This is a genomic window from uncultured Methanobrevibacter sp. (assembly GCF_947170395.1).
Taxonomy (GTDB): domain Archaea; phylum Methanobacteriota; class Methanobacteria; order Methanobacteriales; family Methanobacteriaceae; genus Methanocatella.
Genome location: NZ_CAMVTE010000010.1, coordinates 1 through 57,671 on the forward strand (window position 1 = coordinate 1; position 57,671 = coordinate 57,671).

At 37.0% G+C, this 57,671-nt stretch carries 56 protein-coding genes and 1 tRNA gene (1 of these 57 running past the window's edge); 25 read left to right on the top strand and 32 right to left on the bottom strand.

The features are described 5' to 3' along the window. From Q0W04_RS03995 to Q0W04_RS04010, 4 genes are all read left to right on the top strand, one after another. Nucleotides 1-1,501, top strand: a 1,501-nt coding sequence (locus Q0W04_RS03995; RefSeq protein ID WP_298500663.1) for a class I tRNA ligase family protein, incomplete at its 5' end; no start/stop codon positions are given. Between the two features lie 10 nt (nt 1,502-1,511). Then, nucleotides 1,512-3,653, top strand: a complete 2,142-nt coding sequence (purL, locus tag Q0W04_RS04000; protein ID WP_298500665.1) for a phosphoribosylformylglycinamidine synthase subunit PurL — start codon at nt 1,512-1,514, stop codon at nt 3,651-3,653. Nucleotides 3,654-3,675: 22 nt separating this feature from the next. After that, complete coding sequence (gene glp, locus Q0W04_RS04005) at nt 3,676-4,893, top strand: gephyrin-like molybdotransferase Glp (protein WP_298500667.1); 1,218 nt, start codon at nt 3,676-3,678, stop codon at nt 4,891-4,893. Between the two features lie 16 nt (nt 4,894-4,909). Then, entirely contained in the window at nt 4,910-6,040 is a 1,131-nt protein-coding gene (locus tag Q0W04_RS04010) for a site-2 protease family protein (protein ID WP_298500669.1), read from the top strand. Nucleotides 6,041-6,081: 41 nt separating this feature from the next. Here Q0W04_RS04010 and Q0W04_RS04015 read toward each other — a convergent pair whose 3' ends face one another. The 3 genes from Q0W04_RS04015 to Q0W04_RS04025 all read right to left on the bottom strand — a co-directional run bounded on the left by Q0W04_RS04015 (nt 6,082) and on the right by Q0W04_RS04025 (nt 9,200). After that, nucleotides 6,082-6,495 (bottom strand): ferritin family protein, encoded by a 414-nt coding sequence (locus tag Q0W04_RS04015; protein ID WP_298500670.1) that lies wholly within the window; start codon nt 6,493-6,495, stop codon nt 6,082-6,084. A gap of 37 nt (nt 6,496-6,532) precedes the next feature. After that, nucleotides 6,533-7,759: an FprA family A-type flavoprotein gene (locus Q0W04_RS04020; RefSeq protein WP_298500671.1), complete on the bottom strand. Its 1,227-nt coding sequence runs from the start codon at nt 7,757-7,759 to the stop codon at nt 6,533-6,535. A gap of 310 nt (nt 7,760-8,069) precedes the next feature. Next, nucleotides 8,070-9,200, bottom strand: coding sequence for an acyltransferase (locus Q0W04_RS04025; protein WP_298500672.1), 1,131 nt, complete (start codon nt 9,198-9,200; stop codon nt 8,070-8,072). Between the two features lie 535 nt (nt 9,201-9,735). Here Q0W04_RS04025 and Q0W04_RS04030 point away from each other — a divergent pair. Further along, nucleotides 9,736-10,629 (top strand): phosphatase PAP2 family protein, encoded by an 894-nt coding sequence (locus tag Q0W04_RS04030; protein ID WP_298500673.1) that lies wholly within the window; start codon nt 9,736-9,738, stop codon nt 10,627-10,629. Between the two features lie 313 nt (nt 10,630-10,942). On the opposite strand, the gene Q0W04_RS04035 is transcribed toward Q0W04_RS04030, so the two are convergent. Continuing rightward, on the bottom strand, nt 10,943-11,632 hold the full coding sequence (locus tag Q0W04_RS04035) for a 2Fe-2S iron-sulfur cluster-binding protein (RefSeq protein ID WP_298500674.1): 690 nt from the start codon (nt 11,630-11,632) through the stop codon (nt 10,943-10,945). 1 nt (nt 11,633) lies between these two features. Continuing rightward, nucleotides 11,634-13,307, bottom strand: coding sequence for an FAD-binding protein (locus tag Q0W04_RS04040; RefSeq protein WP_298500675.1), 1,674 nt, complete (start codon nt 13,305-13,307; stop codon nt 11,634-11,636). 646 nt (nt 13,308-13,953) lie between these two features. Here Q0W04_RS04040 and Q0W04_RS04045 point away from each other — a divergent pair. Further along, complete coding sequence (locus Q0W04_RS04045; protein WP_298500676.1) at nt 13,954-14,643, top strand: type II CAAX prenyl endopeptidase Rce1 family protein; 690 nt, start codon at nt 13,954-13,956, stop codon at nt 14,641-14,643. Nucleotides 14,644-14,668: 25 nt separating this feature from the next. Here Q0W04_RS04045 and Q0W04_RS04050 read toward each other — a convergent pair whose 3' ends face one another. The 4 genes from Q0W04_RS04050 to Q0W04_RS04065 all read right to left on the bottom strand — a co-directional run bounded on the left by Q0W04_RS04050 (nt 14,669) and on the right by Q0W04_RS04065 (nt 19,707). Beyond that, the gene (locus Q0W04_RS04050; RefSeq protein ID WP_298500677.1) at nt 14,669-15,550 is read right to left on the bottom strand and encodes a CPBP family intramembrane glutamic endopeptidase; all 882 of its coding nucleotides are present in this window, start codon (nt 15,548-15,550) and stop codon (nt 14,669-14,671) included. 213 nt (nt 15,551-15,763) lie between these two features. Then, nucleotides 15,764-16,858 (bottom strand): right-handed parallel beta-helix repeat-containing protein, encoded by a 1,095-nt coding sequence (locus tag Q0W04_RS04055; RefSeq protein WP_298500678.1) that lies wholly within the window; start codon nt 16,856-16,858, stop codon nt 15,764-15,766. A gap of 16 nt (nt 16,859-16,874) precedes the next feature. Then, nucleotides 16,875-18,848 carry an ABC transporter transmembrane domain-containing protein gene (locus Q0W04_RS04060; protein ID WP_298500679.1) on the bottom strand — a complete coding sequence of 658 codons (1,974 nt, stop codon included), beginning with the start codon at nt 18,846-18,848 and terminating at the stop codon, nt 16,875-16,877. A gap of 148 nt (nt 18,849-18,996) precedes the next feature. Beyond that, nucleotides 18,997-19,707 carry a tRNA threonylcarbamoyladenosine dehydratase gene (locus Q0W04_RS04065; protein WP_298500680.1) on the bottom strand — a complete coding sequence of 237 codons (711 nt, stop codon included), beginning with the start codon at nt 19,705-19,707 and terminating at the stop codon, nt 18,997-18,999. 97 nt (nt 19,708-19,804) lie between these two features. Here Q0W04_RS04065 and Q0W04_RS04070 point away from each other — a divergent pair, with 97 nt between their 5' ends. Both Q0W04_RS04070 and Q0W04_RS04075 read left to right on the top strand, forming a co-directional pair. Beyond that, the gene (locus Q0W04_RS04070) at nt 19,805-20,554 is read left to right on the top strand and encodes a TatD family hydrolase (protein WP_298500681.1); all 750 of its coding nucleotides are present in this window, start codon (nt 19,805-19,807) and stop codon (nt 20,552-20,554) included. 199 nt (nt 20,555-20,753) lie between these two features. Then, nucleotides 20,754-21,524: a V4R domain-containing protein gene (locus Q0W04_RS04075; protein ID WP_298500682.1), complete on the top strand. Its 771-nt coding sequence runs from the start codon at nt 20,754-20,756 to the stop codon at nt 21,522-21,524. On the opposite strand, the gene cobI is transcribed toward Q0W04_RS04075, so the two are convergent. Next, complete coding sequence (cobI, locus tag Q0W04_RS04080) at nt 21,518-22,225, bottom strand: precorrin-2 C(20)-methyltransferase (RefSeq protein ID WP_298500683.1); 708 nt, start codon at nt 22,223-22,225, stop codon at nt 21,518-21,520. The two genes, Q0W04_RS04075 and cobI, sit on opposite strands and share 7 nt — an antisense overlap. 94 nt (nt 22,226-22,319) lie before the next feature. On the opposite strand from cobI, the gene Q0W04_RS04085 reads away from it, so the two are divergent. Continuing rightward, a complete protein-coding gene (locus Q0W04_RS04085; protein ID WP_298500684.1) occupies nt 22,320-24,149 on the top strand; it encodes a helicase C-terminal domain-containing protein in 1,830 nt (609 codons plus the stop codon). On the opposite strand, the gene Q0W04_RS04090 is transcribed toward Q0W04_RS04085, so the two are convergent. The 8 genes from Q0W04_RS04090 to hpt form a co-directional block, all read right to left on the bottom strand. Continuing rightward, nucleotides 24,150-24,224: transfer RNA gene (locus Q0W04_RS04090), tRNA-Arg, on the bottom strand. 16 nt (nt 24,225-24,240) lie between these two features. Further along, nucleotides 24,241-25,230: a topoisomerase IV gene (locus Q0W04_RS04095; RefSeq protein WP_298500685.1), complete on the bottom strand. Its 990-nt coding sequence runs from the start codon at nt 25,228-25,230 to the stop codon at nt 24,241-24,243. Between the two features lie 8 nt (nt 25,231-25,238). Beyond that, nucleotides 25,239-25,550, bottom strand: a complete 312-nt coding sequence (locus Q0W04_RS04100) for a transcription factor S (RefSeq protein WP_298500687.1) — start codon at nt 25,548-25,550, stop codon at nt 25,239-25,241. An 80-nt stretch (nt 25,551-25,630) separates the two neighbouring features. Then, the gene (locus Q0W04_RS04105) at nt 25,631-26,053 is read right to left on the bottom strand and encodes an NUDIX hydrolase (protein ID WP_298500688.1); all 423 of its coding nucleotides are present in this window, start codon (nt 26,051-26,053) and stop codon (nt 25,631-25,633) included. Nucleotides 26,054-26,082: 29 nt separating this feature from the next. Continuing rightward, a complete protein-coding gene (locus Q0W04_RS04110) occupies nt 26,083-26,361 on the bottom strand; it encodes a DNA-directed RNA polymerase subunit L (RefSeq protein WP_295610087.1) in 279 nt (92 codons plus the stop codon). Between the two features lie 14 nt (nt 26,362-26,375). Next, on the bottom strand, nt 26,376-26,918 hold the full coding sequence (locus Q0W04_RS04115) for an exosome complex RNA-binding protein Csl4 (RefSeq protein WP_366938629.1): 543 nt from the start codon (nt 26,916-26,918) through the stop codon (nt 26,376-26,378). A gap of 99 nt (nt 26,919-27,017) precedes the next feature. Continuing rightward, the gene (gene dph2 / locus Q0W04_RS04120) at nt 27,018-28,022 is read right to left on the bottom strand and encodes a diphthamide biosynthesis enzyme Dph2 (RefSeq protein ID WP_298500692.1); all 1,005 of its coding nucleotides are present in this window, start codon (nt 28,020-28,022) and stop codon (nt 27,018-27,020) included. A gap of 1 nt (nt 28,023) precedes the next feature. Then, nucleotides 28,024-28,593, bottom strand: coding sequence for a hypoxanthine/guanine phosphoribosyltransferase (gene hpt / locus Q0W04_RS04125; protein WP_298500694.1), 570 nt, complete (start codon nt 28,591-28,593; stop codon nt 28,024-28,026). A 99-nt stretch (nt 28,594-28,692) separates the two neighbouring features. Between hpt and Q0W04_RS04130 the strand changes: the two genes are divergently transcribed. The 8 genes from Q0W04_RS04130 (at nt 28,693) to Q0W04_RS04165 (ending at nt 35,487) form a co-directional block, all read left to right on the top strand. Beyond that, nucleotides 28,693-30,042 (top strand): signal recognition particle protein Srp54, encoded by a 1,350-nt coding sequence (locus tag Q0W04_RS04130; RefSeq protein ID WP_298500696.1) that lies wholly within the window; start codon nt 28,693-28,695, stop codon nt 30,040-30,042. Nucleotide 30,043: 1 nt separating this feature from the next. Further along, the gene (locus tag Q0W04_RS04135) at nt 30,044-31,252 is read left to right on the top strand and encodes a tRNA pseudouridine(54/55) synthase Pus10 (RefSeq protein WP_298500698.1); all 1,209 of its coding nucleotides are present in this window, start codon (nt 30,044-30,046) and stop codon (nt 31,250-31,252) included. Nucleotides 31,253-31,257: 5 nt separating this feature from the next. Then, nucleotides 31,258-31,725, top strand: a complete 468-nt coding sequence (gene moaC, locus Q0W04_RS04140) for a cyclic pyranopterin monophosphate synthase MoaC (RefSeq protein ID WP_298500700.1) — start codon at nt 31,258-31,260, stop codon at nt 31,723-31,725. Between the two features lie 69 nt (nt 31,726-31,794). Next, on the top strand, nt 31,795-31,956 hold the full coding sequence (locus Q0W04_RS04145) for a preprotein translocase subunit Sec61beta (protein ID WP_298500702.1): 162 nt from the start codon (nt 31,795-31,797) through the stop codon (nt 31,954-31,956). Nucleotides 31,957-32,003: 47 nt separating this feature from the next. Beyond that, complete coding sequence (hisF, locus tag Q0W04_RS04150) at nt 32,004-32,828, top strand: imidazole glycerol phosphate synthase subunit HisF (protein ID WP_298500704.1); 825 nt, start codon at nt 32,004-32,006, stop codon at nt 32,826-32,828. Further along, on the top strand, nt 32,825-33,730 hold the full coding sequence (locus tag Q0W04_RS04155) for a DNA glycosylase (RefSeq protein ID WP_298500706.1): 906 nt from the start codon (nt 32,825-32,827) through the stop codon (nt 33,728-33,730). The genes hisF and Q0W04_RS04155 overlap by 4 nt, the downstream gene beginning before the upstream one ends. Nucleotides 33,731-33,766: 36 nt before the next feature. Beyond that, nucleotides 33,767-34,117, top strand: coding sequence for a VOC family protein (locus Q0W04_RS04160; RefSeq protein ID WP_298500708.1), 351 nt, complete (start codon nt 33,767-33,769; stop codon nt 34,115-34,117). Between the two features lie 2 nt (nt 34,118-34,119). Next, nucleotides 34,120-35,487, top strand: a complete 1,368-nt coding sequence (locus tag Q0W04_RS04165; RefSeq protein ID WP_298500710.1) for an MFS transporter — start codon at nt 34,120-34,122, stop codon at nt 35,485-35,487. A gap of 29 nt (nt 35,488-35,516) precedes the next feature. Here the strand turns inward: Q0W04_RS04165 and Q0W04_RS04170 are convergent, their stop codons facing one another. Then, nucleotides 35,517-35,948, bottom strand: a complete 432-nt coding sequence (locus Q0W04_RS04170) for a peptidylprolyl isomerase (protein ID WP_298500712.1) — start codon at nt 35,946-35,948, stop codon at nt 35,517-35,519. Between the two features lie 69 nt (nt 35,949-36,017). Here Q0W04_RS04170 and Q0W04_RS04175 point away from each other — a divergent pair, with 69 nt between their 5' ends. Both Q0W04_RS04175 and Q0W04_RS04180 read left to right on the top strand, forming a co-directional pair. Then, nucleotides 36,018-37,178: an acetylornithine transaminase gene (locus tag Q0W04_RS04175; RefSeq protein WP_298500714.1), complete on the top strand. Its 1,161-nt coding sequence runs from the start codon at nt 36,018-36,020 to the stop codon at nt 37,176-37,178. An 8-nt stretch (nt 37,179-37,186) separates the two neighbouring features. Then, complete coding sequence (locus Q0W04_RS04180) at nt 37,187-37,888, top strand: hypothetical protein (RefSeq protein WP_298500716.1); 702 nt, start codon at nt 37,187-37,189, stop codon at nt 37,886-37,888. Here Q0W04_RS04180 and Q0W04_RS04185 read toward each other — a convergent pair. Then, entirely contained in the window at nt 37,885-38,289 is a 405-nt protein-coding gene (locus Q0W04_RS04185) for an NUDIX domain-containing protein (RefSeq protein ID WP_298500718.1), read from the bottom strand. The genes Q0W04_RS04180 and Q0W04_RS04185 overlap by 4 nt on opposite strands. Nucleotides 38,290-38,420: 131 nt before the next feature. Between Q0W04_RS04185 and lysA the strand changes: the two genes are divergently transcribed. Together lysA and dapF are read left to right on the top strand one after the other, a co-directional pair. Beyond that, complete coding sequence (gene lysA, locus Q0W04_RS04190) at nt 38,421-39,704, top strand: diaminopimelate decarboxylase (RefSeq protein ID WP_298500720.1); 1,284 nt, start codon at nt 38,421-38,423, stop codon at nt 39,702-39,704. 12 nt (nt 39,705-39,716) lie between these two features. Next, nucleotides 39,717-40,577, top strand: a complete 861-nt coding sequence (dapF, locus tag Q0W04_RS04195; RefSeq protein ID WP_298500722.1) for a diaminopimelate epimerase — start codon at nt 39,717-39,719, stop codon at nt 40,575-40,577. A gap of 9 nt (nt 40,578-40,586) precedes the next feature. On the opposite strand, the gene Q0W04_RS04200 is transcribed toward dapF, so the two are convergent. The 8 genes from Q0W04_RS04200 to polC all read right to left on the bottom strand — a co-directional run bounded on the left by Q0W04_RS04200 (nt 40,587) and on the right by polC (nt 49,799). Beyond that, on the bottom strand, nt 40,587-40,745 hold the full coding sequence (locus tag Q0W04_RS04200) for a hypothetical protein (RefSeq protein ID WP_298500724.1): 159 nt from the start codon (nt 40,743-40,745) through the stop codon (nt 40,587-40,589). 13 nt (nt 40,746-40,758) lie between these two features. Continuing rightward, nucleotides 40,759-41,343, bottom strand: coding sequence for a HemK2/MTQ2 family protein methyltransferase (locus tag Q0W04_RS04205; RefSeq protein ID WP_298500726.1), 585 nt, complete (start codon nt 41,341-41,343; stop codon nt 40,759-40,761). A gap of 5 nt (nt 41,344-41,348) precedes the next feature. Continuing rightward, a complete protein-coding gene (rsmA, locus tag Q0W04_RS04210; RefSeq protein ID WP_298500728.1) occupies nt 41,349-42,221 on the bottom strand; it encodes a 16S rRNA (adenine(1518)-N(6)/adenine(1519)-N(6))-dimethyltransferase RsmA in 873 nt (290 codons plus the stop codon). A 9-nt stretch (nt 42,222-42,230) separates the two neighbouring features. Beyond that, nucleotides 42,231-42,860 (bottom strand): DUF655 domain-containing protein, encoded by a 630-nt coding sequence (locus tag Q0W04_RS04215; RefSeq protein ID WP_298500730.1) that lies wholly within the window; start codon nt 42,858-42,860, stop codon nt 42,231-42,233. A 160-nt stretch (nt 42,861-43,020) separates the two neighbouring features. Beyond that, nucleotides 43,021-43,365, bottom strand: a complete 345-nt coding sequence (locus Q0W04_RS04220) for an RNA polymerase Rpb4 family protein (RefSeq protein ID WP_298500732.1) — start codon at nt 43,363-43,365, stop codon at nt 43,021-43,023. 5 nt (nt 43,366-43,370) lie between these two features. Continuing rightward, nucleotides 43,371-43,661: a 50S ribosomal protein L21e gene (locus Q0W04_RS04225; protein ID WP_298500735.1), complete on the bottom strand. Its 291-nt coding sequence runs from the start codon at nt 43,659-43,661 to the stop codon at nt 43,371-43,373. Nucleotides 43,662-43,928: 267 nt separating this feature from the next. Beyond that, complete coding sequence (gene nrdD / locus Q0W04_RS04230) at nt 43,929-46,247, bottom strand: anaerobic ribonucleoside-triphosphate reductase (RefSeq protein WP_298500737.1); 2,319 nt, start codon at nt 46,245-46,247, stop codon at nt 43,929-43,931. Between the two features lie 255 nt (nt 46,248-46,502). Then, nucleotides 46,503-49,799 carry a DNA polymerase II large subunit gene (gene polC, locus Q0W04_RS04235; protein ID WP_298500739.1) on the bottom strand — a complete coding sequence of 1,099 codons (3,297 nt, stop codon included), beginning with the start codon at nt 49,797-49,799 and terminating at the stop codon, nt 46,503-46,505. Between the two features lie 180 nt (nt 49,800-49,979). Between polC and Q0W04_RS04240 the strand changes: the two genes are divergently transcribed. The 3 genes from Q0W04_RS04240 to Q0W04_RS04250 are packed head-to-tail and all read left to right on the top strand — an operon-like array spanning nt 49,980 to nt 51,889. Further along, nucleotides 49,980-51,005, top strand: a complete 1,026-nt coding sequence (locus Q0W04_RS04240; protein WP_298500741.1) for a hypothetical protein — start codon at nt 49,980-49,982, stop codon at nt 51,003-51,005. 36 nt (nt 51,006-51,041) lie between these two features. After that, complete coding sequence (locus Q0W04_RS04245) at nt 51,042-51,512, top strand: nucleoside deaminase (protein ID WP_298500744.1); 471 nt, start codon at nt 51,042-51,044, stop codon at nt 51,510-51,512. Then, the gene (locus Q0W04_RS04250) at nt 51,509-51,889 is read left to right on the top strand and encodes a hypothetical protein (protein ID WP_298500746.1); all 381 of its coding nucleotides are present in this window, start codon (nt 51,509-51,511) and stop codon (nt 51,887-51,889) included. The genes Q0W04_RS04245 and Q0W04_RS04250 overlap by 4 nt, the downstream gene beginning before the upstream one ends. Before the next feature lie 19 nt (nt 51,890-51,908). Here Q0W04_RS04250 and lysS read toward each other — a convergent pair whose 3' ends face one another. The 4 genes from lysS to Q0W04_RS04270 form a co-directional block, all read right to left on the bottom strand. Beyond that, complete coding sequence (gene lysS / locus Q0W04_RS04255) at nt 51,909-53,492, bottom strand: lysine--tRNA ligase (RefSeq protein ID WP_298500748.1); 1,584 nt, start codon at nt 53,490-53,492, stop codon at nt 51,909-51,911. 212 nt (nt 53,493-53,704) lie between these two features. Then, nucleotides 53,705-55,003 (bottom strand): phosphomethylpyrimidine synthase, encoded by a 1,299-nt coding sequence (gene thiC, locus Q0W04_RS04260; protein WP_298500750.1) that lies wholly within the window; start codon nt 55,001-55,003, stop codon nt 53,705-53,707. Nucleotides 55,004-55,244: 241 nt separating this feature from the next. Then, nucleotides 55,245-56,159 carry a carbohydrate kinase family protein gene (locus Q0W04_RS04265; RefSeq protein WP_298500752.1) on the bottom strand — a complete coding sequence of 305 codons (915 nt, stop codon included), beginning with the start codon at nt 56,157-56,159 and terminating at the stop codon, nt 55,245-55,247. A gap of 160 nt (nt 56,160-56,319) precedes the next feature. Continuing rightward, nucleotides 56,320-57,186: a LysR family transcriptional regulator gene (locus Q0W04_RS04270; RefSeq protein ID WP_298500754.1), complete on the bottom strand. Its 867-nt coding sequence runs from the start codon at nt 57,184-57,186 to the stop codon at nt 56,320-56,322. A gap of 58 nt (nt 57,187-57,244) precedes the next feature. Between Q0W04_RS04270 and hxlB the strand changes: the two genes are divergently transcribed. Then, nucleotides 57,245-57,671, top strand: partial view of a 6-phospho-3-hexuloisomerase gene (gene hxlB, locus Q0W04_RS04275; RefSeq protein ID WP_298500756.1) — the 5' portion only. 164 nt of this gene lie beyond the right edge of the window; the window shows 427 of its 591 coding nt (coding positions 1-427); its start codon is at nt 57,245-57,247; its stop codon lies beyond the right edge, outside the window.

Sequence of the window (57,671 nt, forward strand, 5' to 3'; positions counted from 1 at the left end):
ATATGACTTCATTACAGAAGGCCATGACCAGACCAGAGGATGGTTCTACTCACAGCTCGGAACAGGAGTAATCTCAATGGGTAAAAGTCCATATAAAAAAGTGCTGATGCACGGATTTGTTCTCGATGAAAACGGAAACAAGATGTCAAAATCCCTGGGAAACGTTGTCTCTCCCGAAGAGGTAATCGAAAAATACGGAGCCGACGTCTTAAGGTTCTACCTCCTGTGGGCTTCAAAGCCATGGGACGACCTCAAGTTCGTATGGGAGGAAATTTTAAACATCAACAAGATGTTCAACATCCTATGGAACATCTACGTATTCTCAACAACCTACATGTCCCTAGATAACTTCAACCCAATCGGACTAACAGAAGACGACATGATTTTAAGGGCGGAAGATAAATGGATTATCTCAAAAGCCAATTCCCTTGTAAAAGACGTCGGAGAGGACCTCGACAACGTATTCTTCCACAAGGCAACAAGAAAAATCAACAACTTCATACTTGAAGACTTGAGCCGCTGGTATGTAAGGTTAATCCGTGGAAGGACCTGGGTTGAAAGCGACGACCCGGACAAACTCGGCGCTTATTACAGCTTATACACTGCACTGGTAAAGTTAATCTCAGTATTATGTCCAATAGCTCCTCACATATCAGAGGAAATCTATGAAAACCTTGTAAAAGGAGTAAACCCGGAGGCTCCAGAGAGCATTCACATGAACGACTGGGGATATGACGGGGATGCAATCGATGAGGAACTGGAAGCCAGGATGGACGTCGCCCGTGAAGTGATTGACGCATCCATAAGGGCAAGGGACATGGCACAGTACAAACTCAGATGGCCGGTATCAGACATCACTGTCGTATCACAGGATGAAAATGTCCTAAGCGCAATAGATGAGCTTACAGACATCATCAAGGACCAGTCAAATACCAAAGAGGTAATATGCGCAAGCGAATTTGAAAAACTCTCATTCATCGCAAAGCCTAACCTCAAGATTTTAGGCCCTAAACTTAAAGGAGACATGGGCAAAGTTGTAGGTGGCCTAAAAACAGCTGATGGCAATCAGATAAAAGCTGATTTGGATGCAAACGGTACAGTAACAGTTGCAGGCATTGAATTAAACTCTGAAGAAATATTGTTTGACTCAGAACTTCCCGACGACTTTGTATCATCAGAGTTTGAAGGCGGAAACGTGTTTGTAAATACCAACGTCACTCTTGAAATCAGACAGGAAGCGATGGCCCGTGAACTCATAAGAAGAATTCAGGACATGAGAAAGGACATGGACCTTGACGTTGAAGCAAACATCAGCGTGGACGTTGAAACCTCAGCCGAATTCAAGGAACTGATTGTTCCGCAATCAGAAGTGATCTCTCATGAGGTAAGGGCAAAAAGCCTGATTATAACCGACACAGAAGAGTGCAGTAAAGATTCTAAAGATTATACTAAACAATGGGATATCGAAGGAGAAAAGGTAATTATTTCAATTAAAAATTAAGGGTGTTAAAATGACTTTAGCTGATTCTGAAATAGAATACATTGAAGGAATTCTCGGCAGGCAAATGAACGAGCTTGAAGAGGGCATGCTTGACGTGATGTTTTCAGAACATTGCTCATACAAAAGCAGCAGGCCATTTTTAAGGGCATTTCCTACAGAAGGAGAAAACATTATTTTAGGTCCCGGCGATGACGCAGGACTTGTAAGCGTAACAGACAAATATGCACTTGCAGTTGGAATGGAATCCCACAACCACCCGTCCGCTATCGAACCATACGGCGGAGCAGGTACAGGTATCGGTGGAATATTAAGGGACATCATTTCCATGGGAGCAATGCCAATAGCGCTTCTCGATTCACTTAGATTCGGACCTCTTGAAGAAGATGAAAAATCAAGATACTTATTTGAGCATGTCGTAAAAGGAATTTCCGATTACGGAAACCGTGTAGGGGTACCTACCGTAGCAGGTGAAATCGAATTCGACGAATCATTCAGGACAAACCCTCTTGTCAACGTAATGTGTGTGGGACTTGTCGAAAAGGATAAGATTGTAAGGGCAGAGGCACCTAACATCGGCGACGTATTTCTGTTGATGGGAGGAACAACAGGCCGTGACGGAATCCACGGAGTAACATTCGCATCAGAAGAATTGACTTCTGACTCTGAAACCGAAGACCGTCCTGCAGTTCAGGTTGCAGATCCGTTTACCAAAAAAAGAGTATTGGAAGCATCCCTGGAAATATTGGAAAAAATCAACGTAAGCGGTGTAAAGGACCTCGGTGGAGGAGGCCTTACATGCTGCATTTCAGAGCTTGTCGACTCATCAGACAACGGAGCACTGGTTGACTTGCGCGCAATTCCTTTAAGGGAAACCGGAATGACTCCTTATGAAATAATGCTTTCAGAGTCCCAGGAAAGAATGGTATTCGTCATAAACCCTGACGATGTCGAGCTGGCGCAAAAAATCTGCGACAAGCATGAAATCACATCATCAGTAATCGGTGAGGTAATCGAAGGAAACAACATGATCATTTCAGATGAAGGTGAAGAGCTTGCAAACCTTCCAACAATTCTTTTAGCAGACCCTCCTTCAATCGACAGGCCGATAGCTGAAGTTCCGGAAGACACACAAAAAATAGAACTTAAGGAACCTGGAGTTTACAAATCCCTGCCAAAATTATTATCCTCTCCAAACATCGCTTCAAAAGAGTGGGTATACAAACAGTACGACCATGAGGTACAGGTAAGGACAGTCGTAAAGCCTGGCGATGACGCTGCAGTATTGAGAATAGATGATGAAACAGCAATCGCACTTACAACAGATTCAAACACAATCCACACAAAGCTCTCCCCATTCGACGGGGCAGCAGGATGCGTTGCCGAAGCCATCAGAAATGTGATTTCAATGGGAGCAACACCTTATGCGGTTGTTGACTGTCTCAACTTCGGAAATCCTGAAACACCTGAAATATTATGGCAATTCAAAACAGCAATTGAAGGAATGGCTTTGGTTGCAGAAAAATTCAATGCTCCGGTAATCAGCGGAAATGTAAGTTTCTACAACGAAACAGAAGGAATCAAAATCAATCCAACCCCTGCAGTTGGAGTAATCGGTGTTGAAAAGATTGAAAACATCAGAACCATGGACTTTAAAAATGAAGGGGACAAAATCATTTTAATCGGTAAGACCTATGATGAGCTTACAGGTTCAGAATACCACAGAGCCATTCATAATTTGGAAGTTGGAACCGCTCCAAGAATCAGAATAGATGAGGAACTAGCTAATGGTCAGACTGTATTGAAGCTTATCGATGAAGACACTGACAAAAACATCACTGCAGTTCACGACGTTTCAGCAGGAGGTCTTGCTGTGGCACTTTCAGAAATGGTAATCAAATCCGGTTTGGGTTGTGATGTAACATTAACCGATGATGAACTGGATAAAATCCAATTGCTTTACTCAGAAAGTCATGGAAGATATCTTTTAACCGTTAAGGCAGATGCAGCTGATGATATCATGGCAAAAATAGATGTTGAAGCACAAATCATAGGTGAAGTCAAGGGCACCAGCCTGAACATTAACGATCACGAATTCAGCTTTGATGACTTGAATGATGCATATCACGGAGTTTTAGAACAGTACATGGCTTAAACAACTTGGGGGAGTTTTTTACATGTTTTTATCAAAATTGGATTCGCTGTCAAACGCTTTAAAGATTATCAATGACAATCAGAAATTCACAGGCGTGGAGGAAATATCAATACACGATTGTCACAAAAGGGTATTGGCTGAAGACATTAAGGCCTATCATAACTCTCCACCTTTCGATAAATCTGCAATGGACGGTTTCGCTGTTATCGGTGAAAATACCTTTGGAGCGTCACAGTCAGCTCCAAAACAGCTGAAGGTTATAGATGCAATCGGTGCGGGGGATTTTTCACAAAAGACTGTCGGGCAAAACGAGGCTATCGTTATTGCTACAGGAGCTCCGATTCCTAAGGGCGCCAATGCGGTCATAATGAAGGAATACACCACAACCGACGGGGATGACTTGACAATTTATTCCCAGGTCACTCCCGGTGAGAATGTCAGCCCAAAGGCCGAGGACATCAAAAAGGGAGAGACAATCCTTTCGAAAAACACCTTCATCAGATATTCCGAGATGGGTCTGATTGCATCAGCGGGTTATGACAGGGTAAAGGTTTTCAAAAAGCCTAAAATCAAGCTTATCATAACAGGAAATGAACTGGTGGAGCCGACAAAAGAGGAAATTGACAAGGCAAAAATTATCAATTCCAATCAGTTTACAATTAAGGCAATGATTGAGGATTCAGGGGCAACCTGTGATATTTCACATGCAGGAGACACATTCGATGAAGTCAGGGATGCAATACTTGAAGCTTCAAGAGATTATGATGTCATAATGACCACCGGAGGAACAGCCATAAGTAAGGGAGATGTTGTTCTTGATGTGGTTGATGATATCGGTGAGATATTGTTCCACGGCGTTGCAATAAGGCCGGGCAAACCTATAGGTGCCGGAATTGTAAACGATAAAATGGTATTTACATTTTCAGGCCAGCCTGTAGCGGCAATGTCTCAGTTTGACATTTTTGCAAGAAAATACCTGTTTGAAATGCAGGGAAGGCCGTTTGACTTCAGCATAGTCAAAAAGGTATCTCAGCTTAAGGTTCCCTCCCAGCTCGGACGTACAGATTTCATCCGTTCGGTTACCGATGAGGAATATACAAGGCATGTCCTCAACAGGGGTTCCGGCATCATAAGGTCAATGGTTGAGGCGAACAGCTATATCATCATAGACGAAAATGATGAAGGATATCAGAAGGGCGATATAGTTGATGTTGTCTTCTTTGATTCACTACTTTGGTAGGTAAAGAGGCATTTTAATGAATGGGATTTATTATTATTTGATAGCTTTTGCTGTCATCTGGATATTGGCTTTAACATTGAATACAAGACTTGAAAAGTACGGTGTCGAAACCAACTTTCCAATCATAATGTGGAAGACCAAAAGGCTGAGGGGCCTTATATCCAGAATATCTAATTTTTCACCTAAATTCTGGCGATGGTTCATGAATGCGGGCATTGTAGTGTCATTTTTGGCAATGATATTCATTACATGGACGATACTGAGTTCGCTGCCGTCAGTTTTTGAAACACCTGCGGTATCCATTGTGGTTCCGGGCGTGGAAATGCCGGGTTCATCAATCTACATTCCATTCGTATACGGTCTTCTTGCGCTTGCAAGCGTGCTTATAGTTCATGAATTTTCACATGGTATACAGGCCGTCGGAGAAAAGATTTCCATAAAATCAATAGGACTGCTTCTTTTTGCAATTTTGCCGGGAGCGTTCGTCGAGCCTGATGAGGAGGAACTTAAGCAGGCCAAAAAGTCATCACAGCTTAGGGTCTATGCGGCAGGATCTGTTGCAAACATGTCACTTGCACTTATAGCTCTTGTTTTGGTATCGTTAATATCTGCAGGAATTCCAACATTTTTTGCAGAAGACGGTATTGCAATCGACAGGATTGTTTCAGATTCACCTTCCGACGGAATTTTAAAGGAAGGAATGATTCTGCAGGAAATAGACAATCATAAAATAACAAATTCGACAGATTACGGTGAGGTTGTAAGCTCATTTGCTCCGAAAGACAACGTAACTGTCAAAACGGACCAGGGCACATATACGATTACGCTGGATAAAAACCCAAGCAACGAATCAAGAGGATTTTTCGGAATACAGGCAACCAAACATTTCAAGTTAATAAACGACAGTCTCGGACCTATACCATGGATTCTGTTTGAGCTTTCCGAGCTGTTTGAATGGATGTTCATGCTGAATCTGGGAATAGGACTGTTCAACCTGCTTCCGCTCAAACCTTTGGATGGAGGCCACATGCTTGAAATACTGCTCAGATATAAACTGTCCGAAGAAAAGGCAAAGCCAATCGTAAACGCATTGTCTGTAGTAATGGGTATGGTAATCGTTTTCAGTCTGGGGGCCGGTTTTATTTAAAAAAAGAAAAAATAAGGAAAGAATATTTAAATTCTTTCGGTTTAGAAGTATCTTTCCAGGATACCTTCAAGGATTTTGTAGTGACGGCCTTCGTCTTTGGAGCTTTCACGGAAGAAATCAGCAGCGGTTTCAATTCCGGCTTCTTCAGCTTTGTCAGCTGCTTCTCTTTTTTCAGCGTTAGCCATTTTTTCTCCGCCCATCATCCATTCGATGTTGGCTTTGAGGTCGTCTTTGATGATTCCGTTCATTTCACAGAATCTTGCAGCATGTTCAGCTTCTTCCCATGCTAATCTTTTGAATACTTCAGCTAATTCTCCGTAACCTGCTCTGGAAGCCTGTCTGGACATAGCTAAGTAAATACCAACTTCGTTGGTTTCTCCTTCAAAGTTTCCTGCAACGTAGTTTTCTACAGGAGTGTCTTTTGTAATTCCGATTTCATGTTCGTATTTTACCATAATAATCATTCCTTTAATATTATTTTAGTTTTTAATATTATAATTCTTTACATGCCTGAGCCAGTTTTTTACCTAACTCGTAGCTTGCTTCGTCTTCTTCAGCGTTTGGAACGAAAGTAATTTCCTGGGTGTCAACTACATCGAATCCGCAGTTTCCTAATTCTTCAGCAAGCATTGCAGGAGTTCCTCCTTTTCCACCCATTGAACCGAAGGTAACTGCTTTTCTCACAATTCCGGTTCTGTTAAAGAGCAATCCTTTAAGGTAGTACATGATGTCTCCGATACTTGGGTATGGCACATCGTTGATGGTAGGGTCTCCAACAGCAATTCCTTTACTGGTGAGGATGCTTTTGACGATTTCAGATCTTTCATCTTCGTGAAGGAAGAAGATTTCAACGTCGTATCCTTCAGATATTGCACCTTCTGCAATTTCATGAGCCATCTGCTGGGTTGAGTAGTGCATGGTATCGTAGATAATGGTAATCTTGTCTTCACATACTCCTGTTGCCCAGTTCTGGTAAGCGCCAATAACCTGCATAGGGTCGGTCCAGATTTGACCGTGGGACGGTGCAATCATTTTAATTGAGTCTAATAATCCCAATTCCACAACTTCATTTAATTTTTTAAGCACAAGCTTTGAAAGCGGGGTAATAAGGTTTGCATAGAACTTCTGAGCGGCATCCATCAATACGTATTCAGGGATTTCATCAGAAAATCTCTGGGTGAAACATAAGTGCTGACCGAATGCGTCGTTAGGGAATAAGATGCCTGTTTCATCAGCAAGCAAGGTAAACATGCTGTCCGGCCAGTGCAGGAGGAATGCATCCAGGAATGCTAAGGTTCTTCCGCCAACATCCAAGCTGTCACCTGTTCCGACAGTGATGAATTCAGCGCCTTCAAGTGCAGGGTAGTGTTTTAAAAGTCCGTTTACTGCAATTTTGGTACAGTAGATTGGTGCTTCCGGGAATCTTTTGTGCAAGTCCACCAAAACACCGGAGTGGTCTTTTTCAACGTGGTTTTGGATGATGTAGTCAACTTTTACATCTCTTCCTTCCTGTGCGAATGCGTCATCGATACGTGCCATCATTTCCTTTGTTTTTCCAGGGTAGGCATTGTCAATGATTGCCACTTCGTCTTCTCCAAATACAATGTATGCGTTGTATGTGGTTCCGTCTAAGGTATATCCGTGGTAGGATCTTAAATCCCAATCGAGTACACCAATCCAGTATACTCCATCAGCTATTTTTTGTGCGTTAGCTTTCATTTTAAAATCTCCGTTTTTTTGGTTAATTCTTTACGAATTAATAATTATTTGTGTTATATTATTATATATAATTTTGTTTTATACGAATTGTTCGTGTTATTTTTGGGTTTCTTTATATAAATTAAAGGGTTTTTAGAGGTTAAAAATCGATAAGTATTGGAACTTGTGGGGGTTTATATGAAACTTTCTAGATTCTTGAAAAAATAAGTAAAATGAATAGTAATGCTGATTTAAAAATAAAATTAGAAGAGTTAATAACTTTAATGGACTCTTAAAACAAAATAAAAAATTAAAAAATGATTTGCATCATTTAAGTATCTGAATTAAGATAATTATCAAATTTCAAGTATACATTTTCTTCAAATTTTGCAAACCTATCTTTAACTTTTAATTTTCTGAATAATAATTCTCTTATCCAGTCAACTAAACCACAAACAACAAATATTCCTGCTCCAATAAGAATTACACTTATAAACAATGAAATTGGATCCATTTGAGCTATAAATTCAAATTTACCATCAAAGAAGAAATATGCAAGTGACATGTTATTGTGGATAAGATAAACCCCAAAACAAACTGGAGTAAAGAATTTGATAATGGATATAATTCCTGATTTAGTAATATTCATTTTTTTGAAGAAACAGAATAATGCAATGCCTCCAATGAAATATAATGGGGATAAATAACAATTAAAGGAATATAAATTAAATCCAGGTTCTATTAAACCTGATACATCAAGCGCATATCTCAATATCCAAGACATTAAGAAACATGCAACATATATCAAAAGCCATTTGTAACCTTTTAATTTTTTAAATATTTCATATTTATGTAAAAGACCTCCTGTGTAATATAAAACAACAAACCACAAAACACTGTATCCCTGATTAAGAGTGAATGCCATATCCTGATTTAAAACAGCAGGCAATAATGAAAATATAATAAATACGCTTAAGAATACTGAGAGATCTTGTTTTTTATTAAAATGTTTTAATCCAAGGTTTATGAATGGTGAAATTAAGAACATTCCTACATAGGCTGTAAAGAACCAATACCTACTAAATTGAGCTTTAGTAAAAAATGTAGGGATAATTGCTTTCCAATATTGTTCCAAACCAATTTCACTAGGGAATATGAATTTCAACGCAATTATAATAATTATAGAATAAAATAAAACCTCCGCCCATAGTGTTAACAAACGATAATATCTAGTTTCTTTACCATAATAAACATAACCAGTAATTAAAACAAAACAATTAACAGCGACCAATAATATTGATTCTAATAACCATGCAGATTCATATTGTGGTGAAAGTGGCACAGTAGCACCAATCACTCCCCCTTGGCCCAATATATGAACCATAGGCACCATCAACATTGATACAATCCTAAGCAAATCTATTCCATAATCCCTTTTAGAAGGGCTTTTATTAGTAAACATTGTTCATCCTCACAAATTTTTTAAAAAAATATTAAACTAACTGATATTAATTAAATAATACTTTGTTTTTATGGATATAAATAATTATTTTTTTTAATTTCATTTAATAATGCAGTTTTGCACAAACTCATATGACTAATTTGCATATAATTACTGGGAAGATTTGTATTATATTTTGTGACTAAATTGCATAAAGTAAATTGGGATTTGGAATGACTTGCAAAATTTCTAATTACCAAAAAAATAAATTCTCTATAGAGTTTTGGTGTCAGAAATCGATAAGCATCGGAACTTTTTTATAAGTTTTATACGAATTATTCGTATTTTTCAGGTTTAATCAAAAAATTGTTTTCAATGTTATTTTTCAATAGATAATTGTCATATGCTTATTGGAACAAAAATTATCAAAAGAAAAATATAAACTATGAAAAGATATATAATCTTAAATGAGGTGATTTGAATTTTAACAAATGTATTTTTGTTATTTTTACAGGGACTTCGTGAAGCCTCAGGGGGCTTTTTTGACCAATTTTTCATGAGCTGTACTGAATTTGGAAATATACATATAATCCTATTTTTAATAGGAATACTCTATTGGGCATATGATAAAAAATTTGGAGAATATCTATTGGTATCTTTTGCATTTTCACGTCTTTTAAATAGTTTTATTAAACTTACAACATGCGTATATCGTCCTTGGATTGAAGACCCTAAAATTCATCCATACGAAGGAGCTTTAAAAGATGCAACTGGATATTCACTTCCTAGTGGACATGCAACATCTTCGGGAATATTGTTCCTGGGAACATTTCTTAAAGGAAATTTCACAAAAGGATTTAAAATTTTTTCAATAATCTGTTTATTGTTAATCTGTTTTTCCCGTTGTTATCTTGGAGTTCACAGTTTATTGGATATTGTTGTCGGTTTAGTAATTGCCTTTGCATCATTATGGATTGTTGGAAAATTATTTGAAAAACTAGATGATAACCCTAATTTTGACTTAATTTTATTGGGTGCAGGAATAGTATTTTCTATCTTGCTTATAGCATATGCTACATTCAAATCATATCCAATGGATTATAATGCGGCTGGTAAATTAATTGTTGAACCTGCTAAAATGGCTGTTGAAGCATATAAAGATGTAGGATTTTGTATGGGCATACTAATATCATGGGTAATTGAAAGAAGGTTCATTAATTTTTCCTGTGAAGGACCTATTGAACGTAGATTTTTAAGAATTGGTGGGGCTTATATTGGATATATGATTATTATGAACATTTTATATCCATTAATAAAAAGCAGTTTCAATCCACAAATTTCAAACCTTTTAAATTTCTTCATGTTCCCGTTATTTGTGATGCTAATAATGCCGGCAATTATCAAATTCTTCCAAAATCGAAATAAAGATGTTTATGATAATGCATCATGAACATTTTTTTATTTTTTTTCTTTTCAAAATGATAAGAATTTTAGGACTCTTTCAAAACTTTGTTTATTTTCAAAATCCTTTTTGCGATTGTCATTCCAAATTGAATCTCTGCGATAGATTCATTTTAAAACGCCACTTTTGGTCTTGAACCTTCGTTTTTTGATTTGGCATTGTTTTTGGAAGATATTTTCAATTATTTGCTTGTTTTTTCAATTTTTATTTCTATTAATTATATATTTGAGTTTTAGTGGGAAAATCGATAAGTATCGGAACTTTTTTATAAGTTTTATACGAATTGTTCGTGTTTATTCAGTTATTTTTTCAATAATTTATGGAATTTCCAAATTGAATGGCGATTCATTATTGAAATAGCTCGTTGTGTTTGAATATTCATTGGACAAACATTTTCACAGGCAAGAGATTTCACACACGCATTATAGAAATGATTACTGTAATTTTCTTTAAGAAACTTTTGTTTATCCATGTCACCTTCTTGCTTTGATATTTTAGAAGATGTCACAGGTAAAATGGCACCATAGTAGTCATCTTCACCAGTATAGTTAGGACAAGCCTCCAAACAGCACCCGCACATCAAACATTGTGATACTTCATATTCATATTCTAAATTATCAGTATTAATACTAGCTTCTTCTTCAAGCCATTGGCGGGAATTTTTAATATTTTCAAACATGGAAGTTCTATCGACAACCAAGTCGTTTACAATAGGGAACTTGCTTAAGGGTTCTATTGTAATCTTATGGGTTTTTTTGGTCATTTCTTCTTCATTTACAAATGTTTTGCATGCAAGTCGGGGTAAACCATTGATTATCATTGAACAACTGCCGCACAGTCCTTGAAGACAGCTTGATGAATAATGAATTTTTATATCATGTTTCACATTGATTCTTTCCAGTAGGGTAGTTACTGGAATGTTGAGATTTCCTTCATAGGCATATTCCTTCATCCCTTCCGATGTTTTTATAATTACGGTTATTGACTCCATACTACCATCCCATTCTCTCTTCGGTATCGTTGAATGTAATTTTTAATTTATCATTGTCAAATGATGTTACGGTTGTTTTCAGGTATTTGTCATCTGTTTCGGGATAATCTAATCTTTGATGAGCGCCTCTGCTTTCTTTCCTTGCCAATGCTGAGGATAACATTGTTTTTGCAATACTTATCAATGATTTTAATAAAATGTAATCATAATAGCATCCATGGCTGTTTACATGGATTGTTTCAAGCAAATCCAATCTCCCTAATCCATCTTTCAGTTCACTTTCCGTTCTGTAAATTCCCATGGTTTTGTTCATTATATCTGCAATTTCTTTTTCTATTTCATATGATGAAACATTGTTGTTCTCTTTTTGCAATTCTTTCCAATTTTCATAGGCTTCATATTCGCAGTTTAATATTTTTCCATATTCTTTAGAATTGTCATTTTCACATTGTATTTCTTCCAATTGCTCGGCCACTACCCATCCGCCATGTATGGCTCCAAGCAATGAATTTCCTCCAAGACGATTGGCGCCGTGATATTGGGAGGAACATTCTCCAATAGCAAATAGGTTCTCAATATTGGTTTTATGCGCATCATCGGTACGTATGCCTCCCATGAAGTAATGGACACCCGGATAAATTGGAATTGGCTCACAAGTGGGGTCAAGATTTAGATAATTCATACAAACATCATAAACCTCATCGAGTTTAATTTTGACGGTTTTTTCATCCAGGTGAGTTAAATCCAAATAAACCTTATTTTCACCATCAATTCCGAGGCCATATTCATGACATACTCTGTATATGCTTCTAGATACAACATCGCGAGGCATTAGGGCGCCCTGTTCAGGATACCATTCCTCCATGAAATACCATTTTTCACAATTGCGCAAAGTGTATAATCTGCCGCCTTCTCCACGGGCTGCTTCAGTAATGAGCATTCGTTTGACAGGGGTTTCTATTGTTGTCGGATGATACTGTATCATTTCCATATTGGCCAGTTCAACGCCCTGACGTAATAATTTCCCGGTTACAAATCCGTCATTATGCAGGGATCCGCTGATTTTTCCAAAAACCTTATTCATGCCGCCGGATGCTATGACAACAAAATCAGCATAAAAATCTCTTATTTCCTCCGTATTTTCGTTAATCATGACTACGCCACGACAAACTTTATTATCATCCAATATTAATGATAAAAATCTCCAGCCAACATATCTTTTAATTTTATCTTTATATTCCCATTTTCTGCATTCGGTGTTGATTGCTGTTAGAATCTGTTTCCCGGTTCTTGCACCGGCGTAAGCTGTTCTCATCTTCTTTTGCCCGCCAAAGTACCTGATATCCACATTGCCGTTGTCATCTCTTGTGAAACTTGTTCCAAGTCTGCTTAACCAATCTATTATTTCCGGTGCATCATTTGTCAGTTTTTCAACGGCATTATGGTTATTGATATGCTGTCCTGCATTAATTGTGTCTGTATAATGTTCATTTACGGAGTCGTCTTCTCCTTTAGTGTTTAATGCGGCGTTTATTCCTCCCATTGCCATTACTGATTGTGAGCGTTCTGATTGCACCGGTGAAAATAATTTCACATGAATATTTTTACTGGCGGATTTTACGCTGCATGTTAATCCTGCAAGGCCCGCACCAATCACAATAATTTCTTTTACCATTAAAACCAACTCTTTCATAGAATATAATAGGATAATTCTGATAGGAACAATAATGTAAATGTTATACTCAATAGGATTCTAACAACTTTCCTGCATTTGTTATAATCATTTTTTTCAACTAAAAATCCAAATGAAACCAATAACCTTGGAATGCTTATTTGCAAATGGATGAATAATGTAATAAAGAATAATGTATCAATAGTCAGATGAGTAATTTGCCAGCTGAAATTCGGAATGTATGCCGGAAGATAAATGTATGATAGAACATGCGCTACAATAAAAATGATTATGAATATTCCGCTAATGGCCTGAACTGGCGTATCCTTATTAATTTGGGGATAAATATGTATTTTTTTCTGACTAATCTTGTCTTTAATAAATAGATATAGGCTTATGATTATATGGACTATGACAAAGAATAATAGTATTTCACCGGTTACAATAGTATTTGGGTATAGGTAATTAATTCTGCAAGAATTAATCTGGCTAATAAAGCATGGGATGTGATAATTAGTATGATTATTATGACTAACAATGAATTTAATTTGCGCAATTGAAACATTGTTAATTATTTATGTCCTTATCATATTAAAGGTATAATTACAATTAACAATATTTAATAGTTATCTGGCTCAAATAATTATTCATGTCAAATATCGATTGGTTTAAGTTTGAAAACAAGGATTTGGATTTTCCGATTTATAAAAAGAATCCTCGTATTTCAAAAATAGGCTGGATAGTATTATTCCTTGCTCTTGTGATAGGTTATGTTTTTGTACAGGGATCACAGTTTTGGCATGGAATTATAGCTTGTATTGTCCTTATCGTTCCGGTATTATACTTTTTGAAATGGGATTATAAAGCTATTTTTCAAAAACCTGCCTTAAAAGATGTTGCTTTAGCAATAGGTCTTTTTATTGCATATATTTTATATGCTTATGTAATGACTATCGTTTTATCAAATTTCGGGATTGTTGGTTCTTCGGATGGAGGTTCAACAATTACATTCATGGATATTCCTCCACTGATATTTTCATTGATGGGTGAGGAATTCATTAAGTTCATTCCATTCATTTTCTTTTTGAGAATTTTCTTTAAATACACAGATAATCGTAAATTATCCGTAATAGTATCAGTGCTTGTAGTAATGGTGCTTTTTGCATGCATTCATGCATATGATTTCAAAATGCTTTTGTTTGCATTATTTATTCAGGGTTTAGGTTCAGTATTTGAGTTTATAGGATATATCAAAACAAAAAATGTCTTGATTTCATACATTACTCATTTGTGTACAGATGTGTTTATTTACATGATTATAATTATGGGGATTGGATAGAAGTAAAATTTACTTCAATATCCAATTAAATCAATTTACATTTCTCTGTTTTTTCGCTAAACCATCCTTTTTTGTTACCTATGTAATATAATGCAAATGCAGTAATTAATGTAATGACGATTGTTGATACAAAATTGGTCATGTCAATTGTTGATGTGGACACGTCAAATCCTAAAGCCACAACCATTGCGATAGTAAAATTATTCACGCTATGGAACGCTGAACCAGGTTCCAAACCGTTTGTCTTCCAAGCAAAAAATCCTAAAACAAGTCCATCAATAAACACTCCAATTACTCCTAAAATACTGTAGGGGTGCATTAATGCAAAGATTGCTGCTTGAGCTATCAATGCCAGGACAGGTATATTAAACCATGATCCTATAGTTTGCATTACAAAACCTCTTAAGAGGTATTCTTCTGCAATACACTGGAGGGGGATGATTATTAAGCATATAATGAAGAATGTTGGTGTTAATGTATTTGGACCCTGTCGTCCGGTTATCATGGCAGCTATAACCTGATATATTATGGATATTGCTAATGGAATGGTTAAACATTTAAAGTAAAGTTTCCAGTTCCATCCTCCGCGGGATGAGGAGTATGATGAAAAAGGTCTGTCACGAACAATCCTGGAAGCAATATATATTGAAGGAATGAAAATGGCTACAGACAGATAACCTATATAGCTTCCAAGTTCAGAATTCAATGAACTATATCCTCCACTTACTAAAGGAGAAATAACATCAAAACCATATATTATGCCAAAAATTGCAAATATCAAAGTTTGCAATACTAAATAAACAATAGCTCCAATCACAAGTACAATCAATGGTTTATACCATTTATAACTTTCAAAAGTTCTTGGAAAAGTAATATACTCAGGGAATTTATTATCATTTTCGCTCATGAATGTATATTTATTTAAATAACTATATTTACTTTACTTTAATTAATGGAGGACTTTATTGAGAGCGTTTTGGTGAGTATTTCAAATATTTTATATTTGTCAAAAATTGAACTACTCGAACTCTACAGCTTGAGGTAGTTCAAATCGATAAATATCGCAACTTTTTCATCTGACTAGTGCAAGAATTATCAGTCTTATTTAAGTTGGAGAGGTTCAATCAATAACAATTTTCGCTGATTCAAATTCGTTATTAATTTTCCCGTTACTTTCTTCTAACTTTTTGAAATCCTCTCTGGAAATCACTATCACATCCTCATTTGATATATAATTATCATTTATGTCACAGGATATGATCTTACAGCTGCTGCAATTTCTAATAATTATATTGTTTTCATCTCTAAATTGGGATTTTTCAATTTTAAGGTAATATCGGTCTGTAAAACTTGATGGAGCCTCGTCAATTCCAATGTTTAAAATTTGGCTGTCCTTAAACCAACAGCCGACTATATTAAAATAACCTCCATTACAAATGGATTTTCCATAGCCTTGATTTTCGCTTTCAAATTTCGAATCTTTTAAAAAAACATTGCCTGATCTGTTTAGGATGGAGACAAAATATCCTCCATAATCATTGGTGCAAAATTCGTTTCGGTTGTTGTTGAAGTTGCATTTTTCAATTGTTAAAACGCCTTTTTCATTGTAAATAACACATATGTCATTGTTTCTAGCCAGATTATCATGAAAACTGCAATCTGTTATTTTTGAAGTTCCCTTATTGTGAATCAGACCGTCCCCTTTGGTGAAATTTTCACTGAAGGTGGAATTTGAAATAATCAGTGTGGAGTCTTCAAAATTTTTGCATATGGTTTTTGTATATTCTGCGGAATTGTCTTTAAAGTTTGAATCAATAATCTTCATATTTCCATAGTTTTCATGAATAACGCCGTCATTGCCAATGAATTCACAGTTATCTATAATCACGTTTCCCTTGTTTGAAATTAGGCCGTATCCACAATCAAGATTGATGAATTTGCAGTTGATAAATGAAAGTGTTTTGTTGTTTTTTAGCAATGTCATCAGATATGGCGTTTTAAAATTCTTGAATTCGACATTTCTTACAGTCAGGTTTGAGTTATTGTCCAAATGAAATGTTTGGCCGTTGCCGTCAATTGTGTGATTGCATCCTTCAATAACCAAATTGTCCGCATTGGCTGAAGTAAAAGTTTCTTCCTCTAAAATAACATCCTCAGAAATGGTTATTTTATCATTTCCGAATTCGATTAAATCAGTTAAATCTCTAAAATTCATAAAACACCAATCCATGTTATTTAAATTTTTCAAATTCAATTATTCCGAATATTCTTTTCATACTTGAAAATGATGTTTCAAGAGAAATCAGTGATGTACTTACTTTTTTAAGTGGTTTTGTTAATAATTGTCCGTAAATAATAACGGTAAGGAGAGTTCCCAATTGTATTTCATTAGTCACCAAAAAGTAAAATCCAATAATGTAAACGGAAATGTTACTTAGGTTTGTAAGTAAGGTTGTAATCGGAAATACCGCATTGGAAATGTTTCTTGATTTGATGTAATGGTCTGTTACAGTTTCATTGATTTTTTCAAACCCTTTTTCATGGAATTTGCTGCGATTAGTCAGGCTTCTTTCAAAATAGCTCATCATTATTCCCAAATTTTTTTTGTGATTTTCATATAGCGTTTTGGACTTTATGTCACTGTAATAAAAACAAATGAAATAGATAGGTAAGGTTATAAGATAAATAAGGCTCAGTTTCCAGTCTGTTGTTAAAATCAGCACGATTACAAACAGTATGGATAGGAATTGTGCTATAATTTCGGAAATGTGCATTGAAATGAACTCCCTGATGTTCATCAGGTCGTTGTTGAGTCTGGACAGGACATGTCCCTTCGAATTCTTTTGGATAAATGTCTGACCGATAGTTTCCAGATTATCAAACAGTTCCATTCTTAAATTATAAGCTATCTTTTCACTTACAAAAGCCATAAATCTATTTGAAGGTAATTTAAGCAGATAACCCACAGAATATAATGTAAACAATAATCCAATATTTGCTAAAATTGTGTTTGGTGAATCAGAATCAAATAAAAACATATTAACTATGTTTCCTGCAACTTTAGGAGCATATACGATGCACAATGTGGATATTGTAAGTAAAACCATCGAGATTATTACATGAATCCTGTAGTGACTCAATACCATGTTGAATTTTCGCGCAATTTCTTTTCTGTCGACTAATGTGTTTTTATAGTCGTTTTCAATATCTTTTTCAATGATTTCTATTCTTTTTGATGCTTTTTCGTTTTCAATTACCTTATCTTCAAGATTTAATACTTCCTCCAAACGTACTGATGTGGCGTATGAACGTGGCCATCTTTCAATCATTGTCGGAACAATCACCAATGTGGTCATGAAGTAAAGTATGTACTGTATGATGACTACAGAATCAATGATGTTTTCGGCTTCAAAACCGATTGAGTATCCGAAGTTCATCATTGTCAGCAAGACCACAATAAGGACATCCAAAACCAACAGAAGTATGGGTCCGAGGTAATACTGGCTTAACAGATAGGTAATGTTTTTGTTATAGGAATCTTCACATGCCTTTTCAAATTCACAGTGAGCTTCTTGTCTTTTAAAGGGGATGCCATTGGCTATGTTGCTGATTTTGTTAAAAAACAACTGGTTAATCTTTCCATAAGTCTTTTTTGCCTTAAAGTATATTTGTGTAAGCTGCTTTAATCTTAAAATTATAATTGCTGTGAGTATGAGGATGACTGTCGCAAACAATGCAGCAAAAGTCATGTCAATCAAGGCTATTTCAACCACGATAGCTATAAATACAAAGGGAATCACAATAAATTGCTTTAGGATTATGATTAGGAAGCCCTGTTCGGAATATATTCCTCTGGTTGACCTTGTAATGAGGCCTGTAATTTTAAATTTGTTTATCTCTTCATCAGGAAGGTTCATCAGGATATGGAAGATTTTCTCACGGGTATCGTGTGCGACCTTTGAAGAAACTTTTGTTGCGAGAACGGAAGTTGCATAAATTGAAATCATTGAAAGCACTGTTAATATCAGCATCAATGCCGCATCATCGAAAAGCAGATTAATTTCCTGAGATTTAAGGTCCATCAATGCGGAACTGAACTGGTTAATAATTTCTATTTGAAAAACAGTCTGAAGAATTACCAGCACGAAAATGACTGATATTGTCTTCCATTGGGGTTTCAATGCAAATTTCAAAAATTTCTTCATGAATTTAATTTAATCTTCAAAACTAATATATGTTAACATGATATAATATTCAGTTTCAGGGATGTGTTTTGCTCGGTTATTTTATTGGCATTCTTCTGAAACAGAAGTAGTTAGGCCTTGAACTTCCAATCATCTTTTAGATGGTTGTTCAATCACCGGCAATATCCTTTATCACTTCGCCGGCAATTATCAGTCCCGCAACTGACGGCACAAAAGAGACGCTACCCTTCACCTTAAACTTTTTGTCCTGATTAATGGCACAGTCATTTGTATTTATCGGATGTTCCTGGGAATACACAACCTTTAATTTTTCTATATTCCTCTTTTTAAGGTCCTTTTTCATTATTCTGGCTAGAGGACATACTGTGGTGTCGTAAATGTCGGCCACTTCAAACATTGTAGGATCCAGTTTGTTGCCTGTTCCCATTGAGGAGATGACAGGAACGTCAAGGGCATCACATTTGCATATTACCGCAATCTTGGCCATTATGGTATCCACACAGTCAACTGCATATGATAGGTCTTTTGTAATGATGTCAATTTCCGAATCGTCCATATAGAATTCCCTATAGACTTCAACGTTTGCATCCGGATTGATTTCCAGGATTCTTTGCTTCATCAAATCGGTCTTATATTTGCCTATTGTGTTTACTGTTGCTATAAGTTGTCTGTTGATGTTGCTTTCATCTATCTTGTCATAGTCCACCAGAATGAAATTGCCTATTCCGCCTCTGGCAAGTCCTTCACATACAAAGGAACCTACGCCTCCAATACCAAAAACTGCAACTTTGGAGTTTTTTAACTTTTCCATCCCTTCATTTCCAATCAACATTTCTGTTCTTGAAAACTTCTCATCCATGTCATTCACCAAAAAATTTAATTTGATTTGATTAATTATATTATTATTAGAAAAACAACAATAAAAACTTAATGCAAAGATTTTCAGAGGATTTCTCATGATGATTGATACACATTGCCACGTCTACAGCAGTGAAATGGAAGATGCTGAGGAAATAATCCGCCAAGCGGCAAAAAATGACATACATATGATATTGAACGGCACAGACCCCCTAAGCAACATGGAAGTGCTGGATTTGGCAGGCAAATATGAAAATGTCCACGGCGCTTTGGGATATTTCTATTCTTTTGCAGATGAAATAACTGATGAGGACATTAATCTGTTGGATGAACAGCTTGCTGATGATAATGTGGTTGCAGTAGGCGAAATTGGTCTTGACTATTACCATACAAAGGACAATATGGGCGCACAGAAGGAATTGTTTGAAAAGATGCTTGATCTGGCTGAAAAACATGATTTGCCGGTAATTGTTCACTCGAGAAAATCAATGCAGGACACCTTCGACATGATTAAAGGACATGATGTGGTCGGCTCCATGCATGCCTATCAGGGTTCAGCCGAAATGGCTCGTGAATTCGTTAAATTGGGTTTTTATATTGGAATTGGGGGACCGATTACCCATCCCAACAACAAAAAAGCAAGAAAAACAGTAAATAATATAGATATTGGCCATGTCCTTGTGGAAACCGATTCACCGTACATGGCTCCCAAAGAAACAAAAGGAGAAAGAAACACTCCGCTAAATCTTAAATATGTCATAAGAAAATTGGCTTTGGAGTTGGATTTAAAGGAAAGCGAAGTTATGGAAATAACCTCTCAAAATGCAAAAGCGCTGTTCAAAATATAGTGTTTTCCTTGATACTATTTAGGTATACGAACTATTTTATATGTTTTTAAACGAACAGTTCGTATTCATTTTGATTTTTATATAATGTTTGTTCATTAAATTTATAAAATTATTAAACAAACATAGCTCTTTCGGTTTATAGATATATTTATAAACCCATTTATATCAAATATAATTATATAATTGGGGGATATTTTACATGAGCGAACAGAAACCAATTCAGATTTTTTCAAATTCCAACGATAATATCGGAGTCAATGTCATCAAAAGCCCCGTAAAGCTTACCATTTTGGAGATGTTAAGGGACAGAGACATGGAATTTGATGAAATAGTTAGCAATACAGGAAAGTCAAAATCAACAGTATCAGTTCATCTTAAAAGCTTAAGAGAAAGTGGAATAATTTCATATAAGGTTCATCCAGTCGACAACAGGAAAAAGATATTTTATTTGAATTCCAAATACATAGGTTCAGTCGACATTTCCGAACCGACACAAATCAAGGAAACCCAGGCCGACTATTTGGTAAAGCACATTGTGGATGAGGATGCTGAATTTTCAACATTGCTGTTCCACACTCTCAAGGCCATGCTCATTCAGGAAGGAATAAATATTGACCCTATTTTACAGTCTACAGGCAACAGTATAGGCAGGTCCATTTTTGACAAGTTATATGATGACGATTTGGATATTTTCATGGACAATCTTGCCGAATTCTGGCAAAGAAAAGGTTTGGGTAGAATGACCTTCAAGGTTGGTCAGATTATCAAGATTACAACATACGACTGTTTTGAATGTGGTTTGCTTCCAAAAACAGGAAAACCGGCATGCTTTTTGGACACCGGAATACTTGAAGGATTGTTCAGTGAATTTTTCAATCTCCCTGTCAGCGTCATTGAAACCCAATGCTATACAATGGGAGATGAAAAATGTGTGTTTGAAATAGAACCGTTAGGAATCAAATCCTACTGATCGTTTTCAAACTTGATAATTGTAGTTGTAAGATAAGGTTTTTCGTTTGAAAAGCCTTCAATTATTTTTTCATTTTCGCGTGTACAGTTCTGCACGGAATATATTTCTTTAGGCCTGTTTTTCTCTTCAATTGTTGATTCCAGTTGTGAAGTGTTTCTTGAAGCTTTCATAAGCACAACTGAATCACTGTATTCAAGAACCTGTTCCACCCTGTCGTCAATTTTAGGAACAATTGTTAATATCTGGTTCTGTTCCACCAGTGCCTTGTTTCTGGCAGCGGCACAGGCTGTAAATGAGGTAATTCCCGGCACGGTTTCGATTTCATACTCGTCAATCAGTTTCTTTTGAACGTATGCATAGGTACTGAATACTGAAGGATCGCCTAATGTGATGAAAGCCACATCCCTTCCGCTGTTGAGGTATTGGGCTATCATTTCTGATGCGCTTGTCCAGATTTTTTCAAGTTCGTCCTTATCCTCAATCATTGGAAAAATAGGGGTTACAAGCATTAATCTTTTATAATCGTCTCTTTCTTCAAGTACTGGTTTTACAATGGATAGGGCAATACTTTCTTTTTCTTTTGATGATTTTGGTGTAAATATGACCGGCACTGTTTTTAAAATTCTTGCCGCTTTTAAAGTTAATAATTCTGTATCTCCGGGTCCAACACCAATTCCATATAATTTTCCTTTTTCAGCCATATAATCACTTTGCATTACAATATTTTATTTTTGGTTTTATTCTCCAAATGCTCTTTCTATAATTTATTTATAGGATATCAACTAATATAATGTTATGGCTAATTCTATGTTTTGTCCGAATTGCGGAATGTTAAAGGTTAACTGTACTTGCGGAATGTCTGGTAATAATAAAAGTAAAGGACCAACTAATTTGTTTAGTTTTTCCAAACCTAGAACATCTTCCATTTTGGATGATGAGATTCCGGAGGTTTATGCAGTCGAAAACCACAAGTTAGATGAAGGAACCGCAGCATATCTAAAGGAGATTCACCCTTCAATAGATGATGAAATCATAGAAAACTTCCCTTTTACAGAACCTAGGGTAGGTCAGCTTGAAATCATACAGGATATAAACGATGCAATCAGGCAGGGATACAAATACATTATTCTTGAGGCCGGAACAGGTACAGGAAAGTCAGCGATAGCCACAACCCTTGCCAAAATGTATGAATCAGCATATATCCTGACAATGACAAAACAGCTGCAGGCCCAGTATTCCAATGAGTTTGATTTTCCTTTGGTTAAGGGTAGGGGAAACTTTGCCTGCCTGAATGATAATCTGGAGACAACCTGTGATATGGGTGCATGTAAGACAACACCTACATCCAGCAACTTTTTCTGCCGTTACGGAATTGCTAAAAATCCTACATTGGATGCTGAACTTGCATTTGAAGATTCATTCGGCGGAGCCGTTTTCTATCAGTCTCCAAGCCACTGCCATTACTGGAACCAAAAGGCAAATGCAATCAACTCTCCAATCACACTGATGAACTATGATTATGCAATCGTTGAGCTCAATTATGTAAAGCATTTCGCTCCACGTTCATTGCTGATATTGGATGAGGCCCATAACATCGAAAACAAGCTGATGGCGACAATGGAGGTTACATTATACAACAGAACCCTTGAAAAGGACATCAGCAAACGCATATCCGAAGAAACATTAAAGGATGGGGAACTTCCAGAATGGAAAATGGAAATTGAAGCCATTCGTGAAAGCTATGAGGACATAGACCTGAAGGATGTTTCAAAAAACAAGGCTGACAGAATCAGATCAACCATTTCAAGGCTGAAAACCCTGACCAACAATCTTGAAAAGGAACCAAAAAATTGGGTAATTGATGCCGATGAAAGCGGAGTGGTATTCAAACCGTTAAGGGTTCATCACTATGCCAAGGATAATCTGTTGAAGTATGGGGACGTTGTCATTTTCATGAGCGCTACAATACTTTCACACAAGATGTTTTCAAAATGGCTGGGTCTGAATCCGAATGAAGTCTATCACATCAAGGTGGACAGTCCGTTTACAAAGGAAAAGAGGCCTATAATTTTGGATTTGGCCGGAAAAATGTCAGCCAACAGAATAAAAAACACAGCTCCCAACACCATTCCGATTCTGCAGGAAATCCTTAAAAAGCATGAGGGCGACAAGGGGTTAATCCATACTCACAGCTATAAATGCCAGCAGTACATTCTCAATAACCTCTATAATTCAAGGTTAATTTCACATTCATCTAAAAACAGGGAACAGATTCTTAATTTCTTTGAAAAAGATGAAAATCCATTGGTTTTGGTTTCACCGTCCATGAGTGAAGGTGTGGATTTGCCATATGACAAATGCAGATTCCAGGTAATCTATAAGATACCGTTCCCTTATCTCGGTGACAAGCAGGTCAACATGAGAATGAAAAGGGATAAGAAATGGTATGCCTACAAAACAGTAATGACCCTGATGCAGGCCTATGGGCGTGGTATGAGGGCCGAAGACGATTCATGCTACACATACATCATTGACAGCGACATTAACATGCTGTTCAAAAGCCCGATGTACAGATCATTGATACCTGATTTCTTTAAGGAAGCGGTTGTTAGGGTTAAGAAATAGCGGACCTGGAGGGATTTGAACCCCCGATCTCAGGATCCGAAGTCCTGCGTCATATCCTGACTAGACTACAGGCCCGTTTAAAAAAGTAATTTTATTTTTCGATTTTATCTTGACTGTCAACAGAAATGATAGGCATGTCCTCGATATCTTCAACTTCGGCAAAAATGTCGTCAATGGATTCGCCTTCACGAACCGCCTGTTCATATTCAATCTCTTCAATTTCGTCAGCGGTCAAACCTTTCTTGTCTTCAGGCTTTTCACGTGCTGGAGGAATTTTATCAAGTTCTTCTTGAGTCGGTGGCGCTGGTTTTTTCGGTTTGGATGGTTTTCTTAATTTGTTTTTCAAATCTTTGATGTTGAATTCGCCGATTTTGTAGGATTCCTTGTCTAGAGGAATGTTGCTTTTTGGGATAACTTTTGGGTCAGGTTCTTCTTTAGCGGATGTTTTTTTATCTTTTTCATCCTTTTCGATAGAATCTATACTGTTTGTTATCCCTTCAAGAGGATTTCTGAATCCAATTATCTTGTATAATCCGTAAATTAAGAGTAATAATCCAAATATAAAGAATATGACTGAAATAAAGTTGGTTTCGCCTGAAACAACATTGTCTATAACTCTATCACTGCGTGATGAGAAAATGAATGCGCCAATGGCCACAAGCAGCAATCCTAGAAAGGCACTTATGATTGCTAAAACAGGAGTTCTTCCAACCTTTGCATTAATGAAATTGTCAAAGCCTTCTGTCATTTCGCTTGTAATGTCTTCAAAGATATCATCGCTTTCATAAGCCTCATCATCATTTTCACTTTCTTTTTCATCAGGAGTTTTGATTATAAAATCTTCATCGATATTTTCTTCTAAATTAATAGCATTTTCGTCGTCATCTCCTGGATGATAGATAAATTCATCATCTATCTCAAGATCATCATATTCATCATGATTTTCGTTGAGATAGTTAATCAATTCGATATCCTCTTCAAATTCTTCAGAGTTGTCACTAGGCTCCTGCTCATTTGAAATGTTGTCTATCATGTCCTTAAGATTAGAAATCCTATGCTCTTTTTCTTTAGAATCCTTCATAAAAAACCTCAGTGATAGGCTCTCCAGGTATGTTTACATTTTGCGCATGTAAAAATACGTGTAGGTGCTTCATCAGCACTACGGGTTTGTTTCAATTCATAATAAGCTTCATCATGTCCGCATTCAGGACAGGTTTCCTTGATGGTTGAACGCATATCATCAACTTCACCAAGCATTTTAACACTTTCATGTTCTTCTATTTCACCGGCAACCTTGTATTCGTCACCTAATTCTTGTTCATTAGAATATCCACATGAATTGCATTTCAAAATTCCGTTATTAGGAAGCATCATTGCTCCGCATTCAGGACAAAATTCCATTTAACTCTCCTCTATAATTTTTTAACATATACTCTATATATTCTATAAATCTTTTTTTCAAATTATTTAAATATATAGCATTATTTGTTCTTTTTTAATGTTTTTAAGCAATCTCTAATAATTTTTTCATGGTCAAAAGCAAGATTGATTTCATCAAGTTTTTCACTTGAAAAGATTGCAATGTCACAGGCATCGTCATCAGCTTTTCTATTTGTGAAATCTCCTGTGGCGGTGTATACTATACTGACAGTATGTCCCCTTGAATCCCTGTCCGGTTCGGAATAAACATTGACCAGATTTTTAAGTTCCACATCAATGCTGGTTTCTTCCTTTGCTTCACGTATGGCTGCATTTTCTACTTTTTCACCGTAGTCAACAAATCCTCCCGGAAGCGCCCAATATCCTTTGTAAGGGTCGTTTTTTCTTTTTATCAAAATAAAGTTTAAATTGTCATCAAAAATAAATATGTCTGTGGTTAGGGAAGGTTTTTTGTAATTTGCCATCAAATCACATTAAAAAAAATAATAGGAAGCTATAAAGCTTCATCGATAAGTTTTTTAAAGTCTGCACTTTCTTTTTGGAGTTCTTCAGCTGCTTTTTTAAGAACAATTCTTGGTCTTTTTCCTCTTTTTGTTTTGATGGTCATTTCCGGTTTGCCGGTAAGAGGGTGATCAATATTGTAAACAGCGTATTCCACGTCAGGGTCCTGCATTAAGATATGTCTTAAAGCGTTGCAGACTCCATGACTTTCATCCTTTACAATAAAGGTTAATTCTAAAGTTTTATCTTCAATAATTTCAATATTTTCCATTTTATCAACCTAAATTAATCATTAACATAGTTTTTAGAGACTTTACGTCTTTCCTTTTTATTACATGAATTGCACTGAAGTTCATTATTTTTTGAGGTTGTATGCATGTAGTCCCTACAGCGTGTACACATTGCCTTAAGCACTCCACAGTCATCATCAACGGTGCCCAAATCAACATTATCTCCTGTAATTTTTACTACTTTAGCTTGGATAATGTCTCCTATCCTAAAGGCATCGGATAACTTTTCAAGATAATCTTTTTTAGCTTGAGATATGTGGATTGCACCCATATAAGGTAGTGCCAGTGGCCTTGCATTGTCTTTAATACAGTCGATTTTGACATTTGCCCTTTGAGGCTTGATGTCGGTAATTTGACCGTATACTACATCTCCAACTTCAAGTAGTGCGGGTTTAGCATTACCCTCAACAGTAATAACCTTCATTTTTTGATTAATTTTAACATTACCAAGTACTGATGCTTTTATGTCGCCATTATCGTCATAAGTACCGTCTCCTGGAAGATACTGTTCGATTATTCCTAATTTATCTCCAGGCATTACTATTTTTTCCTCTTTGTCATTCAATTAAAATCACCAAAATAAAGATTTATAAAAAATTTCTTAATATAATAATTTTATTTATATTAATATTTAAAGCTATTTGTAGCGTTCATGGAATAAAATTTCATCCAGCTGATAGTTTTCCCACTCCCTTTTGTTCAATACAATCTCCAATTCCTGTGGAGTCAGAAGTGGTTTTTTATACATTTGCGAATCGTCAATGGCTATTCTCGGACATGCGCTAACTACAAATGCTTCAAGTTCAAGATAAGGAAGCAATATGTCCGGATTGATGTTGTCTGCCAGAATTATGTATGCCTCCATACCGTTGTCCTCTAGGTTTTTCTTGATTGCCTTTGCAAGTTCCATCCTGTATTGGCCTTCCTTTGAAGACACTATTATTCCCCATTTGGTTGCACTTCTTGCCTTGGTTATTCTTGCAAACCGAATTCTAAGTATTCTATCTGCATATTCGTCCATGGTTCTTACTTCGTTGTTGTACGGGTCAAGAGCCAAAACGGGAGTGTTTGAGAATAGATTAATGCCCAATGGGTGGAAATTTCCGCTTCCGACAAACAGAAATATTTCAACGTCCAAATCCTTGATGGATGAGAAGTTGCAGCCTAGAACCTGTCCTTTTCTGGTTGATGGGGAAGATCCCAAAATCACTTCCTTGCCATTGTCTTCAAGATAATCCTTGATTTCAGCCAAAAGATGCAGGTGCTGGGTTGTTGTTACAAGTCCTACTCTTGAGTAATCCTTAAGTTCTTCCAGGGACTTTTCAAGGCTTTTTTTAATGTCAATTTTTGAGAATGCTTCAATGAAAAGTGTTGGAACTTCATACTTAAGTGGAAGAGGGGTGTGTCCGTAGTGGATTATCAGGTCAACTGATCCCTTCATTTTCCAGTCACTTACGTCACAGGCTCCAAAGCAGGGATCGCCTGAAATGATAACGGTGGCATCCGTTTCATCTTCAATGTGTTTTGCAATCTTTACGGCCTGCATTTTAAGGCCTTCGGGAAACTGAAGGCCAACGGTCTTCACGTCCCTTGAATTGATTTTACGGATTGCCCTGTCCAAATCCATATCATACATTGACATTTTAATCTTCAATAGTTTTTTCAATCACGACTTTTCCATCAATGACATCCAGTTTTACAATGGACAATACTTCCATGCCGGTTTCCTTTTCAACAATTTCCTTTCCTTCACCCTTTTCAATGACTGCCACTACTGATTTGATTTCAAGACCCAAATCCTGCAGAGTTCTGATAAGGGCTATCAGTGTTCCTCCTGTACTTACAACGTCATCGATGAGCAATATCTTTTCTCCTTCATGCAAATCGTTGATGTAAAGGTTTGATGAGCCGTAGCCGGTTTTCTGATATACTTCAAATTCACCTTCAAGACCATATTGCCTTTTACGTATCACAACAAATGGAATGTCGGTTGCAAGAGATAGTGCGGTAGCTAAATGTATTCCCATAGCTTCAACAGCCACAATTTTATCAACGTCCAAATCTGCATGTTTATGTACAGCTAAAGACAATTCACGCAACATTTTAGGATCCATTGCAGGAACTCCATCACTGATCGGATTTACAAAGTAGTTGTAGTCACCTTTTTTCACAATCGGTGATGCCTCTAAAGATTTTTTTACTTCCTCTAACATAGTCTCACACAAAAAATTTTAAAACTTAGATAAATATAAATATATTTTAATATAATTATATAATTTTGCTAACATTAATTTATACGATAAAGTGATACAATGGCAATGCTCGGAAACTTAGGAGAAAATCTTACTAATACCATGAAAAAATTAGTGGGAATGTCTGTTATTGATAAAAAAACAATAAAAGAGGTTGTAAAAGACATACAACGTGCATTAATTCAATCAGACGTTAATATTAAATTAGTTTTAGATTTATCAAAAAAAATTGAGGAAAGGGCTCTTGAAGAGGAACCTCCAAAAGGAATCACTCCAAGGGAACATGTTATAACTATTATTTACGAGGAAATGGTGAACCTTTTAGGTAAGGACGCCGCAGGTCTTGACATTAACGAAAGGCCTTACAAGATTCTGTTCTTGGGTCTTCAGGGTAGTGGTAAGACAACCACTATAGGTAAGCTATGCAGATACCTGCAGAAAAAGGGTTTCAACCCTGCAGTTGTCTGTACAGACACATGGAGGCCTGCAGCTTACGAACAGCTGAGGCAGCTCACTGAAGAGATGGATGTTCCTTTGTACGGAGATCCGGATAACAAGGATGCTTTGGATTTGGCCGAAAAAGGTCTGCAGGAATTCAAAAACAGAAAAGTCATCATTTTCGATACTGCAGGTAGGCACAAGCAGGAAGAGGATTTGATTGCTGAAATGGATGAATTGGACAACATCATCAATCCTACAGAAGCCATTCTTGTCATTGACGGTACCATCGGTCAGCAGGCCGGGGAACAGGCAAGAGCATTTTCACAGGCCACAGACATAGGGTCAATCATAATTACAAAACTTGACGGTTCAGCAAAAGGTGGGGGCGCAATGTCAGCAGTTGCAGAAACAGGCGCACCAATCAAGTTCATAGGTACCGGTGAGAGAATCGATGACTTTGAACTGTTTGATCCTGAAAGATTCATTTCAAGACTGCTTGGAATGGGAGACATCAAATCCCTTATAGAAAAGGCAGAAGAAAACATTGACGAGGACATTGCCGAAAAGACAATGAACAACATGCTTACCGGAAAATTCACCCTGATGGACATGAAAAACCAGTTCGAGATGATGAACAGCATGGGTCCGATGCAGCAGGTTCTAAACATGATTCCTGGAATGGGAAACAAGATTTCCAAGGAAGCATCCAAGATGACTGAAGATAAAATCGATTCCTATAAAGTCATGATGTCTTCAATGACCGAAGAGGAAATGATGAATCCGAAAATCATCAAGCAGTCACGTATAAGAAGAATTGCGCGCGGATCCGGTGTCGATGAAAGTGAAGTGAAGGAACTTCTAAGATACTACAACAACACCAAAAAGACCATGAAGGGCATTGGAAAACGTGGAAGCCGTTTGGGCGGCGGTGCAATGAACCGTATGATGGGCCAGTTCATGAACAGATAACATGTATGAGTTAGCTAAAAAAATATTGGACGAAACAGATGGGAAAATCTGTAAAAACTGCCTTGGCCGTAAGCTGTCCAAGACAGTTGAAGGCTCAAACAACATTGAAAGGGCAGAAAAGGTATGTGCCGAATTGAACATCAATCTCGACGATAGCGAATGTGTGATTTGCGATAATCTCTTTGACAAGATTGATGATGAGCTATACAAAAAAATAGACGATAAGATAAATCAGCTGGGAGTTGAATTTGAAACCTTTCTTGTAGGTTCACAGATTGACAAGGAAATCCAAAAGCGCGATGACGAGTTTTCCGAAAAATTCGATTTGGGTGTTGAAACCATCAAAAAGGAAGTCAACAGGCTGATAGGACTTGGAATTTGGGAAATATATGATAAGGAAGCCGAGTTCGAAAGGCAGGACATAGTATTCAATGTTGATTTAAGAAAAAAACCAAAGGTTAAGATTCAAATAAATCCTCTCTACATTGAGGGAAGATACAACAAGCTGAAACGTGGAATTCCTCAAACCAAATGGCCATGTACAAAATGTAAGGGCAGAGGCTGTGAGGAGTGCAATTTCACAGGCAAACAGTATCCTGAATCCGTTGAAGAGTTAATATCCGAGCATGTATTGAAATTAACCAAAGGCCGTGAAGCAAAGTTCCACGGTGCCGGACGTGAAGACATTGATGTTTTGATGTTGGGTACGGGCAGACCATTCGTTTTGGAGATAAAGGAACCGAGAATCAGAAACCTGGACTATCCAAAATTGGAATCAGAAATAAACAGAATCAATGAAGGAAAGACTGCCTATCACAATCTCCATCCTTGCGAGAGGCCAAGAAAGGCAGAAATCAAACAGTCCTCTCCAGATACTTATAAGGTTTACAATGCAATTGTCAAATGTGATGAGGCGTTTGACGAATCCAAACTTGATGAGATAACTAAATTGAATGAAATCCACCAGCAAACCCCATTGAGGGTGCTTAGAAGACGTACGGATATGGTAAGGATAAAGCATGTTCTTGACCTGTCATATGAAATAATTGACGAGCAGACATTCTCCATGACCATCAAGACAGAAGGTGGACTCTACATTAAGGAACTGATTTCCGGTGATGAAGGAAGAAGCAATCCAAACGTTTCACAGATATTGGGCGTTAGGGCCATCTGCGAACAGTTGGATGTAATAGAAGTGAGTGAGAAGTAGATATTATGGCAGATGAATTTACACATTTAACAGACAGCGGAGTACATATGGTTGAAGTTGGGGAAAAACCCGATCAGAAAAGAAGAGCAATTGCAAGTGGCAGTATCTTTCTGGACAAAAATACTATAGATTTAATACAAAATGAAGAAATCAAGAAAGGAAACGTTTTAACTACTGCTCAAATTGCAGGAATTCAGGCCGTTAAAAACACTTCTTCAATAATTCCACTTTGCCATCCTTTGGCCTTGACAGGAATCGAGCTTGATTTCGAAGTCAAACCAACTGAAATAATAGCTACATGTGCTGTCAATACATTGGGAAAAACAGGTGTTGAGATGGAAGCCATTACAGGTGTCAGTGTGGCATTGCTTACAGTGTGGGATATGGTAAAGGCTGTTGAAAAGGATGAGGACGGACAATATCCGGATACCCGAATCAGCGATATTAAAGTTATCAGAAAGGAAAAAATTTAAACTTTATATACTAGGAATAAAATAATTATATACAGTTATTTTTATTGATTAATTTATGGGAGAATTATTATGGCGAAAAAAAATGATAAGATTTCTATGCCTCAAACCGGTGCAGGTTTAGTAAGATACTTTGATGAAGAAAGTTTAGGTCCAAAACTTTCCCCTGAGCATGTTATTATTGCTACTATAGTTTTAGCTATATTTTGTTTTGTTTTAAGATATTCAGCTTAGATATTGTTTTTTAAAACAATACTACTTTTTTTATTTATTTGATTATTATGTTAACCAAAAGAATTATTCCTTGTCTAGATTGTGATTTGCAGGTTCCTGAAGGCAGAGTCGTCAAAGGCGTTGAATTTAAGCAGATCAGATATGCCGGAAACCCGGTAGACCTTGCAACACGCTACTATGAGGAAGGTGCTGATGAGGTTGTCGTATTGGATATTACAGCATCACATGAAAGACGTGCCACCATGGCTGATGTCATTGACAGGCTAACAGAAAACGTTTTCATGCCTATCTGTGTAGGTGGAGGAATAAGAAAGGTTGACGATTACATCAAGATGTTAAAGGCTGGAGCGGACAAATGCTCAACAAACACTGCTGCCATCAAAAACCCGCAGCTTTTGACTGAAGCTTCAAAGGTCGTTGGCTCACAGGCAGTTGTAATTGGAATAGATGCCAAAAGAAGATATGTTGACCATCCCGATGATGCGAAAGACAAGATAGTCATTGAAACTGAAAAGGGATACTGCTGGTTTGATACAAGCATTTACGGCGGACGTGAATTTACAGGCATCGATGCGATTGCGTGGGCAGTAAAATGTCAGGATTTGGGTGCAGGTGAGATTCTTTTAACCAGTATGGACGGAGATGGAACCCAAAACGGATATGACATTGAACTTAACAGGGCCATTAATGATGCGGTGGATATTCCGGTCATTGCAAGTGGCGGTGTTGGCGAACCGAAACATATTCTTGATGTGTTTGAAAAAACAGATGTTTCCGCAGCTCTTGCTGCAAGTATATTTCATTTTAACCAATATTCAATCGGGGAAGTTAAGCAGTACCTCAAAGAAAATAATGTAGCTGTTCGATTATGATAATTAAGGCTCCGATTGATTTAGAATTAACCCAAATGTCCGGTCAGACTTCACAGCCTCCATGGCTTAGGCAGGAGGATTCATTTAGAGAGGTTGTCATGGTTGGCGATAAGCCGGTTCTTTTTGATGTTAGCCAGTCAGGCGATTATCTTGATTTTGATTTTACAGGCGACATTTCAAAAAAGCAGGCCATTTCAAAATTAAACCATATTTACGATTTGGATTTTGATTTAAACAAATTTTATAAATATTTGTCAAATCAATCAGAACTCGCTGAGATGTCTGAGTTTTGCAGAGGTCTGAGGCTGTTTCTTGCAAAGGATGAATTTGAGTGCATCATCTCATCAATTTCATCGGCCAACAATTCCATCAGGAGATGGACAAAATCCATGTGCGATATGAAAGAGAAATGGGGAAATAAATATTTCGATAATTATTACACATTTCCGGATAAAGTAATAATTAAGGATTTATTTGAAGATGAAGTGGAAGAATCGTTGGTTTGCGGTGAAACTTGTGGAAATAACTTGAAATCATGTGGGGTGGGATATCGAGCACCCTATATGAAAAAAGCTTCAGAATTATTTACAGTTGAAATGGACCTCTCGGAAATCTACAAAATGAGCTATGATGAAGCATTTGAAACCATTTTGAAAGTTCCGGGCGTAGGTCCGAAGGTGGCCGACTGCATATTGCTTTACGGTTTCAATTTTAAGGAAGCGTTCCCCTCAGATGTATGGATAAAGCGTATTGTTTCTCACCTCTACTTTGATGGAAAGGATATAAGCGTGTCCAAGGTAAGGGACTTTGGAATGGAACAGTTCGGGGACAATGCAGGTTATGTTCAGCTCTATATGTTTCACTATGCCCGCATGTCCGGTTTGATGCAGAAATTGAAATAGAATTTATTATATCTAATAATAAACATACTATTTTTTATGAAAATCAGATACGCTACCATGATTGTCAATGATATGGCTGAAAGTGTTAAATATTACACAGAAACTTTTGACTTTACCTTTGATGAGGAATTTGATGTTCCTGGAGGTAAGATTACATTACTTAACGGCGATGGATTTGCAGGCCTTGAGCTAATACAAAGCACAGCCTTTGAAACAGGAATCTATTCAATCGGAATGGACGTTGAAGACATCAACGAAGAAATTAAAAAACTTGAAGAAAAAGGAGCAAACATTGCTCTAAAGCCTGTTGAAACTCAGGTGGGCTATATGGCAAGAGTCATTGATCCAAATGGCATTAATATTGTTTTGGTCCAGCATACTAGATAAAAATGAAATCTGAAAACATTATCCTTTTAATCTGTACGGTACTGTCATTTTTTGCGGTATTTGCGGTAAATGCAGTCATGGTTGTAATTCCTTCAATCGCTGCGGAATTTCACATGAGCAATATTGTTCAAAATTGGGCAATAATCATCTTTTTATTGGTAGTTGCAGTACTGTCCGTTCCGGCAGGTCAGATTTCAGGAAAATACGGTCTTAAAAAAGTCACCATCATCAGTGTCGTGCTGTTTATCATAATTTCTATTGCCAATGTCCTTGTCACAAATTCCGAACAGTTTTTAATTTGCCGTTTGATATTGGGAATTTCTCTCGCATTTTTCAATGTCACTTCAATGGCAATGGTTGTATCTGCATTTCCTCCACAGGAAAGGGGTAAGGCATTAGGAATAGTCATCACCGGAGTCTACATCGGACTATCGCTGTCTCCGGTTCTTGGAGGGGTTCTCAATTACCATCTGGGCTGGAGGTCTGTAGTGCTGTTTGGAGTTCCGTTCCTTTTGGCCACACTGGTTCTGATTTTAACCAAAGTCGATGAAGAGTGGATTACCTTTGAAAACGTTCCCCTTGACATTAAGGGATCGGTTTCATATGGAATCGGAATGGTGCTTTTCATGTACGGATTTACTATACTCAATGAGACATTGGGTGTTGTATTGGCAGTTTTGGGCATAATGTTTCTGATTGTATTCGGATGGATTGAACTGAGGCAGGCCCATCCTGTGTTTGACATAAGGTTTTTTAAAAACCGAAAATTCTTCTCCGCCAATTTTGCATCATTGTGCGCATATCTGGCTACTTTTGCTGTCACAACAATTCTAAATTATCATCTGCAATACATCAAGGGTCTGGATTCGCAGACAGCAGGAATAATTTTGCTTGCAGCACCGCTTTGTCAGGTGGTTTTGGCTCCGATTGCAGGAAGATTGTCGGACAGATATGTTCCGCAGATTCTTGCAGCCATTGGAATGGGTCTTGGAACAGTTTCCCTATGTTTATTTGCATTCTTAAATGAAGCTACATCCATGGAATTCCTTATTGTGTCCATGATTATTTACGGTATAGGTTTCGGATTGTTTTCACCGCCGAATACGAATGTTATAATGAGTTCCGTTCCGCCGAAAGACACATCAGTTGCATCAGCATCCGTTGCAACCATGAGAACTGTCGGTCAGGCATTGAGTTTGGGGATATTGACTCTTGTATTCGCATTTGTGATGGGTGATGTTCCTATTGTGGAGCAATATTATCCTTTACTGATCAGCAGCTGCCAAATAACATGTCTGATATGTGTGGTATTATGTGTTGCTTCCGTATTTGCTTCATTTGTAGGAATCAAATCTAAAAAGAGCGTTTAGAGTTAAAAAAATAAGATGAAAGATAATAATTATCTTTCTTCGATGGTGACTCTGTTCATTTTGTCACCCTGTTGGATAGCGTTTACAACATCTTGGCCTTCAATAACTTGGCCGAATACGGTGTGAACACCATCTAAGTGAGGTTGTGGTGAATGGGTAATAAAGAATTGGCTTCCACCAGTGTCTTTACCTGCGTGTGCCATTGATAATGCACCGGTACCGTGTTTGTGTGGGTTTCCTTCAGTTTCACATTTTATGGTGTAACCAGGTCCTCCGGTTCCGTTTCCGACAGGGCATCCGCCTTGGATTACGAAGTTTGGAATAACTCTGTGGAAGGTTAATCCATCGTAAAAACCTTCTTTGATTAATTTTTCGAAGTTGGCTACAGTTCCAGGTGCTTCATTCGGGAATAATTCTAAAACGATATTCCCTTTATCAGTTTCTATTGTTGCGACTTTCATTTTATCACCAATTTTAAATAATATTATTATTATAAATGTTAATGATTAAATAGTTTATGGAGGATAAAAATGAATACTCAGGAATTAATTAAAATTGAAGATGATTATTTCATTAACACTTTCACAAGACAACCAATCGTTTTGGACCACGGGGAAGGTGTTAAGGTAACTGATATTGATGGAAATGAATACTTGGACATGTTTGCCGGTATTGCAGTTAATGCATTGGGTCATAATCATCCAGCATTGGTCAAAGCTATTCAGGACCAGGCAGAAAAGCTCATTCACATTTCAAGCATTTATTACAACGAACCTGCATTGGTTTATGCTAAAAAATTAATTGATTTAACCAGTTTCGATAGAATATTTTATGCAAACAGCGGAGCCGAGGCAAATGAAGGTGCAATCAAGCTTGCAGTAAAATACACAGGAAAAAGCGAAGTCATCTCCACTGTCGATTCATTCCACGGAAGAACAATAATGACATTGGCAGCTACAGGTCACGAGGAATATCATGAACCATTCAAGGCTGTAATGCCAGAAGGTTTCATCAATGTTCCATACAATGACATTGAAGCCATTAAGGATGCAGTAACCGAAAACACTGCAGCAATCATCGTTGAACCTATTCAGGGTGAAGGTGGAGTTAATGTTCCTGATGCAGATTATCTAAAGCAGATTGAAGAGCTCTGTCATGAAAAGGACATTGTATTCATTGTAGATGAGGTTCAAACAGGATTTGGAAGATGCGGAACATTATTTGCACACGAACTGTTTGGAGTAAAGCCTGATATCATGACCATGGCCAAAGGTATTGGTGGAGGAGTCCCTATGGGCGGAATCCTTGCAACCGAAAAGGTGGCAGGTGCATTTGTACCTGGAGATCACGGAACCACTTTCGGAGGCGGTCCTTTGGTATGCGCTGCTGCAAACGCTGTTTTGGACACTTTCATTGACGAAAACATCCTGGATAACGTAAATGAAGTCGGCGAATATTTCATCGCTGAATTGAAAAAATTGGACAAGGAAATCATTGCCGATGTGCGAGGTAAAGGTCTGATGGTCGGTTTGGAGTTAACCAAGCCTGGAGCGGAATACGTTGACAAGCTTCGCGAAGCAGGATTTTTAATCAACTGCACTGCAGACAACGTTTTACGATTCGTGCCTCCATTGATAATTACAAAAGAAGAAATCGATGAGTTTGTTAATGCTTTGGATGAAATATTATAGGTGATAAGATGGGTATCCATACTGAATATTCTTGCAGTAACTGTGAATTTAAATACAAGGATTCATCCGATATTTTCTGGATTGACCGTGAAGGAATTGTTCATGTGGGTATGTTGGCCGTCAGTTCATCTGAAAAGGCTTCAGAATCTCTTGTTTCCGGAGGAATCTATAAATTCTACTGCTACAACTGCAGGAAATTTGTCTATAACTTCCATGTTACAGAAAAATCACAAAGCATTTCAAAGGAACTAATAATCCAAATCATAGAAAACCTTGATGACAACACAAAAATCATCGATTTCGACAACAAGTTTCAGAACTGCATTAGCTGCGGCAAGGATTTGGATTTGAAGCTTGAAAAGGCATTTGCCCTTGATGGTGAAGGGGAGTTTCATGTTGGTGATGTTGAGTTAAACGATTTTGAAGACAAGCCAAATGACTTTTCCGGAAAATATTACGGATATTACTGTAAGGACTGCTCAAGGCAAATAAACAAATTCGTCATTTATGAAAACAATGCAAACTTAGAAGATTCCCTGATGAGGGAAATCCTAAAGGATCACACCAATGACCTGACAGTGTTTATTGACGACAGCTATGAATACTGTCCGGATTGCGGTGATGAGCTTCACGTATTGGGTGAATCATCACTGTGTCCGAAATGTAGAATAGGTGTTTTGGGTATTGAAAATCAACGTTTCGTTGATTAGATTTCCCAATTTCTTTTTTTCAATACTTTTTTAAGTGATGTTGATATATCAAGTGTCCTTATTTTGTCAATGTCTGCCCACATCCAGTCTGTGTGCTCTTCGCTGATTTTTACCTCACCTTCAACGTCAACCAAATACATCATCAGCTGCACGGTTCTTTTGTGCATGTAATCGTTCTGGATAGCTTCTGCAAAGTCTCCAACATTAACGTCAAGTGATGTTTCCTCCTTAATTTCGCGAACCAGCGCGTCGGCAAAGAATTCGCCAGCTTCCACTTTTCCTCCCGGAAGCTCCCACATTTCAGGGTCGGTTCTGGATTTCGGATGTCTTTTCACTATCAATATCTCATTGTTATCGTTTTTTATTATTCCTCGAACGGTAAGGCCATAGGGTTTTTGCATATTTTCACCTTATTAATACTTTCATTTCAATATTATTAATTTTAATCGGCAAAACTCTTTCCTTCACTAGTTTTAAATAGATTGAAGTTGATATGTAAAATTATAATGTAACTTTTTATAGGAGTTTAATTATGGATTTGAATATTAAAACTAATGATAAAAACCACTTGGATATAGGTGGAGCCGATGCGGTTGAAATCGCAGAGGAATTTGGAACTCCGACCTATGTGATTGATGAGGCTAGGATAAGGGATAACTATAACAGATTTTATTCTGCATTTACAAAATATTACTCTGATTTCAAAGTCTTTTACGCATGTAAAGCAAATACCAACCTTGCAGTAATGAAAATATTGGAGTCTGAAGGTTGCTGTATTGATGCTGTATCTCCTGGAGAAGTTCACATATCCAAAATGCTTGGATTTTCAGGAGACAGAATATTATTTACAGGTAACAACATTACCAACGATGAATTGAAATTTGTCCACGATGAAGGAGCGGTTTTAAACATCGATTCCGTATCAGCACTTAAAAGACTGGCCAAAGTGATTGATCCTGAAGGATTGAAAATCTCATTTAGGGTAAACCCAATGGTAGGTGCAGGACACCACGACCACTGTATTACAGGTGGAGTAATGAGTAAATTCGGTATTATGGACAATGAAGCTGTAGAAGTTTATGAGATGGCAAAAGAACTGGGATTCAACCCTATCGGTATGCACTCCCATATAGGATCAGGAATATTGGACCCTGAACCTTTCAAATTGGCTATCGAATCAACAATGGACATTGCCGGAAAAGTTCACCAGGAAGCTGGAATTGACTTTGAATTCGTTGATTTCGGTGGTGGAGTAGGTATTCCATACACTCCCGAAGAAAACATTGTGGATTTGGACAAATTTGCTGAAGTCAATATCGGTTTATTTAAAGAAAAATTGGAACAGTATGACATGGGCAATCCTACAATGTATCTGGAACCTGGAAGATACATTGTCGGGGATGCAAGCGTACTTCTCGTAACAGTTAACAGCTTAAAACAAAGTTACAGAAAATTCATAGGTGTAGATGCAGGTTTCCACACACTTCTAAGACCTGCAATGTATGATTCATACCACCACATTGTCAATGCAAGCAAAATGGATGCTGAAAACACTCAGGAAGTTGACATTGCAGGAAACGTATGTGAATCAGGAGACCTCTTCGCACGTGACAGGCCAATGCCTGATGTTGAGGAAGGAGACATTTTGGCTATATTGAATGCCGGTGCATACGGATTTACAATGTCATCCAACTATAATTCAAGGCCTTTAGCTTCAGAAATACTGGTCAGTGACGGCGAATGCAATGTAGTACGTGAAAGACAGACCTTTGAAGACTTATATGCAAAACAATCCCTCCCGCCACATTTAAAATAAGAGTTGATTGCTATGGTTGATTTAAAAGGATTGAAATTTTCAAAAATGCACGGCATAGGCAATGACTTTCCAATTATCGATGAAAGTAAAGGGGAAGTCATTCCGGAAGCGGACAAGCCTGAAGCATGCAGAATATTATGCCACAGAAACTTTGGAGTAGGTGGAGATGGTGTTTTATTTGTAGAGCCTTCTGAAGTGGCTGACATCGGTTACAGAATGTTCAATCCCGATGGAAGCGAAGCTGAAATGTGCGGTAATGGAATAAGATGCTTTGGAGATTTCGTATACAGAAAAGGCATTTTAAAACAGGAAAAGATGACTGTCGAGACAAGGGCTGGAATAAAAACAATCGAAATTACCCTTGATGACGGTGAACCGGTACTGTTTAAGGTGGATATGGGTCTTTCAACATTCAAAACTCCTGAAATTCCAATGATTTCAGATAAGGACGAGTTTCTTGATGGGGAGCTGGAAGTTATTGATACAACATTCAACGTGACAGCTATCAGTGTCGGCAATCCTCATGCAATAATTTTCGTTGATGACGTTGATGAAATCGACATTAACAAATACGGTCCGGCCATTGAAGCCCATGAAGTGTTTCCTGAAAAAATCAATGTGCACTTTGTAGAGGTAATTTCCAAAAATGAAGGCAAAATGATTACCTGGGAGCGTGGAGCAGGTGTGACACTTGCATGCGGTACAGGCGCAACCTCCACAGCAATTTCAGGCTATAAGCTAGGCTTATTTGATGAAGATATATTGCTTCACTTGCCTGGCGGAGACTTAAAATTCAATGTTTATGAAAAAGAAGATTCTTTAGGAGCCTTCATGGAAGGTCCTGCAGAACTTGTCTTTGATGGAGAATTATAATTCTCCAAACTATCTATTTTTTCTTACCAATCCGAGGACAATATCGATTATACCCAATATTATTACTATTGCAAGCCAAATGCTGATGTGGCCCCTAAGTATAATGAAAATTACTCCAAGGATTATTAGTGCAATTCCTGTTAAAATTGACATTTTCCATTGTTCCATACTGATCACCTTTTTATATTTTATATGCGTTAATTAATGTAATGTCTTCAAAAAAGAAGTGTTCTGAAGCTGAAATTTCAGCTATAAAACCGTTTTCATCCAGAATATTCAATGTCTTTTCGTTGTCTGAAAATGAAGACTGAATCATCTGGACAATTCCACCATCATTTAAATGATTTGACACTTCATTTAAAAATAAATCTATGACTTTCCTTCCATTTAATCCACCGTCGAATGCATAATTTAAATTGCTATCGATAACTTCATCTTCTTCGGTAGGTAGATATGGAGTATTAAATAAAATTACATCAAACTTTCTATTTTTCACAGGTTCAAACAGGTTGCCGAACAAAATTTCTATGTTTTCGATGTGGTTCGCCTCAAAGTTTTTTCGTGCAAGCTCGCATGCATCGAAGTTGATGTCGGTTACAGTGATTTTATCTGTTAATCTTGAGGCATACATTGCAACTATTCCGGATCCTGTGCCTATTTCCAAAACGCTTTGACCTTTTTGGATTTCCAAATTCTCTGCCAACAGGTAGCTGTCTTCAGCGGGAATATAAACGTTGTCGTCTGTATTGATGATAAAGTCACTCATGATATCTACTCATTTAAAATCAGATTCAGTTCTTTTGATAAAAACAGTATTTCCTCAGGGCTGATGGCTATTACCCTTTGTTTGAGGTAGTCATTGAGCCTGTCGGATTCGATACTGTTGATTTTTTCTTTTATCTCCTTTTTGTCAAGTCTGCAGATGATGTGTCTGGAATCAATCAGGGCATTTCTGATTTTTTTGTTTCTATGCTGAAAAAGAGCCTTTGTAAAATCGGAATATATCTTAAAGTCATCGTCGGAAATTTTATTTTCTTTCGGAGTTAATTTTACAACGGTAGAATCGATTTTCGGTTTTGGAATGAAGCTTTCAGAGCTTACATCAGTCAATGTTTCCACACCACATTTGAAATAAAGCATCGCCGAAAGCCTTGAGTAATCTTTGCTTCCGACCGTACCGTTCATGCGTCTTGCAAACTCTTTTTGATACATTAAAATAGCTAAGTCAAAATCGTAATTCAAAAATTTAAAGGTTATTGGTGATGAGATTTGATAAGGTAGATTTGAGATGATCTTATTGAATTTGGGAAATTCAACATTCAATGCATCATCGTTGATTAACTCTACGTTATCTATTTTTTCTTTTTTAAGTCTTTCATTCAATATATTTGCAATATTGGTGTCCTGTTCTATTGCTATTACTTTTCCAGCTCTTTTGGCAAGTTCAATTGTTAGTGTTCCTATCCCTGTTCCTATCTCGAGAACAGTATCGTTTTTATCAACATTTCCGAAGTTAATTATCTGGTCACGCTTATTTTTGTCAATCAGATAATTCTGACCAAGATTTTTGTTTAACTTTATGCCATGTTGGTTTAGGATATTTTTGGTTTCTTTTGATAGGGATTGGGAAGATTCACTATTCAATTTATCACTTTATCTTGACCTTCTTTGATTTCTTGGAGGCTGTGTAAATATGTAATATTTACTTTTGCCTCTTCTGACTGTTGTAGTATCCAATTCTTGTTTGACTCTGTTGACAATCATTCCTGCAGGATCTGTTAAGGTAGGAAGTCTTTCGGTAATGTCTTCAAAACTTTCGAAAGGTTTTTCCTCTCTTGCTTTAATAATGTCCCACATGTATTTTTTACCAATTCCTGGAATTAGCTCTAAACTGTGTAATCTTGTACTTACTGAGTCGGCAGTATTGAAGAATTCAACATATTTTTCCTCTTCTGCTTCGACAATGTCACGGATGGCATATTCAAGTTCTATTCTACTTGTTGCAGTGAGATTTTCGAAATTTAGTTTGCCGAGAACTCTAAAAATTTTATCTCTTTTTCCTTTTCCGATATATACGGTGTCTTGAATCTCTAAATCCACTCCATTTTTAGGAGCTAATTCTAGTAAAGTGAATTGTTCTGTACCAATAGCTTGAGCAATAGCTTTTCCACCAAATTTGGACATATCTGATTTGACATATCCTCTGCTTAAATAATCAAGAATAACAGCATTTTCTTCTTTTTTCACTGTTGATGTTCTCTCTTTTTTGTTATTATCTTTCATGGTATCACTTCACTATTGTTTTTGGTTATGTCAAAAATTGACCATAACATAAATCTTATTATTAGTTTTTATTTTTAAATGTAATAAACATATCTAAAAAAAGAGAGTATAAATTGGATTTGGTTAGGGTAAATAAATAAAAAAAGTGAATAGTTTGTAACTATTCGATAATATCATATTGTTCTAAAAGTTCAAGAATTTTTTCCATTTCTTCTTTATCGACTTGGCCAGGTTCTTTTGCGAAAATTAATCTTAAATCGGCCAAATCTTGTGGAACTAAATCTACAATATGAACAGCGACTTTTGGTCTTAAGTTAAATTCACTTTGAAGTTTTTCAAGAATCTCTTCTGAATCTTCAAGAGAAAATCTTTTGAACCTTGCAAGATGGTTTAAAGTGACGTTCTGTTCATAATTCAATTCATTGTCTTCTGAAAACTCTTCAAGAACTTCTTTAACTTTAGCACCTGGAATAGGTTCACTTTCAATTATATTTTTTCCGATCATAAAAATCAGTTTTGTAATTTTAAGTGGTCTGGTCTAACAATTAATTCTTTTGCTTTGTTTCCATCTTTTAAAGTTACGATATAAGCTTTACCTTTTTGACCAATGACTTTACCAGTTTTTCCATGGAATCTAGGAGCTGGCTGTCCTTTTTGGATAGATGGGTTGATAGTAATGTGAACTAAGTCTCCTTCTTCAAATTTTTGGAGTCTGTTGGTAATAGGGTTAGTTCTACCCGGTCTTTGTACTTTAGTCATTTTTTTTCTTGATCTACTTTTTAATCCTCTTGATCTTTGCATTGTATAACCTCTTTAATCAGTTCTCGTCTGGGTATATCGTTAAATCTATGTTATCAGCGACCTAGTATTAAAAAAGCCCATAAATACTAGTAACATAGAATATGAAAATAATAAATTATCACCAGTGATATGATAATATTATAATTTTAGTTTGATGGTATTAATATACTTTTACTTTTTCGGCGATTTTTAAAAATAATTCTGTATTTGAAAAATATTATATGATGGTTTCGGTTTTAAAAAAAATGGTGTGAAGAAGATAACTGTTTAGTTATCTTCAAATCTTCTTCTGTCAATTAATTCTTGACGTTTACCTGGGTTCCAGCCTCCGGATGCAGATTTTGCACGTCCAACTTGTTGAACGTATCCGGTAATCCTATCATACCATTCTACATCTTCGCTTTCACCACAGGTAGGGCATGTATTATTTAACCCTTTCATTAAAGTTTTACATTTAAGACAGAAACTTAAAGCTGAGCTGTAAGCCCAAAATCCGATGTCAGATTTTCTGGCTATTTTATTGGTTAAGCTCATTAATGAATCTGGATCTGAGTATGATTCTCCCATGAATGCATGGAAGATGTGTCCACCAGGAGTTAAGCTGTGATATTGCTCTTCAATTTTGATTTTTTCAATTAAAGAAGCGTTGGTATCTACTGGTACGTGTGAGGAGTTTGTGTAGTAGTTAGCATTTCCGTCACCTTGTACAATAACTTCGTCTCCGAATTGTTTTTTGTCAAGAGTTGCAAACCTGTATGCAGTGGATTCTGCAGGGGTTTGTAAAACAGACCATCTAAGGCCGGTTTCATCTTTCAATTGTTCAGCTCTTTGATTAACGTATTCGAGACATTTGATACCGAATTTGTTAGCATCAGGATTTTCAATACCTTCGCCGAATAAGGATAATAACATTTCGTTAAGTCCAACAAAACCAAAGGACAAGGTTGAGTTTTGGATTCTGTAGTATGAATCTTCAGCTACTTGTTGTTTTAAGAATGGTAAAATGTGGAAATCGTTTAAACATTTTAATCCTTGTTCTCTTCTAAGCATTAAGGTTTCAACTGCTAAATCCATGTATTCATCCAAGTATTCGAACACTTGGGATTCGTCTTTGGATTGGTATCCGATTCTTGGGAAGTTTAAGGTTACGTATGCAAGGTTACCGGTTCTTAAACAGTCTTGATCCCAGTCTCCGGTCCAGGTGTCTTGTAAACAGGTTCTGCAACCCATGTAGTTTGCCATTTTTCCTCTGTATTTAGGGAACATGTTTACAAAGTATGAGGAACCGTATTTTGCAGATAATTCGTGTACTAAACGGATGTCATCTTCGTATTCACTTGTCATGGTTTCTTTACGGAGGGTGTAAATAGTATTTGGGAATAAATGAGGTTTACCTTCGTTGTCTCCGTCAAGTAAAGTTTCAGTGAATGCTCTTTGGATTAATCTGGTTTCTTCTTCATAGTCTGCATAAGTTCCAACGACTTTACCTTTTGGTCCGTAAGCGGTTTCATCTTTTAAGAAATCAGGAACACCGAATTCCAATGCCATACTTGTGAATGGTACTTGGGATCCTCTTGCAGCATATGCCATGTTTAGGTTGTAAACGAGCATTTGCACGGATTGTTTGATTTCATCATAACTTCTTCCTCTTGCAAATGGTGCAACAAACACGTTCCATAAGGACATTCCCTGTCCACCGGACATGTTCTGTTGTGCTGCAAGCATGATTTCACCGGTGTGGTTCATTAAAGTTTCCATGTGGTTTGGTGCACCTGCAATGGAGGTGTGGTCACCTGTACCATCTACTTTAAGACCATATTTGATGAATGTTCTGATATCATGTTGCATACAGTTTAAAGGTCTTCCAGCGAAGAATTCCAAATCGTGAATGTGAATGTCACCAGACATGTGTGCATCAGCTAAGTGTGCAGGTAACATTTTTAAAAGTGCATATTGTTTTAATGCTTCGTCTGCTACATGTTTGTGGATACTTTCAGGGTTGTGAATCATGTTTGCGTTGTCCCTGTTACCGTTTTCAATTAAGGAGGTAATGTTGTATACCGGAATACCTAAACGTGTGTAACGGCTTCTTAAGTCTTCGAGACCGTATTCGATAAGTTTGGTGTTAACCATTTCCCTAATCATTGGAGCGGTCAAGTATTCTACATTTAATTTTTTGAGTTCTTTCCAGGTTTCGGTAGCAATTTCAAAAGCAGTTTCTTGGCTAGCACCGGTTTCTTCAATAAGGGTGTTAGCGATTTTTGATAAATCAAATGCTTCAATGGTATCTCTTGAGGTACGTACTTTCAATTGTGTACTTGCCAGGTATTTGTTTGCGATTTCAGGATCGATGTCTTCAAGGCATTCGTATACGATTTTTTTGATTTCTTTGGTTTTAATTCCATCGTATAATTGAGATACTACAGTAGCTACGATTTTATCAGATTCAAAGAATGGGGTTTCTACCATTACTAATGATTTGACTAGCTTTTCATAGCTAAATCTTTCTTTGATACCGTTATTTTTTTCTACGTTAATTTTAACGGTCTCATTTAAATTATTTCCTAATTCTGAGATTTTTTCCATATTTTTCACACCATTTTTCCTACGTTTTTGAATAAGTATAATAAGTAAACGAGAGAGTACTCTCAGTTGTAATTACTATATGTTTGCACTTGTATAATTATCGTTCGTATTTACACGAACAACTTACAATTAATACTTGGGATTTTTTGGTATATAAATTGTTCGTCTTGATTCGAACATTATTTATATACTCTGAAATTTACTATGTTTTTTATATTTAAAACAAAAAGTCCTAGAGCATTTGAAGAGTAATATTCAGAAGAATATGTCCAGGGAACTCTGTTTGGATTTGTCACTTTCAAACAGTGATTTGATACCGAACTCCTGAATCTCCAGACGCTGCCTTAGGTATGGGGAAATCGGATATTTGTTAATAAGTTCCTGTGAAATTTCAAGATACTTGGTAACTGATCCTTTTGAAACGGAGAGAATCAGATTTCCTCCGCATGTACATTTTCCGGTAAGAGGCATTCTTCTGTATTTTGCACCACACTTGGTACATCTTACCTTCTGTTTGGAAAAGGCCCTTGAATTTCCCATTATGTCCGGTAAAAAGTGGGATGAGAGAACTTTTTCAACAACTCCCCTTTGGTCGACAGCCCTGATTTTTTCTGCAAGAGCAATCTGGGCATCCACCTTTTCTTTCATTGACGGCAATGTTTTATAAAGACAGATTGTCGGCCCTGCATGAATATTTGAAGTATGGTGGGAAAACATCAGTCCTTCATACTGCTCAGGGGTTCCCAAATGCATTTCCACATTGTCGATGTATTCCAGAACCTCGGCAGGTTTGTGAGGAGTATATGTTTCCTCATAAAATTCAACAGGGAATCTTTCAAAGATATCCAGGTTATGGGATTCGTCGTCTATCTCTTCAGGGTCTATTCTTGAGGATAAAACCAAAGGAGCATCCATACTTCCTCCCCTGGTATTTGGTAAGTATGATTTTGAGAAGTTCATCAATGCATCCAACAGAAGCATGACCGCATCTTCGTCACTGTCACAGTTTCTACGTTTTGCGGAGTGGAAATAAGGATGTGCATAACAGCCCAGTGCCTTTGTAAATCCTACAATTCTTCCAAGCACTCCTGCAGAGGTGTGCGGCGCAAGACCTGCCACCAGATGTCCAATCAAATCGCTTTTTTCCTTAACGTTGTAGAACGGCTCCATGCCGTAGAATCTTGTAAGCTCATCATCAATGAACTGTGCTGTTCTAAGCAGGTATTCTCCACAGTTGTCTGAAATTACAATGTCCTGAACCCTAAGTTCAATAATTTGGTCCTCATTTTCAATAGGATTTCCATAACAGTCCTTTTCATAACCCATTTCAAGGAGCTTTTCGACACTGACACCAATTTCTTTCGGTATGAAGTGTGTAAGCGGCAAATCGGTTGAATCGTGGCGTATTGTTCCGTCCTTGAATGTGAACACTTCATTTTTGGACCTGAGTATTCCTTTTTCAAGAGGTTCCGCCAATTTTGATTCGGAAATCATACCTACAACACCTTTTACCTCATCAACCCTTCTTACTTTCACATTGTCGGATGCCTTTTTAAGCATTGACGCTAAAGGTATGCTCTTTTGGCTGTGTGGACTGATTTCGGTAGGACTTCCACATTTAGGGCAAAGGGAATTGTTGGAACTGATTCCACATTCTGGATTTGTACATTTCCTTCTTGCAATGTCTACCTTGATGCTGCCTTTCTTGGCGGCTGTTGCAATCAACCTTCTTGAACCTCCGTTGTTTCCAATAGGAAACAGTCCATGAGGTGCAGGCTTCATCAGTCTTTCCTTGGATTTTTCAGGCCTTCCTACACGGGTTCCGATGTATGCCGGAGCCTTGTTTTTGATTTCAACAGGTGAAACTTCATTAACGGCTTCAATTGTTGTTTCCTTTTCAGGCAATTTGTTTGATAAGGTAACAAGCAATGCATAGGAGTGATCCTTGTCAATGATGATTTTGCCGTCCCTGACGGTATGAGGCACTCCGATGATTTCGAGAACTCTTTTCGGATAGGACATATCCAATTTTATTCCTTCATCAGGCTTATAGCTTGATTTGCATGATATTATCAAATCAATCAGTGAATTTAAATCGTCAATTGTCACGTCATTGTAGCAGTAGGTATATTTCGGATGCAGAGGTATTTCGTACTCTTTGGACAGCTTGAAAGCCTCAATGGAAGGTAGGTATTCATATTCCAGTTTGTGCAAATCCAGATCACTTGTGTTTTCGTCGAATTTTTCGCTGTGCATCAGCAGCTGAATCCACCATTCTTCACACCATCCTGAAGGGTATAAAGGCTGGTTGTTTCTTAAAAATTCTCCAAATGCAACAAGCATATCTCCCAAAAACAGTATTTCAACAACGTCTTTTTTAACTTCACGTGCCTTTTTAACGCTGTCAAGTATCAATACATCCCCGTTTTTAAGTTTGACTGTAGGTCCTTCAATGGAATCGACAGGAACTACACAGTTTCCCTTACCGGGATATTCGATTTTAAGCTGTGTTCCGACGGCTAAAAATTCAAGCAATGCCATTGTTGCAGGATGAACTCCCATGGTAGCAAGTCCTGTATTTCTTGACCGTCCATACCTTAGCCTGAAGCCTCCCTTTTCGGAAGGATATCCCAGGATAGGTCTTCCTCCAATGATATCCTGAATGTATTTAGGTTCGCTTACAACATCGCTGTCGCCACTGTCCTCGCTTTTGGAATCCTCTTTAGGCTTGGAGTATTCGCTGAGCCATTCCCAGTCAAGATTTAATTTTTTGGATATTTTGTGAATCTTTTTGGATTTCTGGATTACTCCTTCAACCATCGCAAGCAGCGCTCCACCACGGATGTTGTTTGTTTCAACACGTTCCAAATCCCTGTGGGACACTTCAACCTGGTCTGTCTGTTCTCCTGAAACCTCTACTGGAATGTTGTTTGCGGCAAATCTCACTTCTTCTGGTGTTGGTGAGTATTGCAGGTTTGTAACTTCGGATTCGTAAAGCTCTACTTCTTCCACATATCTTTCAATTTCATCGTCGATAGGTTTGAATCTGTCGATGTTGATTGCCTGTCTGATTTTATCTCCCAAAAGAACGGCCAATGCAGCTGCGGTACCTCCCGCACTTCTGATAGGTCCTGCAAAATAAACTCCAATGTATTTTGTACCATCAAAGTTATCCTTAATTTTAACCGCAGAAATTCCTTCAAGCGGTGCTGCTACAACACCTTCTGTTAAAATCGCCAATGCGGTTCTAAGACCCTGGTCACATCTCTGTTCTTCATCGTAATCCGCCTTTTCGCCGGTCAGTTCAAATTTGCCGGATGCAATTTCAGCTGCAATCTCAAATGCAACGGATTCCCTATCCATATCCTTTTCCAATTCCTTAATCCTTAGTGCAACACCTTCTGGACCAACAAGCCCTTCTACTCTTTCGGCTAAATCCTTTGCAAGTGGCACTTCTGTTTCTGTTTCAACATCCAACCCTTTTGATCTAGCTTCATTAGCTATTTCGTATAGGTGATGGGTTTCTGCTTCTAATCTATCAAAATAATCCATGGTATCGCCATAAGTTACAAAATTAATTCAGTATATAACTATTGATTTTCATGATATTAATAATATTTGCAAGTGCGCAAAGTCACTTTTAAAAATAGTTAAATATGTTGTTGACTAAAACTTTATTATTGTATATAGTTGTTGAATTTTTAAATTATTATTGCTATTTTGGTGATTTTAATGTCTGATGAAAAACCTATTAATGCCATGATTGGGCAAAAAGTGAAATTAGATTTGGATAAAATTAAAAATAGAAAAAAAGAGGCTAAAGAAGCTGCTGAAACTCCTGTAGAGGAAGTTGTTTCTGAGCCTGTTGTAGAAGAAGTTCCTGAAAAACCTGTAGAAGAGGTTGTCGAAGAGGAACCTGTAGAGGAAGTTCCTGAAGAGCCTGCTGAAGAGGTTGAGGAAGAAGTTGTGGATGACGTTCCTGAAGAGGTTGAGGAAAAACCTGTAGAGGAAGTTCCTAAAGAAAAACCTGCCAAAAAACAAAATTCACAGGTTGATGACTTGAAAAGGAAACTCAAGGAAAAAGATGAAAAATTATCTAATCAGTCAAGTGAGCTTAATTACTTAACAAATAAAATCATTCCTAAACTCAAAAAGGAAAACGCCGAATTAAACGGCCTTAAAGTTGAACTGACTGATGCATTGGAAAAATCCACTAGAAAATATTTCGATCAACTTGATATTAATGCAGATTTAAGTAATAAAATAGGAAAACTCGGTGCTGAAGGTGCTGTAAATAAGGTAAGGGCAGACAAATTGGAAGCCGAACTAAGTACTATTAAAGAAGAATACGAATCTGAAATTAATAGTTATAAGGAAAAATTGGCAGCTGTTAATGTTGATGATGTTAAAAATGAAAACAAACAGTTATCAGCTGAAATTGAAGATGCTAAAGAAAAATTAGCCAGTGCAAGAAAAGAAAACATAGAGCTTTCTGAAGAAGTTGACAAACTTAGAGCGGAACTCATTGAAGTGGGCAACTACAAAGAGGAAGTTGATGCTCAAAACAAAAAGGAAATTGAAGGATACAAAGAAGAGATATCCTCACTTAGAACTCAACTCAAACTTAAAGAAAGCAGCTATGACAAATTGTCCAATGAATCCAAAAGTAAAATCAGTGATTTAAACAGCACTATTAAAAAGCTTGAAGAGGAATTGGAAAAACAATCCAGCAAAGGATTATTCAATAGATTCAAATAGATGATTTAATTCATCTAATCTATTCTTTTTTTTAACATGACAGATGATGCTTATTTTATTGATGAGGCTATTAAAGAAGCGGAAAAATCTTTAGGCGAAGGCGGTCTTCCAATCGGTGCGGTTTTGGTTAAGGATGGCAAAATCATATCCAGAGGCCACAACAGATTGATTCAGGATAATTCCGTTGTATTGCATGCTGAAATGGATGCAATCGAAAATGCTGGCCGTCTGAACTATGATGATTACATTAAGTGCACGTTATATACTACTTTATCACCATGTCCGATGTGTTCCGGAGCTGTGATATTGTATAACATTCCCCGTGTAGTTATTGGAGAAAATACTACATTGATGGGAGCAGAAAACCTGCTTAAATGCAATGATGTTGAAGTGGTCGTTTTAAATGATTTGAGATGCAGAGATTTGTTTTTAAAGTTTACATGCAACAATTCTGAAATTTGGGATGAGGAGCTTGCCAAGGTAGGCAATACTACGGAGGTTAAATGATGGAAATTGTAGTAACTGATGAAAGAGATGAAAGGTTTATCCAATTTTGCGATTCCTTTGGATGTATGATAACAGAACCGCAGGTAGTTTTGCTTTTGATGAATTTTGGAAAAACAGTTGGTTGCACAAGTTTCAAGGTATATGATGCCAATTCAGCAGAAATTACAACTTTATTTTTAAATTCCTATGACGATAGGGACAGGATAGCTTATAAATTAATTAGACAGCTTGAAAAAATAGCCATTGATTATGAATTCAGTCGGATTCTGGTTAGCTTTGAGAGTGAAGAGGATATCCTGATTGATGTATTCAAAAAACTGGATTATGAATTCATTGACGGTTTTTGGATGGCTAAAGAGTTTAAAAGTTTAATTTAAAAAAAGAAAAGATAAAAGATTAAGCTTCTTGTCTTAATCTTTTTACAACAAAGTCCTTATCTAAGCTTAACAGGAATGATGCTGCTCTAGGGCCTTGTTTTTGACCAAGAATCATTTTGTAGATAGCTTGGAATCCTTTTTGTGGTTTTAGACCTTGAGCTTCTAGAATTTCATACATTGCATCGTGAAGTGCAGTAGCATCACTGAATTCAGTGTTTTCCATCAGGTCAGCCAAATCAGATAGGAACTTGGTTTGTTCATCGGTCAATGGCAATTTAGGAACGCTTTTTGTTTGAACCTGGAATTTCACAAATTTAGGAGCATAGGTATCCAACCAGTAGATTACGTTGTCAACTCTTTCCCTGTATTGTGCAAGTTCCAGGTCTGTTAAATCACCAAAGTCCTTGTCTTTAAAGCTTTTGGTTAATTGTGAGTTTTTCTTTAGGATTTCAAAGATTTTTTCCAAATCATCTCCTGCAATCTGGTAGGCATTGACCAGGAATCTGAATGGAGGTCTGAACGGTAGCGGACTTCCCTCATTGATTTGGACGATTTCATAGATTTCCTTGAATTTTCTTGCTTCTTTTTCTGATGGAGCTTCTTCTTCTCCATAGAATACTTTTTCAACAGTATCAAATTGATCAATAAAGTCTAAGAAAGGCATTTTTGGTGAGAAATCTTTTGCTTTCATAGGTTTTGATCTAAATAAGTAGTAATGGAGACTTTCAGCAGGTCCGATTTTCAGCCATTCGTCAGGAGCAAAGAATACTCCATGGGATTTACTCATTGCTTCTCCGTCAAGGGTAATCCATTCGTATGGTACTGGATAAGGTGCTGGATAGTCAAATATCTTTTCGGATATTACGCTACTTACGTCGTATGATCCTCCACTTGCTGCGTGGTCTTTTCCGAACGGTTCGCAGGTAGTTCCGAATATTTTCCATCTTGCCGCCCATTCAACTCTCCAGGTTAGCTTACCGTTTCCGGATTTTATGTCCATTTCACCTTCATGACCGCATTCACATCTGTATTTGATGATGTCTCCGTCGTAGTCATAAGCCTGAGTGGTATTTACCCTACCACACTCATCACAGATAGGGTTGTAAGGCAACCAATCATCAGCCAAAGGCTCTCTTCTGTACTGGTTGAAGATTTCCTTTATTTCTTCAACTTTTTCAAGTGAAGTTCTTATATAATCGTTATAAATTCCGGATTTATACATTTCAAAACCGGATTTGGTTTCCATTTCAATTCCATAGTCGTCCATTACTGAAAGTAAAGGTTTTTCGAAGTGTTCTACAAAGTTAGCACAGCATCCGTCAGGACATGGAATCATTGAATATGGCATTCCTAAGTATTTATCGTAAGATTCTGGCAATGGATATGGAACTTTTCTTAAAGGGTCGTGGTCATCTGCAATCCATATTGTTTTAGCTTTTTTTCCTTTTTCTCTTAATTTCTTTCCAATTCCGTTAGCTACAAATATGTCGCAAGAGTTTCCAATGTGTATTGAACCTGATATTGAGGTTCCACTTGCAATGATATGTTCTTCTACATCCATTTTACTTAATTCATTAGCTATGTTTTCTATCCAATGTGTCATCTGTTCTCACCATTATTTAATAAAAAAATTATCATAAAATAAGTATGCAATTATTTTTGTTGCTATTGATATAAAAAGATTAGTTTAATTTGAAATATTGTCCATAATCTTATCGATTGCATCAAGGAAATCTTTGGTGATTATATGGAATGTATTAAATGTTAATGTATAGGTTAAAAATTAAAAAAAGAAGTTAAATAGATAGAATCTATCTATTTAATTAGGTCAGAATCGGATTGGTCCAACCATTCGTTAACGATTTTCACTGCACAGTAGTTACCGCACATTGTACATGTGTCTTCTTCTTCAGGAGGTCTTTGATCTCTTTTTGCACGTGCAGCTTCAGGGAACATTGCACATTCATATTGTGCTTCCCAATCAAGTTTTTTACGAGCTTCAGCCATTGCAAGGTCTTGTGAACCGTCAATTTGGCCGGTTGCTAAGTCTCCAGCATAAGCTCCGATTTTGGTGGCGATTACACCTTCCCTTACATCATCAGGGTCAGGGAGAGCCAAGTGTTCTGCAGGAGTTACGTAACAGATGAAGTCAGCTCCGGCTTTTGCGGAAGATGCTGCACCGATTGCAGATACTATGTGGTCATAACCTGGTGCTACATCACATACAATAGGTCCTAACATGTAGAACGGAGCATTTGAACACATTTTCTTTTGAATCATTACATTTGTTGGAATTTCATTGATTGGAATGTGTCCTGGTCCTTCAATCATACATTGTACTCCGGCTTCACGGGATCTGTCAATCAATTCTCCTAAAATGATCAATTCTTGTATTTGTGCCCTGTCAGTTGAATCGGCAATAGATCCAGCTCTCATACCGTTTGCAAGGGAAAGAACAACATCGTGTTCTTTTGCAATTTCCAATACGTAATCGAAGTTTTCATATAACGGATTTTCTTTTTCATTTTCAACAATCCATCCGGACATGAATGAACCTCCCCTAGACACAAGGCCGGTTACACGACCCTGTCTTTTAAGCCTGGTTAAGGTTTCAATGTTGATACTACTGTGGATTGCCATAAAGTCAATACCATCTTTTGCCTGTTTTTCGATGGTGTTGAACAAATCATCTTCAGTCATGTAAATTACAGAACCGTCTCTTCTGATACTTTCGATAGCGGCCTGGTAAACAGGTACTGAACCCACTGGTAAAGGAGACATGTCCAATACTCTTCTTCTGATAACATCCAAGTCCCCACCAATACTCAATTCCATCAAACAGTCTGCACCGTGGTCAATTGCAATCTGTGCTTTTTTGACTTCTTCGTCAAAGTTGACAATATCGGTTGAGGTACCTACGGTTGCATTAACTTTTGTTCTTAATCCTGCACCAATACCTGCTGCTTCGATATCTCTGTGAACATTACCTGGAATTACGATAGTTCCGTTTGCTACTGATTTTAAAATAAAATCTTCTGAAACATTTTCTATTTTAGCTACATGTTTCATCTCATCGGTTAAAATACCTTTTTTTGCATCACTAATTTGTGTCATATACATCCCTCAATAAGAATTAAAACAGCCAATTTTATTTTATAATATTCTCATGTTAGTTTGATAATCACTTATTTTTATTTAATAGTATTTAAATTAATTGGATTTATTCTAATTCAAACTTTATTGATATAAGTAAATTGTTTTTTAAAAAATAGTAATTTTTAGTTTGTTATAACAAAATTAAAGACATATTGATAAAAATAAAGTTTACTTTAAAAATTAAAAAAAGGGAATAGATTCAGTAAAATCTATTCATTCTCTCAAATGCATCATCAAAGCTAGGCATGTTTGTTTGACATCCTTGATGTTCAATGATGAATGATGATACTGTTGATGCGAACTTGGCGGATTCCTCAAGGGACTCACCATTCAGGAATCTTGATAGGAATCCGGCTCTATAGGAGTCACCTGCTCCGGTCGGATCAACAACATCGGTTTTGATTGCATCGATTTTGATTTTATCTTCATTGGAATATATTTCACTGCCGTTGGAACCGCAGGTTTTAACAATTATCTTAGGTCCCAATTCTCTAAGACCATCCAAGTCAACTTCCAAAGCAGTCAGTATTCTTTCAATTTCATGATGGTTTCCAAAAAGAATTGTAGTGTTTTGCAAAACATCCCTTAACTTTTTGGTTTCATACATTCCAAGGTCCTGGCCGGGGTCGAATGATACAAGCAAGTCCTCACCCTTTGCCTCTTCTGAACATTTCCAGTTAAAATCAGGGTCTCCGGTTGCCAAATGAATCGCTTCAACATTTTTAATTGCATTTGTCGGAACTTTGCTTTCTGCAAATTCACGTGCTGCACCCCAATAGAAATAACTGATTTGGTCATCATTATCGTCGGTTAGGACAAATGCGGTAGGTGTGGCCTCACCCGGAACGATAATGAGTGAATCGGTGTCAATGCCTAAATTTTGCATATGTTCAAAGTATTCTGTTTTTTTAAAGTCACCGCCAACGGCTGAAACCAATGAAGTTTTCAGTCCTAATTTGGCTCCAACACATGCCACATTGGCCGCCGCTCCACCATTAAAGGTTTTCATTTTTGTAATTGGTGCTGAAAAGTTTGCTTTTGGAAATTCAGGCACTCTAATAATATAATCATGAGCAGAATGGCCGATTGCTAATAAATCTCTGTTTTTAACCATAATATCGCCTTTTTAATATTCAATTTTATATTGTGTTTCATTGTTATTTAATGTTTTGAAAATACATATTGACACAGTTGTGCAATGTCACAGTTGCGTAATGTTAATATATATCTTAATGATAGTTTCATTTTTTCCGAGAGCATTTGGAGAGTAATATTTACAATGGTTCAAAACCCTGCTTAATTATCTCTTGCTGGCCTTCATTTAACAGATAGTCAATGAATTCATCAACTTCGCTTTTATCTTCGTTTACTTTAACCAAACTGATTACATGTCTGGTATCAAATCTTAAAAGCTCATTTCCTTTAAAATAACTTGCATTTAAAAAACAGTTCAGATTTTCGGAATTTCTGACAAGTTTGAACGCATCAAACTGTGAGCTGACCTTATATTTTATATTGTAATCTATATCATAATGCTTCAATGTGTTCCAGGCAAGCCTTTGGGCCGAACCGGTAACATTAACGAAATCAAGGCTGTTCAAATCATTGATGCTTTCAATTTCATTTGAGTTGGGACTTGAAATCAAAACGAGATGGTCATATGCAATTGGGGTAAAGTCAATGTCCCGTTCATATGCTATCAAAGGATCATCCAAAGTCAATATGTCGACTGCACCTCTTTTTGCCAGTTCAAACGCATCCTTGTCGCTGCTGCTGTAGACATTTGTACTGAATGGGTGTCTGATTGTTTCAAGGAGTCCGGAACTGATGTGTCCTCCGGCAATGGTGATGTTGTTTGTTTTTTCGATTTTCACCAGATATTTTTGATATTCCTCAAGCAATTGAAGACCTTCACGTGTAAGTGAGGTGCCGTTTCCCACTTTTTGGGAAATCTTAAATCCCAGTTTGGCTTCTGCTTTAAGTATTCTTCTGTTGAAAACCGTATGTGAAATGTTCAGTTCTTTAGCGGATTGTCTTTGGGACCTTGTTCTGGATAAGGATTCCAGACTTTGGTATAACTTATAGTCAAAGATGTTACCATTTATATCTAGGCTTATTAATCCTCTGCTTTGCAATTTCATTAATTATATATAAAGATTAAATCAAATATAATTATAACTATTTTGGGATTAAGATAAAATGGAAATAATGAAAACTTCTATTAAAGCTATATTGGACAATATCGTAAGTGCTGAGGAATTTTTAGATGAAAAGACAATAGATGAATTTGAAAATATCATCATAGGTGCAAATAACGTATTTGTGACTGGTGCGGGGAGGTCCGGTCTTGCAGCAAAAGCGTTTGCCATGAGGTTGATGCATTTGGGTTTGAGTTCCTATGTTGTAGGGGAGACAATCTCTCCAGCTATTTACAAAGATGACTGTATTATAGCCATTTCAGGTTCAGGTGAAACCAATACCATAGTTTCTGCAGCACGTATAGCTAAAGCAAGAGGTTCTAAAGTTTTAGCCGTTACTTCCTATCCCGAATCCACTCTCGGACAGTTGGCTGACAGTTACCTTCTCGTTAAGGGCAGAACAAAAAAAGAAGTTGACGATGAAAATT

Excerpts from the sequence above, each read along its gene's own strand:
- Q0W04_RS04175 (WP_298500714.1), top strand. The coding sequence starts at position 36,018 with ATGAATACTCAGGAATTAATTAAAATTGAAGATGATTATTTCATTAAC.
- Q0W04_RS04025 (WP_298500672.1), bottom strand. The coding sequence starts at position 9,200 with ATGTTTACTAATAAAAGCCCTTCTAAAAGGGATTATGGAATAGATTTG.
- moaC (WP_298500700.1), top strand. The coding sequence starts at position 31,258 with ATGGCAGATGAATTTACACATTTAACAGACAGCGGAGTACATATGGTT.
- Q0W04_RS04070 (WP_298500681.1), top strand. The coding sequence starts at position 19,805 with ATGATGATTGATACACATTGCCACGTCTACAGCAGTGAAATGGAAGAT.
- lysA (WP_298500720.1), top strand. The coding sequence starts at position 38,421 with ATGGATTTGAATATTAAAACTAATGATAAAAACCACTTGGATATAGGT.
- Q0W04_RS04100 (WP_298500687.1), bottom strand. The coding sequence starts at position 25,550 with ATGGAATTTTGTCCTGAATGCGGAGCAATGATGCTTCCTAATAACGGA.
- Q0W04_RS04145 (WP_298500702.1), top strand. The coding sequence starts at position 31,795 with ATGGCGAAAAAAAATGATAAGATTTCTATGCCTCAAACCGGTGCAGGT.
- Q0W04_RS04270 (WP_298500754.1), bottom strand. The coding sequence starts at position 57,186 with ATGAAATTGCAAAGCAGAGGATTAATAAGCCTAGATATAAATGGTAAC.
- hisF (WP_298500704.1), top strand. The coding sequence starts at position 32,004 with ATGTTAACCAAAAGAATTATTCCTTGTCTAGATTGTGATTTGCAGGTT.
- dapF (WP_298500722.1), top strand. The coding sequence starts at position 39,717 with ATGGTTGATTTAAAAGGATTGAAATTTTCAAAAATGCACGGCATAGGC.
- nrdD (WP_298500737.1), bottom strand. The coding sequence starts at position 46,247 with ATGGAAAAAATCTCAGAATTAGGAAATAATTTAAATGAGACCGTTAAA.
- Q0W04_RS04185 (WP_298500718.1), bottom strand. The coding sequence starts at position 38,289 with ATGCAAAAACCCTATGGCCTTACCGTTCGAGGAATAATAAAAAACGAT.
- Q0W04_RS04020 (WP_298500671.1), bottom strand. The coding sequence starts at position 7,759 with ATGAAAGCTAACGCACAAAAAATAGCTGATGGAGTATACTGGATTGGT.
- Q0W04_RS04245 (WP_298500744.1), top strand. The coding sequence starts at position 51,042 with ATGACAGATGATGCTTATTTTATTGATGAGGCTATTAAAGAAGCGGAA.
- purL (WP_298500665.1), top strand. The coding sequence starts at position 1,512 with ATGACTTTAGCTGATTCTGAAATAGAATACATTGAAGGAATTCTCGGC.
- Q0W04_RS04045 (WP_298500676.1), top strand. The coding sequence starts at position 13,954 with ATGTCAAATATCGATTGGTTTAAGTTTGAAAACAAGGATTTGGATTTT.
- Q0W04_RS04250 (WP_298500746.1), top strand. The coding sequence starts at position 51,509 with ATGATGGAAATTGTAGTAACTGATGAAAGAGATGAAAGGTTTATCCAA.
- thiC (WP_298500750.1), bottom strand. The coding sequence starts at position 55,003 with ATGACACAAATTAGTGATGCAAAAAAAGGTATTTTAACCGATGAGATG.
- Q0W04_RS04220 (WP_298500732.1), bottom strand. The coding sequence starts at position 43,365 with ATGATCGGAAAAAATATAATTGAAAGTGAACCTATTCCAGGTGCTAAA.
- Q0W04_RS04065 (WP_298500680.1), bottom strand. The coding sequence starts at position 19,707 with ATGGATGAGAAGTTTTCAAGAACAGAAATGTTGATTGGAAATGAAGGG.
- Q0W04_RS04170 (WP_298500712.1), bottom strand. The coding sequence starts at position 35,948 with ATGAAAGTCGCAACAATAGAAACTGATAAAGGGAATATCGTTTTAGAA.
- Q0W04_RS04010 (WP_298500669.1), top strand. The coding sequence starts at position 4,910 with ATGAATGGGATTTATTATTATTTGATAGCTTTTGCTGTCATCTGGATA.
- Q0W04_RS04215 (WP_298500730.1), bottom strand. The coding sequence starts at position 42,860 with ATGAAAGATAATAACAAAAAAGAGAGAACATCAACAGTGAAAAAAGAA.
- Q0W04_RS04240 (WP_298500741.1), top strand. The coding sequence starts at position 49,980 with ATGTCTGATGAAAAACCTATTAATGCCATGATTGGGCAAAAAGTGAAA.
- Q0W04_RS04105 (WP_298500688.1), bottom strand. The coding sequence starts at position 26,053 with ATGGCAAATTACAAAAAACCTTCCCTAACCACAGACATATTTATTTTT.
- Q0W04_RS04160 (WP_298500708.1), top strand. The coding sequence starts at position 33,767 with ATGAAAATCAGATACGCTACCATGATTGTCAATGATATGGCTGAAAGT.
- lysS (WP_298500748.1), bottom strand. The coding sequence starts at position 53,492 with ATGACACATTGGATAGAAAACATAGCTAATGAATTAAGTAAAATGGAT.
- Q0W04_RS04060 (WP_298500679.1), bottom strand. The coding sequence starts at position 18,848 with ATGAAGAAATTTTTGAAATTTGCATTGAAACCCCAATGGAAGACAATA.
- Q0W04_RS04075 (WP_298500682.1), top strand. The coding sequence starts at position 20,754 with ATGAGCGAACAGAAACCAATTCAGATTTTTTCAAATTCCAACGATAAT.
- Q0W04_RS04225 (WP_298500735.1), bottom strand. The coding sequence starts at position 43,661 with ATGCAAAGATCAAGAGGATTAAAAAGTAGATCAAGAAAAAAAATGACT.
- glp (WP_298500667.1), top strand. The coding sequence starts at position 3,676 with ATGTTTTTATCAAAATTGGATTCGCTGTCAAACGCTTTAAAGATTATC.
- dph2 (WP_298500692.1), bottom strand. The coding sequence starts at position 28,022 with ATGTCAATGTATGATATGGATTTGGACAGGGCAATCCGTAAAATCAAT.
- cobI (WP_298500683.1), bottom strand. The coding sequence starts at position 22,225 with ATGGCTGAAAAAGGAAAATTATATGGAATTGGTGTTGGACCCGGAGAT.
- Q0W04_RS04095 (WP_298500685.1), bottom strand. The coding sequence starts at position 25,230 with ATGAAGGATTCTAAAGAAAAAGAGCATAGGATTTCTAATCTTAAGGAC.
- Q0W04_RS04135 (WP_298500698.1), top strand. The coding sequence starts at position 30,044 with ATGTATGAGTTAGCTAAAAAAATATTGGACGAAACAGATGGGAAAATC.
- Q0W04_RS04030 (WP_298500673.1), top strand. The coding sequence starts at position 9,736 with ATGAGCTGTACTGAATTTGGAAATATACATATAATCCTATTTTTAATA.
- Q0W04_RS04205 (WP_298500726.1), bottom strand. The coding sequence starts at position 41,343 with ATGAGTGACTTTATCATCAATACAGACGACAACGTTTATATTCCCGCT.
- Q0W04_RS04035 (WP_298500674.1), bottom strand. The coding sequence starts at position 11,632 with ATGGAGTCAATAACCGTAATTATAAAAACATCGGAAGGGATGAAGGAA.
- Q0W04_RS04050 (WP_298500677.1), bottom strand. The coding sequence starts at position 15,550 with ATGAGCGAAAATGATAATAAATTCCCTGAGTATATTACTTTTCCAAGA.
- Q0W04_RS04085 (WP_298500684.1), top strand. The coding sequence starts at position 22,320 with ATGGCTAATTCTATGTTTTGTCCGAATTGCGGAATGTTAAAGGTTAAC.
- Q0W04_RS04265 (WP_298500752.1), bottom strand. The coding sequence starts at position 56,159 with ATGGTTAAAAACAGAGATTTATTAGCAATCGGCCATTCTGCTCATGAT.
- Q0W04_RS04155 (WP_298500706.1), top strand. The coding sequence starts at position 32,825 with ATGATAATTAAGGCTCCGATTGATTTAGAATTAACCCAAATGTCCGGT.
- Q0W04_RS04200 (WP_298500724.1), bottom strand. The coding sequence starts at position 40,745 with ATGGAACAATGGAAAATGTCAATTTTAACAGGAATTGCACTAATAATC.
- Q0W04_RS04115 (WP_366938629.1), bottom strand. The coding sequence starts at position 26,918 with ATGCCTGGAGATAAATTAGGAATAATCGAACAGTATCTTCCAGGAGAC.
- Q0W04_RS04015 (WP_298500670.1), bottom strand. The coding sequence starts at position 6,495 with ATGGTAAAATACGAACATGAAATCGGAATTACAAAAGACACTCCTGTA.
- hpt (WP_298500694.1), bottom strand. The coding sequence starts at position 28,593 with ATGTTAGAGGAAGTAAAAAAATCTTTAGAGGCATCACCGATTGTGAAA.
- polC (WP_298500739.1), bottom strand. The coding sequence starts at position 49,799 with ATGGATTATTTTGATAGATTAGAAGCAGAAACCCATCACCTATACGAA.
- Q0W04_RS04040 (WP_298500675.1), bottom strand. The coding sequence starts at position 13,307 with ATGGTAAAAGAAATTATTGTGATTGGTGCGGGCCTTGCAGGATTAACA.
- Q0W04_RS04055 (WP_298500678.1), bottom strand. The coding sequence starts at position 16,858 with ATGAATTTTAGAGATTTAACTGATTTAATCGAATTCGGAAATGATAAA.
- Q0W04_RS04180 (WP_298500716.1), top strand. The coding sequence starts at position 37,187 with ATGGGTATCCATACTGAATATTCTTGCAGTAACTGTGAATTTAAATAC.
- Q0W04_RS04130 (WP_298500696.1), top strand. The coding sequence starts at position 28,693 with ATGGCAATGCTCGGAAACTTAGGAGAAAATCTTACTAATACCATGAAA.
- Q0W04_RS04110 (WP_295610087.1), bottom strand. The coding sequence starts at position 26,361 with ATGGAAAATATTGAAATTATTGAAGATAAAACTTTAGAATTAACCTTT.
- Q0W04_RS04165 (WP_298500710.1), top strand. The coding sequence starts at position 34,120 with ATGAAATCTGAAAACATTATCCTTTTAATCTGTACGGTACTGTCATTT.